Raw genomic sequence first — 57,671 nt, 5'->3', positions numbered from 1 at the left:
CCCTTTCTAATGCAACTATCCTTGTTTCTGAATAGCTACCCGTGGTACAATACCAAACTCCTCAATGTCCTTGATGTCAGACAAGTCAGTCAAACCTTGATACTTATCGTCATTGAAATCAATTGCACTTGAAGCGATATATTCAGATAGATCTTGTAATGGTAACAACTTTCCTTGACGCGCATCAGGCATAACCACCTGAATCTTTGTCATTTTATAATCATTGTCTACTTGATGAGTTAAAATCAAAAAATGATCAACATTTGATGTATGTTGAGATAAGGCTTTCATTTCCTCATCTTGAATGAGTTCTAATTGAATATTATCTAATTTTGTGTTACTGTCAGTCTCTTCAAGCTTGACTTGCTTTTCAATAAATTCGTTATTGATTTCTGCTAGCTCAAATAGATAGCCTTTTTTCTTAGTGGCTACTTCTGGAAAATTTTGCTTCAGACGAGCTTCGCCCTTGATAATAAGCAATACATTTCCCAACATTTCATTCTCACTCTCAAACTCGATATACTCCCAAGACTGACCAGCATGTTGAACAGTATAATTCGTGATGAACGGTAAGTCGGCTTTGGAAAAAGCATCATCAATATAATTTGGCTTTGTCCATGCATAGCCCGCAGAAACTTTCATTTCTACTTTCGCCTTTAGTCGTACATCCAAATAAGTCTTATAGCCCTTCAAAATGGCGTCTACAACCTGTTGTCCCTGCACTTCATTAAAAACTGGATATCCCATATATTACCTCATACACTTTTCTTCTATTTTAAACTTTTTTATAAAATTTCGCTACAAAAAAATGCGATTTTTTAAAGTTTAGTATTTGATTTGAAAAAATGTTTTTTTTTGATATGATATCAATAAACGAATGGAGAACATCATGTCACAAAAAACAATAAATGTTGTTGCTGCTGCCATCCTAAAGGATGGGAAATATTTTTGCGCTCAACGGCCTGAAGGAAAATCACTAGCTGGCTATTGGGAATTTCCAGGTGGAAAATTAGAAAATGGTGAATCATCCGAAGAAGCACTTGTTCGAGAAATTCAAGAAGAATTCGCATCGGAAATCAAAATAATTAATTATGTAAATGAAGCTTCCTATGATTACGAATTCGGAACAGTCATCATGAAAACTTATGAGGCTGAATTAGTATCTGGAGAGCTCCTCTTGATAGAACACCAAAATTCAACTTGGCTGGCACCTAGCGAATTAAATACCCTTAATTGGGCACCTGTTGATCGCCCAGCCGTTGATATATTAAGCAAAAAATGAGATTCACAACGAATCTCATTTTATTGTGTCGTTAAATAGTGGAAAAGGTCAGCTTTGACAGGTTCTTTTAACGTAAAGAACATGCAGACAACACTTTCACCAGCTCGTTCCATTTCCTCCGCACTTGCCTCAATATATTCCAATGGACCTAAATAGTAAAAATCCCCACCTTCGGCATCATCCTTGATAATAAATAATTCCAAGCGTAAGCCATTTTCTTTGGAATCAATAATGTATTGCACATCTGGAGACTCTAAGGTTCGCTTGTTTTTAGAGAACCATCTCAGCGTTGATTCACTGAGTAGCTTGTCCTCATACTTGATGGTATCACTGATATCCTCACTCTTATGATAAGTAATGAAAATTGGACAAGAATTAGTTTCTTTATCAATCTTATAACCACCAATATTGAGCGGTGGCTCATCATGTTTGACATTTAATAACTTGAGAACTTCCCGGCGAGAATACTTCTGTCCAAGTGTAAATATCTCTGGATAATCTTTCGATTTCAACAATCCGGTTTCGATAACATCTCTAAAAAATGCCACATAATCAGAATTCATACGAAGCTCTTCAACTACTTGCATATTCAACTGATAGGTATCGTTAGTCTTTACTACCAATGGTTGTGTACCAAAGCGTTTTTGCTCCTGAGCCTTCAAAAAAGACAAATCCAACACACCTTCAACAGAGTTAATCACATCACTTGAAGTATCCAAATCTTTCTGAATCAACCTTTCAAAATAGGTGTCAAATGCAATATGACCATTATTTTCAATGAGCAACTGCAATAAAATCAGTTCATGCTTACGCTTACCACTTAAACATTCAAAGGTGATAAAAGATAAGAAATTTTTAGGAAACTCTTCAAAAGATACTACTTGGTCACCAAACTTAGTCACCACATCTGCATAATCTTTAAAGGCATTGTTATTAAAGAAAGTCAGTGGGTCAATTCCATTATAAGTCCAAAAGTCTTTCAAAAACGGTTGACGCCCCAGCTTGTTCTGCAAATCCACATAACTATCCCGCAGAATTTTCATACTAGATAAACTAGTGTTGGTAATCGATACAAAAATCTGCTTCCGAGCAACTTCCTCAAAATTGATCGTTGTCAAACCACTAATCAAATTGGCTTCACGCACTTCGCGACGATAGTTATCCTTGTTCATCGATTGATCGCCAAATAAGGCTACTGGAATTAAGTAGTTATTACGATAATTTCCAATAAAGTCAATAATTGTCACATAATCTTTCGAAGGATGCTTGCGAAGTCCACGACCAAGTTGCTGAATAAAAATGATACTTGATTCTGTATTACGAAGCATAACCACCTGATTCACACTTGGAATATCAATCCCTTCGTTGAAAATATCAACTGTTAGTAAGTAATCTAACGCTCCGTTTTCAAGCTTTCTAACAGCTTCTTCACGAACTACTTGGCTATCATCACCGGTTAAAGCTTGTGTACGAAGGCCTCTCTGATTTAAAAGAATCGATAGTTCTACTGCCTCCTTTTTACTAGAGCAGAAGATCAACCCATGAACAGATTCACCACTATACCCATAATAATTGATTTTTTCTAGAATATGATTGACACGCTCCTCAGAAATCAATTTTGAAAAATCTATATTTTCACAAATGGGCTGACCGTCAACCACAATATCCGTCACCCCAAAATAGTGGAAGGGACATAGCAAATCTGCATCCATGGCATCCTGCAGGCGAATTTCATACGCAATATTGTAATCAAAAAGTTCATAAATATTTTGTCCATCTGTACGTTCAGGTGTTGCGGTCATTCCCAAAAGGAAAGCTGGTTCAAAATAGGCCATCACTTTCTTATACGAATCTGCACCAGCCTTATGCACCTCATCAATCAAAATATAATCGAAAAAATCTCGAGCAAAACGCTGTAAATGCTCATCACGCGAAAGAGTTTGTATCGTCGCGAAAATATATTTCTTGCCTGAAAAATCTATACCTGACTTGTAGAGACAAGCCTCATCGTTAGAAAATCCAAGAACCCGTTGAAAACTTTCTAAAGACTTACTCAAAATCTGTTCACGGTGAACAATAAAGAGTACGTGCTCTGGATTTACCTGTCTTACATCAAAGGCAGACAAGTATGTTTTCCCTGTCCCTGTCGCAGAAATGACCAGAGCCTTTTGAGCGCCATTATCGCGCACTTCCTGCAAAGCAACTAGTGCTTCTTTCTGCATCTTATTAGGGTTAATCGCCCCAACTTGATAATCAACTTTCACCTCTTCTTCCAAGGTCACCACCTGAATCATAGATTTGCGCTTTCGTTTATATGACTCAATGATTTCAGTGGTCAGTGGTCTTGATAAATCCCATATACGCTCAAATTCTTGCTTCGTTTGATAGAGCAAATTCCCATTATCCGTCGAATTGAGCTTGATATTCCACTCATAATTTTGTTTCAATGCTGTCGCAGTCAAATTAGATGAACCGGCAATCAGAACTTGTTTGTGCTCCTGCTCAAACAAGTAATATTTAGAATGAAGTTGCATGGTTTCATGAGAAATCCGGGTTTCTACATTCGGTAGCTTTAACAAATCATACATAGCCAAAGGATCATTAAAATCAAGGTAGGGCGAAATCAGGATCTTTCCACAAACACCACGTGCCGCCAAATCGGCCAACTGCGCTTTAATCATGGAAATTCCAGACTGCGTTACAAAGGCTACAGAAAAATAAAATGCTCGACTCTTCAGTAATTCCTCCTGCAAATCTGTCAAAACAAACCGCTTTTCCTCTGCATTATTGATTAACATCTTAGGCGCATAAGTCCTGTCCCTAAACTGCATTCGATCAATAAACCCAAATTGAATTGACTCTAACATCTGAGCTTCAAAAGATAATCTCATAAAAATAGTCCTATCTCATTTGATAGAACTATTATCTAATATATTGAGAGGGATGTAAAGAAGAATTGATGAAGAAGCACTAATTTATTTACAAAAATCAATTAAAGTATTAAATCATTTTGCCCGTTTAACAGTAGATTTTCAAAAAATTGTGTCAGTGGCTGACTATTCTTTTGCAACATTTTGGCGTTGTCTAAAACCAAAGCATCTCGAAAGAAACGAGCATTCTTTTGAAAAGGTTCATTATCTACATCAAAACCAAACTCTCGCAAATATTGAATCAGAAAAACAATAACAGCCCGTGTATTTCCTTCTCGAAAAGGGTGAATCTGCCAAATGCCAGAGATAAATTGCTGAATATGAGCTACTATCTCTTCTTTAGTCAAGCCTTGATAGGCAAATTTTTTCTCTTGAGTAAAATCGTAGTCTAAAGTCGCTTCAATCATCGTATAGTCTGCATAGACGACACTATCACTACCTAGCACATATTCTTTTTTCGAAATATTAGTCCTACGAAAAGTACCAACTGGAATCTCATCAGGAAAAATGTCTTGAAATAGCTCCTTATGAATGGACAGGAGAGTCCCTGGACTAAAACTAAACCCCCTGCGTGATAAAAGTTCTGCTATTCTCAAGGCCACCAAATCAGCCTCTTGTGTCTCAGCACTCACTTCCGCATGATAGCGTCTAATCTCCTCATGAACATCTTGATAAGTCAAATCTCCCTTAGCCTGACTCTGAGCAAGTTCTATCATGTAGGCTGAGGGTTCAAGACCATCAACCTTTTGCAAACCAAACCCAGTCTCCCAAAGATCTAGCTTCGTTTGGTAAGATAAGCGAGGATTATCAATACTGTACGTTGGTTGCATAAACGCTCTCCTTGTTTTTTGTTTATATGATAATCTAAATATAATCACATCAGCATAGACCAAAGGAATCCATGCCCATTGACACGGATATTCAACTGATAAGTCATTCTAGCATACTTATCAGACTCATTAGCATACACTATGATAAATTTGTTAGGTAGGCATCGTATTATAAACTTAATTTGTAAACTAATATAGCATAAAATCACTCTAGAAGCTTTTCTCTTATTCTAATTATCTTTTCTGGTAAATAGCTAGGATATTGAAAAATAGAGGCTATTATTATTTGATTATCTACAAAATCCTCATTTAAAATTTTAAACATATCCTCAATATTTTTTTGATCAACCTCTCGACCACTCGGAGAGTCTAAAACAATCGGCAGTTTGAAATCTAAAAATTTTTCCAATTCTAGAATATATGAAAGTTTAAAACAAAAAACTAATTTATGTAAAATAGTCCCACTATAAGATTTCAAATCAGAAGTTAGAATGAAATCTTTCTCTGAATTAAGGTAATCCTGAACGCCTAGTTTATTTGCAAAATACATAATACTCTCATAAATATCTTGTGTAATCTTATTTGAAAGATAGTTATTTCTTATAATTTTTAACTCTTTTTCCCTTTTCTTTAAGCGCTCTAACTCCGAAACAATCACTTCTTGAGGAGCAACAAGAAGGTTTAACCTTTCTTCAAAAAGCTTTAACGGATTTTCCGGGACAAATAATTTTTCTGAATGATTTATCTCAATCTTAAGCTTTTCTTCACGATCATTTAATTTGTCAATTTCTTTTTCTAGATGATAAATTCTTAATTCAATTAATTCTTGATAGGTGCCAAAATCTTTAACATACTCTTTTTTTAAAAGAAATTCCTCACCCGAATTTGGAGCTTTTATCAGTAAATTTAAATTTTCTATATATGATAAATATTCTTCATTCTTTTTAAGAGTTCCTTTCAAATCATTCCTTTTTAATTCTAGACTTTTCCTCTCCCCTTTTATAATTGATACCTCATTCTCTAAATTCAATAACTTTGTTGTTTCAAAATTAGATTCATTTGCTATTTGAATATTTTCATTTTGAAAATCAATTATTTTTTTTAGTTGCTTTAACTTGGATATCTCTTTACCAACTTCTTCTAATTCGATATTTAAAGATTCAAGAGCATCTATCTCGGATAATCCCTGAATTAATTGCTCAATTTTAAACTTAATTCCTCCGATGACAGTTCCTCTATTTAGTAAAGTCCAACCTTTATCTTGGTCTAAATAAATTGCTCCCAGAATATTCGACAAAACGTCTTGGTTTTTTGTATTAAAAATTTTTTGAAGTATAAATTCCAAATCATTAGGCATATTGAGTTCCCACTCTTCAGAATCAATAAATTTCAATCTAATTTTTTTATCTTTTCGATGAATCTCACAGTTTCCATTTACAGTCTCCAAATGTAAACGTGTCTCTAACTTATTAAACTTAATCTTTTTAGTTGAAGGAATACTATATCCTATAGAATAAAATAACAGACGAAGTAAAGTTGATTTACCGACACTATTAATATTGCTATAAATCGCTGTTTTATCTCCAAAATAAAATGTTTTAGAATAAAAGCCATCTTCTATTATTAAATTATTAAATTTCATCCAAAGCCATCCTTTCTTTAATAGTATCTATCTCAACTCTATTTGATAATATTCTATATAAGGTAACCTTTATTATATTGTCTATAAGCTCTTGATTGATATTGGCTGTTTTTTGTAAAAAATAATCCTGATATTGTTGGAAATTCTCATTAGTAAAATATTGAATTTTTTGAGTTTGAGGCATTTTTGGGTTATTCATTACATATTTCTTATAATCTCCAACAAGTTGGCTAATAAATTGGAAATTTAATTGTTTTTCAGAAATATAATCAGAAAACTCCGTTTTAATTCGAGCTATAAATTCTTCTGGTACATCTAACTTTTCAAAACTTTGAGTTTCATCACTCTCAATACTAAGTAAAATTATAGTTAACCCTAATTCATTAATATTATAATCAAAACGCTTTGAAGCATTTTGGATAAACTCTTTTTGGAAAAAACCAAATATCCTGTTACATTTATGTCTTTCAACCCCTAAAGAGCAAAGCTTATCAACAACTTTTGCTTTTACTACCCCATACCTAGTTTCATCGTCTTGACCATGAAACGAAATTTTTAAAATAGACAATCTTTCTTTAAATACTTGTGGTCTGTCTAGTTTGATATTAGAATCTTCCATAATCTCATTCAATTTCTGTTGGAATTTTACCGGTAATTCACTATACTTATATTTTTTACGTAATCCTTCAAAAAAACTTTTTTGGATACCCGCCCTAATTGGAATCTCTATATTCGTACCATATGTTACTTCACTATATTCACCATCAACTTCATCTACAGCACGGAGTAACGAATTTATCGCATTAGTTAAATGTTTCTTAGTCGTAGAATCAGACATAGGGTCTTCTTGAGATTTTGCTTGTACAAGCATTGGTCTTTTTTCTGTAGAATGTCTATAATATATTTCAATATCTTCTGTTTTCCCCTCTACCTTAAATTTCTCAATTTGTTTAAGATCCTCATCCATCACTAAATACAAAGCCAAGTTAGCTTGGAAGTCCCAACCGAAAGCAGAGGGGGTAGCATTTGAACTAGTCATAAATTTAACCTCATTTAATTATTATCATTACAATTATACCACAAAACCCAACCATTTTAGGCTGGGTTTTCGTGTTTATGACGCTATTTCACCAACTTCTCCATCTCTGCAATGCGTTCTTTGGTCGCATCGTATTTGGTTTGGTAGTCGGCTTGTTTGGTGCGTTCTTTTTCAACGACTTCTGGTTTGGCATTGGCGATAAATTTCTCGTTGGCGAGTTTTTTACCGACCATGTCGAGTTCTTTTTGCCATTTGGCAAGTTCTTTTTCCAGACGAGCTAATTCTTCATCGACATTGAGAAGGTCTGCAAGTGGTAAATAGATTTCAGCTCCTGTGATGACGCTTGACATGGCTAGCTCTGGTGCGGTCAAACTGCCGTCAATTTCTAATTGCTCAGGATTTGTAAAGCGTTTGATGTAGTTGACATTTGCCTTAAAGAATTCTTCTAACTGGCTATCAGTTGGCTTAATTAAGAGCGTGATTGGCTTACTTGGGGCAACGTTGACTTCACTACGCGCATTTCGAACGGCACGAATCACATCTTTCAAGGCTTCTACGCCATTTGCCGCTGCAAGATTTTCAAACTCAGAACGAACTACTGGATAGCTTGCCGTTACAATGCTTCCTTCTGAGATTTGCCCAAAGATTTCCTCCGTCACAAACGGCATGATTGGGTGGAGCAAGCGCAAGATTTGATCCAAGGTGTAAAGAAGCACAGAGCGAGTCATGATTTTTTCTGCCTCATTATCGCTATAAAGCACTTCCTTGGTCAACTCGACATACCAGTCCGCAAATTCATCCCAGATAAAGTTATAGAGGATGTGCCCAGCAACACCGAACTCAAATTTGTCAAAGTTTTCAGTGACTTTGGCAATGGTTTCATTGAGGTTGTGGAGAATCCAGCGGTCTGTCACGTTTCCAGCCTCGCTTGCGGCTACTTTTGCAACATTTTCACGCGCCTCATCAAGATTCAAGCCCTCATTATTCATGAGAATGTAGCGGGAGATATTCCAGATTTTATTGATGAAGTTCCAGCTGGCATCCATTTTCTCATAGCTAAAGCGGACATCTTGCCCTGGGGCAGAGCCGTTAGATAAGAACCAACGGAGACTGTCTGCACCGTACTGGTCAATCACATCCATCGGATCAATCCCATTCCCGAGAGATTTAGACATTTTACGGCCTTGCTCATCACGAATCAAACCGTGAATCAAGACATTTTCAAACGGACGACGGTCTGTAAATTCAAGGGATTGGAAAATCATTCGTGATACCCAGAAGAAGATAATATCATAGCCTGTAACAAGGGTTGAGGTTGGGAAGTAGCGTTTGAAGTCTGCGTTGTCCTCATCTGGCCACCCCATGGTTGAAAATGGCCAAAGGGCTGAGCTGAACCAGGTATCAAGCACATCTTCATCCTGAGTCCATCCGTCACCTGCTGGTGCTTCTTCCCCAACATAGATGTCACCTTCTGCATTGTACCAAGCTGGGATTTGGTGCCCCCACCAAAGCTGACGTGAAATCACCCAGTCATGCACATTTTCCATCCATTGAAGGAAGGTATCGTTGAAACGTGGTGGATAGAATTTCACTTCATCTTCGGTCTTTTGGTTGACAATAGCATTTTTAGCTAATTCATCCATTTTGACAAACCACTGAGTAGACAAACGTGGCTCGACAACAGCACCGCTACGCTCAGAGTGTCCGACAGAATGCACACGTTTTTCGATTTCCACAAGGGCACCCAATTCTTCCAATTTAGCCACGACTGCCTTACGAGCTTCGAAGCGATCCATCCCTGCAAATTCACCCGCCAAGTCGTTCATGGTTCCATCATCGTTCATGACGTTGACTTGTGGTAAATTGTGGCGTTGTCCTACGAGGAAGTCATTTGGATCGTGGGCTGGTGTAATTTTTACGACCCCTGTTCCAAATTCTGGATCCGCATGTTCATCGGCTACGATTGGAATGGCTTTATTGACAATCGGCAGGATAACATTTTGCCCAATCAAGTCCTTGTAGCGTGAATCTTCTGGGTTAACTGCGACCGCAACGTCTCCAAACATGGTCTCAGGACGGGTGGTCGCAACTTGAAGCGCACGAGAGCCGTCCTCAAGCGTGTAGTTCATGTGGTAGAAGGCACCCTCGACATCTTTGTGAATCACCTCGATATCAGAAAGCGCGGTGCGGGCTGCTGGATCCCAGTTGATGATAAATTCCCCACGGTAAATCCAGCCCTTTTGATACAAATCAACAAAGACCTTACGAACAGCCTTTGACAAACCCTCGTCAAGGGTGAATCGCTCACGCGAGTAGTCAAGCGACAAACCCATCTTGCCCCACTGCTCCTTAATCGTTGCAGCATACTCATCCTTCCATTCCCAGACTTTCTCTAGGAATTTCTCACGACCGAGGTCATAGCGGGTAATGCCTTCTCCACGCAAGCGCTCCTCAACCTTGGCTTGAGTGGCAATCCCTGCATGGTCCATCCCTGGCAACCACAAGGTATCAAAGCCCTGCATCCGTTTTTGACGGATGATAATATCTTGTAGCGTCGTGTCCCAAGCGTGTCCAAGGTGGAGTTTTCCCGTCACGTTTGGCGGTGGAATCACGATGGAGTAAGGTTTTGCCTTCTCGTCTCCTGACGGCTTAAAGATATCTGCCTCCAGCCATTTCGCATAACGACCGGCCTCAACCTCGGCTGGATTGTATTTTGGTGATAGTTCTTTTGACATATCTTGTCCTTTCTATATTGTTTCAATATCCTTTAACTTTTGTAAAATAAGCTGTGCTGATTCATAAGCTGACAAATTTGTATTATTGATTTTATAATAATGCTTCAGAAATTCTGGTGACGATTCTGGATTAAATTGTGCGAAATCCATCGTCGATAAAATATCCTGTTCAGACCATTCAACATCGCGTTTCAAAGGCTTACACTGCATACGATGCTCTGTGCGATTTCGTCGAAGCCTCTCTTCTATGTCTGTCTCCAGTTCAACAAACAAAACCTCTCTTTTATAAGAGTGAAAAACATCTTGAATTTGCTTTAAGAAATCAAGGTCATGCGAATCATTAAAATTGATAACAACTGTAAAAATGAGAGAGTGAGTATTTTTAGCAAAGACTTCAAAAAAATCCATTCTAATTTTTTGAATCAATTCAGTAGCTGCTGAACCATATTCCATAAAGCGCATAACAAAATCAATACTATCATGGTTATGAAATAACGTCATCTTTGTCAATTTTTCAATTTCTTGACCAATTGTCATTTTACCTGACGCTTGGGCACCAATTATAACCAAATTCATGTTCTTACCTCCCACACTACCTCAATTTTCAGCCTATCTGGATCTTCAAAAAAGACAGCATAATGGTCTGGTCCTCCAGCATATGGGGAGTTTTCTTCATAGAGTAGGGTTACACCCTCCGAGCGTAAGCGATTGTGCAGAGAATCAACTTTTTCCTTAGTTGAAAGAGTAAATGCAAGATGATTGAGACTCGTTCGTTTCCTATGATAACTTGGCTCTTTGTAGTCTTCCTTGGTTTGGACAAAAACCAGATAGGAATCCTTATCTCGATAGCTAAAGCCCTCTTCCCACTCTTGATACAGTTCATAGCCCAAGTCTGCAAAAAGCTTAGCATAAAAGACACGGCTGATTGCAAGATTCGACACATTGATTTCAATATGATGGAGCATGATGTTTCTCCTCCCACTCTGTCCTCAACAATCCGTAAACCAATTCGTCTACTCGATTTCCTTCTAAGTCTTTATAGTTACGAATCGTCGCTTCTAAGGTGAAACCGAGTTTTTCAGCAACTCGCTTGCTTTGCTGGTTGGAGCTGTAGCAACGGATTTCGACCTTATGGAGATGAAGAAGCGTAAAAGCGACTTCAATCAGCGCAGCAACTGCTTCTGGCATATAGCCCCTGCCCCAAAAATCTGGATGAAGAAGATAGCCAATCTCAAATACATCATCTGCTCGGCGGTGATTAAAGTCACAAGAGCCTATGACACGATTGCTCCCTTTGACGGTGATTCCGTAGCCAGACGGTAAGTTCTCTTTGACAAGATTTTCGAGATACTTGCTTTCAATATACTTCCGTTCTTCCGTAAGCGTCGCTACCGGTGGAAAACCCGCTGGTAAGCAAACCTCAGGCAAGCTCGCATAGGCAAACAGATCTTCGACATCCTCCACGGTCCACTGACGCAGTATCAGACGATTGGTTTCCACTTTAGGCAATGATTTGCCATCATAAGCTTCTAAAATCTTTAGCATAACTTGCCTCACTTTCTCTCATCTGACACAAAAACGCCCCTGCCATACGACAGGGACGAAAGTTAATGCTAATTTCCGCGGTACCACCCAAATTCGGGCAAATGCCCGCTCTTATTCATCTTTCATATTCAACCTCAGCAACCCATACTGACATCTGTGCGGATTTCTCAGCACCACCGCTTTCTGTAACAGACAAACTCACTATCCCTCTGATTGGCTTTATTGTAACAGATTTTCTGAGAAATTGCAACTGCTTCTCCCTCAGCTAAAGATCAACTCAAGCAACTCATCTGCTGATACCTTGCCGAAATAGCGTGACAAATCAATTGTCTCTAAAACCATACGAATATCGTCTTTTTCCATTCGGTGTCCTATTAAAGCTTGCTCAACTTCTGACACATCACCTTTTCCAAAGAAATCACCATAGATTTTACAATGTGCAATCCGTCCCTTATCCATATCCAAGTGAATATCAATGGTTCCAGCTGCAAAACGACCATCTCGGTGGTAACTGTACTGTGGAGAATTGCCATAATTCCATTCCCAGTTTTTATATTTATCAGCGACCAATTGATTAATCGCAGCCCAATCGTCATCTGTCAATTCATAGCGTTTTGCTTGATCAAGGCTAGTAATTCCCAGCAATTTGCAGGTCATCAGATTTTTAAATTCATCCGTTGTAATAGCTTGGTACTCATATGCTAAAAAAGGACGAATACTGCCGACACGACTTCTAACTGATTTTATCCCTTTTGATTCGATTTTTTTCCTGTTTGGATGAAGCACTTTCTCCATTGCCTCAACATCAACATCTAACAAGAGAGAATAACCACCGTAGACCCGATTATTCGAAATCGTCATAGCAGCACCTGAGACTTTTTTGCCTTCAATCACCAGATCATTGCGACCAGTCTGTTCAACCTGAGTTACTCCCAATTCATTGAGGGCACGAATAGCAGGAGCATAGGCCCGTTTAAAATCACCAAAGATACCATTATCCTGAATCAGATAGCAGACATTAACTGCACCAGAATCAACATATACTGCACCACCCCCAGTATCACGGCGAACAAGCAAGATATTGTTTTCCTTGAGATAGTCTTCGTTGATTTCGACAATCGCATTTTGAAACTTACCAATCTCTACTTTTGGCTCACAATAATAAGGAAACAAAATATCATCATCTAAAAAGACATGTTGTTGAACATAAACTTGCATAGCAAGAGCAACTGCACCGTCCGCAATATATTTTCCATTGCGAATAGGTTCAATAAGGTACATCATTCTCTCCTTTCCTTCATAAAACATTCTTTGGTCTTAGCCATTAAAGTGGCGATATGACTAGTTAGTTGAACACTTTGAGGTCGAATAGCAGGTGGAATCCGATACTGCTTTTGGTTCAGGCTTACAAAGAGGGCAGCAGGATTTTCCTGTGTTTGCTTCTGAAAAGGTTGCTTAATAAATTGTGGTGTTGTATAGCCCACCCCAATCTCAAGATAGAGGACCTTTTGCCCCTTATGCTCTGCTAAAAAGCGGTCATATCGCTCTTTTTGCGCAAAGAAATCCGCATCCTCAACCATCCCTTTTTCTGCATTACGCTTATTGATTTCAAAAGGTGCTCCACACCTTGGACAATAAGGAATCAAATCCCGCGGAATCTTCATATCCCTTTGTTCTGCAACCATTTGGCGGATTAAATCATCATTTCGATAGGTCTGCTGGTGACAAAAGCGACTACATTGCCATAAGCCATACTCACCTTGAATGTGAAAGACCTTATTCATGTCGTAAGCAGCTGCCGCAAAGGCATTATCCGCATTGGTCGTAATGATATGATAAGCTGTTGTTTCAAGGATTTCCTTCAAATCCAGATAGGCTTGTCCAACAGGCTGATCCAGATAATTTAGAGTGACAAAGCGACTTTGAAAAGCCCAATATTCCTCTAAACTCGCAAACTGAAACAAACTGGCCTGCAACATATCTAGGAGGCCATATTTTGCAATAAAATCAGGAAAGGCGGTTTCAAACCGTTCTCCGATGTAGGTAAAACCGTCTGCGGCTGACATCCCTGCTCCGATTCCCACAACAACAGCATCTGCCTCTCGGATTAGACTAGCTAATATCTCAGGCTCATCCTGTGCACTCTTCAGCGCTTTCCACTGAGTCATGACTTCTCCTCTTCTCTTAGTTCTTTTTCATAATAAATAGCATCTTCTTCTGTGTATAAGGTAAAGATGACGGTCAGTGGATAAGCCGTTTCACTCAACCAATCGTCCACCGTTTGAACAGCAAGAGCCGCTGCCTCTTTTTTAGGATAACCAAATTCTCCTGTTGAGATAGCACAAAATGCCAAGGTTGCCAGACCTTCTTCACGCGCCCGATTAAGACAGGCTAGATAGCATTGTCTTAGGAGATTTTCCCGAATAGGAGAGGGGCTTTTCCCTTCTGGAATCCTTGGTCCTACCGTATGAAAAATCAACTGAGTAGGTAGGGCATACCCCTTTGTGACCTTTACCTGTCCTACTGGTTCTTTATGCCCTTGTTTTTTCATCAATTCCGCACACGCATTGCGGAGTTCTGCTCCTGCATAAAAATGGATAGCATTATCAATACAGCCATGATTGGGCAGAAAACAGCCTAATAACTCACTATTTGCCGCATTGACAATGGCATCTACCTGCAAATGACAAATATCCCCATAGTAGAGTAAGATATTGGGATGAAGCGTTTTTTCACAATCTGCTAGAGAACGCTGGTGTTTCTGATGATAGTCGGTTAGAAATTCTTTTTCACAAGCGAGGTATTCTTCCGAAAGAAGGCCAGCTGGTCGTCGATTGACCAAGCCTCGCCAGATAATCAGAAGTTCATCCCTATCCTCGCTACTTCCTTCTTCACCACCTAAGAAACCAATCATTTGCTTAATCAGTTGACATTCCCGTTCTTTACGCATCTTCGAGAGCTTCAAATGCTGCGACATCGACATCAGTCAACCTAATCAACCAATGCTCTGCCGGATCTGCTGAATTTAATAAGAGAGGCTGTTCCAATGCTGCTGTATTACGCTCAACAACCTTACCAGCTAATGGACTTAAAATCGCCATAACTGTTTTTGACGCCTCTAAGTTTAAAATTATATCGTCTTTTTCCAGCACATCCCCTTCTGAAAATTCCACATAGCCAATGGTTCCAATATCATCTTGTAATTCTGGTGTCATGCTGATGACATATTGTTCTTCCTCTTGTTCAATCCAAAGATAATTTGCAATTTTTTTCATACTATTTCCTTTCTTATTTATCATCTATTTCAATAGTCGCTAGCAGTTCCAAGGCTTTCATTCGATTAGTTTGATCAGGAATAAGAGGAATAAAAATAACTTCATCTGCTCCTGATACCGCAACTAATTTATGAACTGCCTGCTGAACCATAGCGACATCTCCAACCAACATTCGCATACGATTTGCTGCCATCTGAACTTTTTCAGCATCCGTCACGACATATGTTCTAGCTGTTTCCCCACTAGGATAATGGGAAAATTCATTAAAATCATTTTTCCCCAACATCCATAAATCCAAGGGACGAGCCAACTCTTCTGCTAGCTCCTTCGTCTCGGCAATCACAACAAACAAAGCTAGGAGGAATTTCCCTTGCTTCTGAGTAGAAGCTAGATGTCCCTCGCGGTAGGCTGTCCCTAATGTAGCTGCTGTTTCTAGAGGATTTTGAACGATGAACGGAAAGCTACCATAGGTAAAGCCCATCCCCAATCGTACAGCCTCATGAACCGAACGACCTCCCGTTCCTAAAACGAATAATTCGACCGAAGACTGGGACTTGGGACTGGCTGTAATAGCTACATCTTCATCCTTCAGATAACTCAATAATTTTTCTAACCAGATACCATATTCTCGACTAGTATAGGAACTGTTTAAATGTTGATGAACGAGAGCTGTCCCCAATGAATTGCCCAAGCCAATATCTATCCGTTCTGGATACAAGGTAGCTAGGGTACGGGCAATTTCTGCCACCTTATAGGGGCTATAATGTAAGCCCATAATCCCACCAGAACCAATTCGAATTGTCTTGGTTTGGTTGGCCAAATGAGCCATCACGATTTCTGGAGTGCTAATTGAAAAAGCAGGAAGATTGTGGTGCTCTGCAACCCAAAAACGATGAAAACCAAGCTCATCAGCCCGTATAGCTAAAGCCACTGTCGCCTGTAAGGCCTCCTCTGCTGTCTGTTCCTCATCAATAACCCCATAGTCTAAAATACCAAACTTCATGCTTCCTCCTTCTCATAATTGATAGCCAACTCTCGAAACAAACTACGCGAATCAGCAGGCAAGGATTCTCCATAATCCATTAACGGAACAATATCCTTAAAAGAGGCTTGAGGAATCGCTAAGGAAGGCAAGTCCGCAGCTTTAATCTTCAAATGAATATCCTGCGCTCGATTTTCTCTTATCTTTTGAACAAACTCAGGATCCACGATAAAGGGAGTTGAAGCTCCAACCAAATCCGCATGTGCCAAGGCCTCAATCGCCTTTTCAGGACTATTGATACCGCCTGTTGCCATAATGGGAATCTGTCCCTTCAACTGTTGATAAATCACTTGGTTGACTAATTGTCCTTGATAGCGACCAGTAGAGCGAACGCGATTCCGAAAAACATCATGTCCCCAGCTAGCAATCGCCAAATAAGCAAGAGGCACTCTGTCCATTACCTCCTTGACTAACTGGAGAAATTCGTCAATCGAATAGCCAATCTGATGCCCCCTCGTTTCCTCAGGAGTTGCTCGAAAACCAAGCAGAAAAGGACGTCTTGCTTCACTAACGATTACCCCGTGAACAGCCTCCAACACTTCAAAGGTTAACCGTGCCCTACTAGAAAAATCTTGCGCACCATAGTCATCTGTACGCTGATTGGAAAAAGTAGAGAAAAAAGTCTGAATAAGTAAGCGTTGGGCAGAAGACACTTCCACACCATCAAATCCAGCTTCAATGGCTCGTCTCGTTGCCTGACGGTAATCCTCTACGATAGCCTTGATTTGTTCAACTGTTAGAGCCTTAACATCGTGAGGAATAGGCGATTGCAAATGCATCGGACTTGGACCATAGACAAAGCCTTCTCGTGCTAGTGTATGCGAAGAAAAACGTCCCGCATGCGTCAGTTGCAAGATAGCTATTGCTCCTTCTGCTTTCATGGCCTGTGCTAATTGACGAAGACCAGCAATATCTTCATCCTTGGATACACTAAAGCCAAATTCAAACAATTGACCGTAAGGATTGACATAGGCTGCGCCTGTAATTTGCAAGGGTGCAGCTGCTGCTCGGCGCTTTGCATAAGCCAAATCATCCTGACTAACATAACCTTCCTTGCTAGAGGAATTAGTCACCATGGGCGATAGAACAAAGCGATTGTCCAATTCGATACCATCTCCCATAGAAAATGGTGTAAATAAGCGACTTATATCTACCATATTAACCTATCCCTACTTTCTGATGACGTTCTATTGCATCTCGCTTGCCTTTCGCAAAATCTGCTAAATTTTCCAAACTCAGACGATAGTCTATCGGTGTTTGTCCTAGGTTCTGTATCAACTGGTGTAACCCTCCCATAACATCTTCCATTCGAACAGGCTGAGCTAGCAAATCAGATAAGGTCGCCATCGAAGCAGGATTGACTTTTGGATAGGTTGGTTGGGGCACTGAATCCCCCGCAGCTACCTGGTAAAATTCCCGAATCAACACACCTCGTTCCTCCTGCTTACCAGATAGACTAATATAGGCTGAAATAGCAATACCCGATTTGATGCGCCTTTGCGCCAAGCCTGCAAATTTCTGACCTCTGATACTCAAATCGTAGGTCCCTGGACAGTAGGAATCACTTATTTCACGAACTTCTACTTCATGAGCGGCTACCGGGAGAATTTCCTTAAGACAGACTACCATAAGTTGATAGGCCTGTCCCATATCTAACTTTTTACCTCCCAGATGATCAGGGATGATTAAAGAAAGATTGACAATCCCTGCATCTGCTACAACAGCTAGTCCACCGATAGAACGAACAAGCGGTTGGTAACCATGCTGACGAATCAGCTCGACACCTCTTTCAAAATGGGGCAAACGGCAATCAGCCATTCCCAAAATGACCGTCCTTTCAAGAGGCCATAGATGCCAAATTAGTTGCCCTTTCTGTCGATCAATCTCCTTTAGAAAAACATCTGCCAAAATGAGCTCATCAATAGAGGCTGTAAAATGAGCTTCCGATGAGTGATATACTAAATGAGAAACATCAGCTAATGATTGTAACAACAGCAATGATACCCCTTTCATGAATCTATTTCCATTCTAACATAATATAGGCATAAATCAATTGATGGCCTTGAAAAATAAAAGAGAAAGTTTTCGATTAAAAAAGATTCACTGTGACTCTAGATAGAATGTTTTAACGAAAAATCGCTCACTTAAATCCTAGGCTAGCGGTTTTTACTGAAAAATCCTTTACTTGAGTTCTAGGCTAAATTCTTTCTCCAAAAAACAGCTTACTTAAATCCTAGGCTAGCGATTTTTACTGAAAAATCCTTTACTTGAGTTCTAGGCTAAATTCTTTCTCCAAAAAACAGCTTACTTAAATCCTAGGCTAGCGGTTTTTACTGAAAAATCCTTTACTTGAGTTCTATACTAAGATTTTCTCTGATACTCATTTAATTTCAAAAATGACCATTTCGTCTATTACTACTTATTTTTTATTATAACAGGAATAAAAAAATCTAGTTGTTCATTTCGAGCAACTAGATTTTTTTAACCTACAACAATGACGATAATACCTTCTAAAACAACAAGAAGAAGAGTTAAGAAATGGTGTTTTTTCATGTGATAATCCTCGCTTTTGTTTTTCTTTATTGTATGCTATTATGAAACAAACTACAAATTTTTCCCATATATGCGTGCAGGAGGAAGAGAGATGAAAAATTTTGGAGAAATTTTTAAAAAGTTTCGAGAATCAAGGGGATTACGATTAAAAGATGTCGCAAATGCTGGTATATCAACATCTCAACTATCTCGGTTTGAAAAAGGAGAGACTGATTTAACCATTTCAAAGTTTATGCTCATTTTAGATGTAATAAACATGCCAATTGATGAGTTTATGTATGCAGTTCATGATTTTCATAGAGATGAATTAAACGAACTCTTATCGAAAGTACGTCATTTTGTGTCTACTCGAGACGTAGAAGGAATGAAAAAACTTCTTTATTCTCAGATGGAAGCGGAGGAAAAACGTGAGAAATTTCATCAAATCAATATTATTTTATTGAAAATTCGCCTGCAAGATTTATCAGGAGAAAATTATTACGATGAAAAGGATTTAGAGAATTTAACTGATTATTTATTTAGTGTAGAATACTGGGGTTATTATGAACTTTTGATTTTTTCAAACACTTTAGATGTCCTTAAACATGATGTTTTCATGGTTTTAGCAAGGGAAATGTCTAGACGTTCAGACTTTTATAAAGAAATTCCTACTAATCGACGCTTGATTTCGACCATGTTACTTAATGCCTATATTACCTGTATTGAGCGACAAAATCTTATGGATGCATTGTATTTTGAGAAGCAATTGAAACAGTGCTTCTTTATCGAAACAGAAATTTATGAAAGACTTGTTTTTCTTTATGCTCAAAATCTTTATCGTTATCGCAAAACAGGAAGTAAATTGGCGATTATTGAAATGAAGAAGTGCATTGGAGCCATGAAGTTATCAGGTAGTGACCACTTGGCACAAACCTATGAAGGACATTTGAAAAAAATGTTAACCGAAAATGGTTAGTCAGCATATATGGGAAAAAATCACCTCGAAATGATGATTTGGTAAAATTATCATTAGAAATTCACTAGGTAACATAAAAGTAATGTACTAGTTGAGCTGTATTGAATTGTCTATAGTGATAGAAGTTATTACCATTATTATGAATTTTGAGGTATTTAAAATGCAGATACTCTCTCCATATATTTTAAGAAAGAAAACCGAAACAGGGGAGTTATTTTTTAATAGTAAAAATAATCACTCTTGCTTCATTACAAATGATTTATTAGATGCTGTTGAAAATGATTTAGTGGTTAAGAGGCAGTATGAAAATTATTTGAGTAAGTATAATTATTTTCAAGAAGAAAATGAATTTGAGAAGACAATAGATTATGTTAGAAATACTGAAATGGAGACATTAGAATTTACAATTTTAACACATGGAGACTGCAATTTTAGATGTAAATATTGTTATGAAAAATTTGAAAATATAAAAATGAGCGAGGAAACTGAGGCTGCGATAGTCGAATTTACAGAAAAATTATTAGCTGAATCTATGTTTAAATATATGCATGTATCATGGTTTGGAGGAGAGCCTTTATTGGGGCTAAAAACGATAAAGAATCTTTCAGAAAAATTTATGACTATTTGTTCTCAAAATGGAGTTGATTATTCTGCTAGTATAACAACTAATGGATATCTGCTTAATGAACGAATTATTCATCAGTTAATTTTAGGCTATAGCGTTAGTAGTTTTCAAATAACACTTGATGGAGATGAGGAAAGTCATAATTTTCAAAGAGTATTACACAATGGAAAAGGTTCATATAGTAAGATACTCGAGAATATTAGATGTTTACAAAATTCAAATTTGAATTTTTGTTGTAATTTAAGATTTAATATATCAAAAGAAAATTTCAATAATGTTAAGATTTTTTTGGGATCAGATGGGGAATCTTTTAAGCATGATAAACGATTTAGATTTTATTTTTATAACGTAGGTAGTTGGGGATGTGGGGAGCGTTCTCGAAATTATAAAGTGACATTGCCTGATCCAGATGCTAGCTTTGAATTATCAAAATTTGCTATAAAAAAAGGATATAATGTCCCCGCTGCTAGAGGTATAATAACGAATTTGTTCAACTGTTATGCAAACAGAAAAAATCACTATACTTTTAACGTAAAAGGTGTGATTCAAACATGTACTGTTGCCTTGTATTCTAATTCTAATATCTTTGGAAGTGTACATGGTAAATTTAATCATGAAAAATTTGACAGATGGCACTTGACTATAGATTCAGAATGTCAGAAGTGTCCAAATGCTTTAATTTGTAAGTCAGGCTTTTGCCCACCTAAACATAGAAGTAATAAACAAAGAACATTATGTAATCAAGTAAAAAAGAAAATTGATAAAAATCTTGAATTATTTATACTAAACAAGGAATATTGTGATTATCTTGATGTAAAAAGAGAGGAGGTGTAAAAATGATTGTAATTGAAAATAAGAACACTACTCAATTTGATATATTGGCAATGCGTGATCATTATTGCGATGAGGATGGAAATGAGTTTTAGTTTATTTTTTAATAATTAATTGCAATTTGGTGAGTCTGATTCAAAAGATAATCACTCTTAATAAGTAACATCAAATACTAGCTCACTAAAATATTAGATAGCCTCAGTTAAAGTTGGCTTGTGTACAACTATTATACTGAGGCTTTTATGAATATTCGCTTCATTTTTAGATAGGTTTATTTATGAAATTGCTAAAATATATAAAAACTAACATCTTTGTTTATTTTTTAATCGGAGTGTTTTTGAATAGTGGGATGATTCTCATTAAGCCATTACTATTGGATAAGTTGTTGAGTATTCGTGAAGGACAACTTACAATTGATACGATACTACACTTTATTATATATGGATTTTGTCTGCATTTATTTTTTTATAGCACGATGTTGTTAGCAAATTTTGCCAGTAATAATCTGCAACGCCATCTTCAAGTTCGCTTAAAAAATCAGCTTATTAATAAATTATTTTTACAAGAATCCTTTGTGTATGATGAAAAAGTTTCAATTGTTACACAAGATATGGAAGTACTGTATAACCGCTTCTTTTTACCTTTAGATATGATAGTCGGAAGAGTGTTTATACTTTGTACAACGATTACTTTTATTTTGGTGCAAAATTTTTGGCTTGGTCTAGTTTTTGTAGTCTTTTCTTTTCTTCGTCCTTTACCTCAATGGTTGATGAACAATCGTTTAATAGACAGTGGAGCAGATTTTTCTGAAAAGCAAAAGGCTTTCCATCTATCTGTAGGAGACTTTTTTAAGGGAGCTGATACGATTTATTTTTATGGTGCTATCAAAGAAAATTTTGCCAAGTTGACAAAAAACAATGAATGTTATGAGAACACTCGCTGGAAAAATGAATGGACTGGTAATGTCGTTTATTTTTTCAATGGGCCTTTAGAATTTCTTAGTCAGGTACTACCTCTTGCACTTGGTCTGTTACTACAAAAAAAGGGGGGAGAGCTATCAACAGCCAGTTTGGTCGCTATGTATATAGCCACAATGAATCTTAGCGGACCTATCCAAAAGATTATGTATAGTGTATCTGATATTCAGCGTTCACAGGCAGTAAAAGAAAAAATATTTTCTTTGCTAGAAGAACCTTGTTTAGAGGCATCTTATACGACAGTCGAATCTTTGGCAGAACTTGTTGCAGTCGATGTTTCAAAACAGATTGGAGAACAAGCACTCTTTTACAATTTTTCACTCAGATTATCGAAGCCAAGTAACGTTTTAATAAAGGGAGCTAGTGGTACTGGAAAGTCAACTCTCCTACGCCTGTTGGCAGGAAAGGTAGCCCCGAATAATGGTCGAATCTTCGTGCGTAACAAAGCTGGACAAGAATTTAATCACTATCAAGGAAATGTGGCTTATATTTCTCAGAATCCATTTTTCAGCCATGGGAGCATTCGGGAAAACTTGACTTTAGGTCAGGAGATGTCAGACCAAGAATTACTCTATTATCTAGAGCAGGTTGGTTTAACGAATGAAATCACAAATATTCTAGAGTATCAACTAAAAAATAACGGAGAAAACATTTCAGGTGGACAGCGTCTACGGCTAGAATTAGTCCGTTGCCTACTTCGGAAAAAAGATATTGTGCTGGCAGATGAGATTACAGCATCCTTGGACAAAGACAACGCACATCAAGTGAGGCAATTGCTATTGCAATTACCTATCATTTTGATTGAAGTTGCTCATCATATTGATTCAGAAACGGATTATAATCAGATAATTGATTTGGAAAGATATCGATTCAAATAAATATTGCTCTTTATCACCCACTACAGCCGACAAAGAGCCCTTTTCTTGTGATAAAATCTCCAAGTCAATCTTGTTATGATGTCGCTATCATACAAAAAAAGAGATAGCAACAACGCATGTTAAATAAATTAAAAGTCAGGCTCCTGATTGTCCTCGAAGGTGTAGCTGTAACTAGTTTTATAGTAATGAGGGGCTACATCTTTGGTTCTCAACCTGTCACAAACACGAAAGGAACCCACTGAAAAAGCCATCAATTTGATGAATTTTTCAGTGGGTTCCCATGAGCTATCTTCTTTTTCGGCAAAGCCCGAGCCTGTTATATGGCTCTTTACACCCTGAACATTTTCTAGCTTAAGTTTAATTGGTTTAGTTGGGTGCTTTGCTGGCTCCAGGCTCCAAGATTGCCCCTTTAAGATCTTTCACCTGTGATTTCATTGTGAGTTAGCTCTGTTGCCTGCAAGTATCCACTCAGCTTCTTCTTGATCTCAGTAACCGAAACTGTCTAACTCCCTGTTTATTCCATGAATAAAAAGAGCCTATCTGAAAAAGCAGTACGATCAAGCAAAATAGAGCAAAGAAATAGTTGACTAAGCCCCCTTGATAGGTTGTATACCAGATTAGGGTAACAAAAAGAGCTATCAAAACAAGATGAAAGAGATTCCGACAGATTGCGTAGAAGACGAGAGTTTTAGAAGAGCGAAATTCTTTTGCATCCCGATCAAACAATACCCCTATCAGCAACTCACCAATCAACTCTGCAAGCCAACTCATCCCTTAGCCCTCTCTTACTTCAAACCAGTCTTAATCCTTTAAAGCAATGCCTTTTTCTTTCAATTGCTTAATCGTTGCTGCACCGATACCTTTTAAGGCTACCAAATCTTTTTCTGTCCATGTTGCAAAATCAGCCACACTTTGAATACCTGCTTGGTAGAATGTTTCCAAACGACTAGCAGGAATAGCCTCAAGTTCTGGCAGTGCTTGGAAATCCTCTAGACTTGTTGCTGCCTGCTCCTTGATTTCTGCAACAGCTTCCTTAACTTGCTCAACAGCCTTATCAACTACTGTTTCAGCTACATCAACAACTTGTTCCAAACGCTCACGACCTGCTTTTTTCAATTTTGCCCATTCACGTTTTAATTGTTTTTTACGGTTTACTTTTTTCTTTGCCATTTTTCTCCTAATCTCCTTTTATCTTATCCTTAATAACTTCGTTTGCCAAACAGTTCATCCGGTAAATCATGGAATCCTTTGCCCGCAGCATAGTTAGCGAATTTTCCCTGAATAAAGCGATAGGCATCTACCTTGCTTTCATAGCGAATGTAGGCATCCGCTGCACGCTCATCCTTGTCTTCTTCCAAGACGCGGCGGCTTTCTTCCATAGCCATTTCATTTATCATCACTTGAGTATTGACCCAAGCCTCGAATTCTTTTAGAAATTCCTGTTCATAACTCATTCGTCAATCTCCCTATACACATCTGTTTCAATTGCCCGATAGGGCGCAATATCTTGAACATATTCCAAGACTCCTTGAAATTCTCCAGCCACATCACGCACAGCTTTGTAGGTCACATGAACAAATTGCCCACGAGATTCTGAATTGAACCACATCTCAAATTTGTCCTTGCGCCCCTCATGCAAGGCGGTGAAAATCGCTCGTACTTTCGGTAATAATTTAGGCGGATGACACAATTCCACATGCCGGCCAACCTGACTTGGCGTGCGTTTGAAAATCATCTCCTCGCTCGGTACCGCATCATTATAATACTGGAAAATATCATCCTTATTCACAAAGGTAATTTCCATGGGCAAATGATTCAATATCAAGTTCGCCTGTTCAATAGACAAATAGCCATTTCCAAAGGCCTGTGTTTCTTGTTCTGATTGCTTTTTAGGCGTAAAGGAAATGCTTAATTCTCCATCAGGTGTATCAATCCTATGATGAATCACCTGCTCAGTCCCTACGACTTCTGAAACAGCTTCTTCATTTCTCTCTGAGGTAAAGTTGTGTCTTTCCGGTGTCCATTTCTCTTTGGGACGAATAATCGCATAACCGAAGGTATCACTTTCTCCTGCAATTTGTAGCCAATCATCTTGCGTAAAACATTCGAGCAGAATCATTAGCAAAATCGATTCTTCCTTGAAAATCATACTTTCAAATTCGACTGCAAAGGCTTCAAAACTCTGTTTTAAAACCTCAATTCCTTGCTCTTCTAATTGCTGACTATCCGTTTGAACAATCGCAAACAAGTCCCGAATTTGGTCATCCACTCCCCACATAACCTTGGGTGGTGAATCATGTCCGTATTTTTCCATCAAGGGAAAGAACAGTTCTTCCTTACGACGATAATGGTTGTCAAACTGCCCTAACAAGGCTAGTTGGCGCTGCAAGCCTTTGATGATTTCCGTGCGAATGGCCGAATCTTCTGCCTGCTCATAACTCTCTAACAAACGACGAATCCGGATTAGAGCTGCTCGTAAGGCTAAATTTTCATCTTTAAAAACACGTACCGGATGACCCGCCTGATCTGCATCTGCCACCTCTACATGTTGAATCGCCTGTTTAAATAGATTGGCATGGACATCGCACAAGGACATGACATCTTCAAAGGTCACTCCCGAATCAGAATTCATCAATTCATGCTCCATGAGCGAAATCTCAATAGCAGATACTCCAGCAAAGGTTTGATTAAATCGTTCTTGGACACTATCCGGACTCGCCCCTTGGTGCAGGTCTAATAAAATATCTTTTAAGATATGAATGCGCTCATCTGTCATGCTTCTCCTCCAATGACATCATATCCATTCCACTCCAAGGTTGACTGGACTTGGGCCAAATCAATTCCCTTCATCTTAGCCCCTTGCTTAAGCGACACCGTTTTTCCAAGTGTCTGACGCATCAAAGGATTGGCAAGCGGAGTAAAGCCAAGTTCCACTAAAATTTCGAGTACCTCAGGATGCTCTTCAATCACTTGGGCTACAGGAAGGGAAAGATTAATCGTATTCATGTTTCCACCTTCATTTATTTTTTCCCATTATAGCATATTACAATGGGAAAAGGGAGAAAAAAAGGGAAGATTTACAGTAAAAAGCGCTTTCTTGCCTTGCTTTAATCAAAGGTTTTAGAGATAATGAGTAATCATATGATTACTCATTCTGTCCTTTTCACTAAAAATACTGATGATAAGTGCTCAAAAGATTACAAAGGGGGAAAATTATGATAAAATTAGAAAATTCTTATATTAACCTAGAGGAGAGAAAGATACAATGAGTGAGAAACACCATCATTCAACCAACAAAATGGAAAGGAGCCTGCAAAACCGCCATGTCCAAATCATGGCTATTGCAGGAACAATCGGAACAGGATTATTCCTAGGCGCTGGGCGCTCTATCAGTCTGACTGGTCCTTCAATCGTCTTTATCTATATGATCACAGGCAGCTTCATGTACCTGATGATGCGGGCAATCGGCGAGATGCTCTACCGCGATCCCGACCAGCACACCTTTATCAACTTTATCACCCACTATGTGGGAAAGGGCTGGGGCTACTTTGCCGGCTGGTCCTACTGGCTCTCGGTCGTCTTTATCGGTATGGCAGAAATTACTGCTGTCGCAGAATACGTCCAATTCTGGTTTCCAACTTGGCCTGCTTGGATTATCCAATTGGTTTTTCTTATCATTTTAGGCATGGTCAACTTGATTGCCGTCCGCATCTTCGGAGAAGTCGAGTTCTGGTTTGCCATGATTAAAATTATCGCTATTTTAGCTCTAATTGCGACCGCCATTTTCATGGTTTTGACAGGATTTGAAACACCGACTGGTCTTGCCAGTTTGACCAATATCAGCGACGGATTCAGTCTCTTTCCAAATGGACCACTAAACTTTATCGTCGCCTTTCAAATGGTCTTCTTTGCCTATCTGATGATGGAATTTATCGGGGTAACAACTGCTGAGACGGAAAATCCTCGCAAAGTACTACCAAAAGCCATTAAGGAAATCCCTGTCCGCATCGTCTTTTTCTATGGTGGAGCCCTACTTGCCATCATGGCGATTATCCCTTGGAGGAACTTAGCAACAGCTGGCTCTCCCTTTGTAACGGTGTTTGAATTAGCAGGGATTAAATGGGCCGCCGGCTTGATTAACTTTGTCGTCCTGACTTCTGCTGCCTCTGCCCTCAATTCGACCCTGTATTCTACTGGGCGACACCTCTACCAGCTTGCACATGATGCACCAAATGCCTTGCTCAAAAAATTCAAGATCAACACCCTATCACGGCAAAACGTTCCACAAAATGCCATTATCACCTCTGCAGTGGTTATCGCACTTGCCGCTGCAATCAGTATCCTTCCTGGCGTATCCGATGCCTTTACCTTGATTACAGCTTCTTCATCAGGTGTCTACATCGCTATTTATGTTTTAGTTATGCTCGCACATCTCAACTATCGCAAGTCTCAAGACTTCATGGCAAACGGGTACCTCATGCCTGCCTACCGCTTCTTAAATCCCATTACCATCGGCTTTTTCCTCTTTGTCTTTGCGACCTTGTTCCTCCAAGAAGCAACCCTTTGGGGAGCAATCGGCTCCACCATTTGGATTATCGCCTTTGGTAGCTATAGCCTTTCTAAATTTAGATAGTCAAAAGGCTTTTATCAGAAAATAAATATCAAAACGAACAAAGGAATATTTTCAACATTTGAACTCTCCCTTTGTTCGTTTTGATTTAGTACTAGGCAACGTGTCGCAAGCATAATTAAAATTAGGTAAGGCGCGTTAACAATATAATAGATGAAAACGAAAGACTAGAACCATGTAAACTTATAGCTCGTCACATGTTCAAATAACTGGTCTTTTTCGAGTAAAATCGATCCGAATCCTTCTACATTGCAGGCATTGGGTAGTCCTTGACATTCCAAACTAAAGGCACCATGAAAGACTGCCATATCCTGACTTGGAAAATTATAGGTATAAATCACAACTGCTGGTTGATTGGTTGTAACCGTCAAACGAATGCGCTGATCTGGACTAACCACCTCAACTGGCTCTGCTACCTGATTCAAGACCCAAGGATGATCATAGCCTTTAACCAATTGATTTTGCGGATGTTCCAAAGTAAATCCTTGGGCAAACGTTCCTCCAACTCGGAAATCAAATGGTGTCCCCTCAACAGACTCTAATCTTCCAAGAGGCAGATTATCCTCTCCTAATGGCGCATAGGTTTCAGCTGCAATGCGAATCTGGTGGTCAGCCACATCTTGCCGAACATCTCCGGTCAGATTAAAGTAGACATGGTTAGTCGGATTAAAAATCGTATCCTTATCTGATTGAGCTGTATAGGTAATTTCAAGTGTATTATCCTCGGTCAAGCGATAGCAAGCCTTGACCCGCACATCCCCCGGAAAGCCATTGGAGCCGTCAGAAAGCGTAATCGTAAAGCAAACGCTATTTGCCGCCTCATTTACTTCTACATCCCAATACTGTTCATTTGCCGTATTCACCCCACCGTGCAAGGTGCGACCTGGTTCATTTTCTGTAAAGTGATATACCTTTCCTTTAATCTCTGCCTGTGCCTTTGAAATACGGCCTGCGACTGGTACAATAGTCGCTCCAGGATAGGGATCTTTTGTCTTATATTCTTCATCAGAAGAAGCAGATAGACTTACATTGCGCAAACCACCATCCTCTTCAACAGGAAGCAAAATCTCCACAATCCGTGCCCCAAAATTGGTCAAATTCACCTGCATCCCAGCTTCGTTGACCAGATGATACTTCCTTGCCCTTTCACTTCCAAATGGACTAATTTCAATCATGATTTCTCCTTTCAGTAGTTGAAACCTGTATTCACAGCTCCGTAACTCTATTCAGGGCTTATGAATACTGGTTCTTAATAATACACAATTTTCTATGATTAAAGCAACACTCTCAAAACTCAAACAGGAGCTGGCATTTCTGCCTGCTCCTGAGGATACTTAAAGTCTATTCATCTTCGTCATCTGACATGCCAGCAAGTACATCGTTCACATACTGGATGTATTCGGATGTACTTTCATCATAGCGTGATGTCGTACCAAGAAGAGCATCATTGATAAAACGAATGACCATCGGCATATTCATTCCCGCATAAAGATCAATTTCGCGACCTTCTAAGATTAGTTTACTAACCACATTACAAGGTGTTCCCCCCAGCAAGTCAGCAAAGACTACAAAATCATCCAATCCTTGAATCGTATCCAAAAATTTGGCTTGAAATTCTTCTGGCCCTTCTGCAGGGAGCAATGATACTGTATGAATGTTGTCCTGAGGACCCATAATCATCTCTGTACTTTGCTTCAATCCCTCACAAAATTGTCCATGACTGACGAGTATTAACTGTTTTGACATATCACACCTAAGTTTCTAATTTTATACTCCCATTCCGAATACAAAGTAACCAAATGCAGACATTGCAAGTGCTGCTACAATAATCAGCAAGATTGCTTTTGTAGAAGTCATACCTTTACGACCAAGCAACCAGAAGATAGCACCTGTAATGATAGCTGGCAACAAGCGTGGGAAGATGAGGTTAAGCAAGTCTTGCACATCAATCATCTTTTCACCAACGTGGAATGGCGCTGTTACTTCAACGTTAATCATGGTTGCAATCAAGGCACCCATCATGAATACCCCAAGAACAGAAGCTGCATCAACAAGGGCATTCAAGGTATCACGCATGGTGGTTACCAATTTCACACCTTCTTTGTAGGCAAATTCCAACTGTTTCCAACGGAAGATATCATAGACAACCGCTGCTCCTACCCAAAGGGCAATACCAACGACACCAACAATGTTACCACCTGCTGCCATTGACGCTGCAATTGTACCCATAATGGCTGGAACAAGTGAACCAAAGATAGAGTCACCAAGTGGAGCAAATGGTCCCATGAGACCTGTCTTGATACCATTAACCGCATCTTTTGCTGCGATACCTTGTTCTTCTTCCAAGGCAAGGTCGAAACCTGCGATAATAGTGTGGAAGAATGGTGAAGTATTAAAGAATTGAGTGTGCAAACGCATCATTTCTTGTAGTTCAGGAGTACCATCTCCGTACATTTTACGAAGTTGAGGCAAGAGCATGTATAGATAGCCTGAAGCCTGCATCCGCTCATAGTTCCAGCCTAATTGGTAAGTAAATAAACTACGTTTGTTAATTTGATTAAAATCTTCTTTTGTAAGTCTGTAATTAGATTTCATCATCTTCAATTTCCCCACTTTCTACAGTTGATGTGGTAGGCGCAGCTACGGTACGACGTGCATTTTGATAGTGAAGCACTGCCAACAAGATACCGATAATCGCAATACCAATCATAGACAAACCTTTGAAGTTTCCATTAAAGCCTTCAACAGCACCAGCAACTGCACCACCCAATGATGCTACGTTTCCATAAAGTACAGACAACATTGCCGTGATACCAAAACCTGCTGCGAGGTAGTGAAGGTTGCGTTTAAGTGGAAGATAGTGAAGCAAGATTGCAAATCCAAGACCTGGAAGCATACGAGCTGCAAGAGTTAAACCGGCTGCAATCCATTTGTATTGAGGTAACTCAATTGTTGTCACCATGGTTTCAACAAGAGCACCACCAAAGGCAAGAGCAAGGAAGACAGGAACAGCACGAGAAGCTGCCCAAGGAAGCGCACCTAAGAGATAATTGCGTTCAATTGCTTTATAGTCAAAACGTTCAATCGCAGCATCCACACGGTGAGCAAAGTAAGTAGTTGTGAAGCGACCAAGGATATCTGCATAAGTCAAAAGACCCGCTACTGGAACACCGATTGTTGAAATCGCAATTTCAGCATCAATTCCTTGTGCTACTGAGAAGGCAGTTGCCAACACCGCACCAGACGTTGCGTCGATACGAGAAGCACCACCAAAGGTACCGACACCAAGTACCACCAATTGCAAAGCTGAACCAATCAACAGACCTGTTTTCAAATCTCCCATTACAAGTCCTGTGATGAAGCCCGCAAACATTGGTGAGCCGGCAGATGATACGATGGTCAACTCATCACAGATTTGATAAGCTGAGTACAAGGTAAGTAAAAGAATTTGCCACCATTGAATCATGATGTAACCTCCTAAAAATTTTTTATAATTGTTTCATGTCTGATTCCTTAGATTGAAACAAGACAAATGTAACCGAATAATCTTATCTCACCTTCGCAAGCAATGGTAAGAAGTCTTTCGCAGTATCACCTGGAACCATTTGATGAATCAAGTTCACGCCTTTAGCATGCAATTCATCAAAGACCTTAATATCTTCATCCACAACGTTTACTGAACGAGTGACAGAACGTGTTTCAGGTGACTGAGACATATTTCCAACATTCAATTCTGGAATCGTCACGCCCTGTTCGACCAAGCCCAAGATTGGAGCTGGACGTTTTGCAACGATAAAGAGACGTTGGGAATCATATTTCCCTGCTAAAATGTTTGCTGCCGCTTTTTCAACTGGTAAAACAGACAATTTCACACCTGGTGGGCAGGCTAATTTCAAACCAGATTTTTCAATGTCATTGTTGACAACATCATTGTCTACTACCATAATCCGTGAAATATTTAATTTTGTAGTCCAAAGGTTGGCTACCTGTCCGTGGATCAACCGGCCATCAATACGAACTCCTATAATTGCCATAGTATACTCTCCTTTTACGTTTTATAATATATCTTTATAGATAGGTTCTGGTGAGAAACGAAGATTCTCTCTATATGTGCCTTCAGTTTCGAAGACAATAATTTCATTTTCTCCTTTCTTTAAGTATCCTTTTGGTATATAGAGGGAAAGGATTGGTCCTCGTTCCCAGAAACGACCCATATTTTGTTGATTTACAAAGACAACACCTTTTCCAAAACCAGTCATATCAAGATAGGTATCTTGAGCATGCTCCACATTGATATGGTAGCGATAGAAGGCTGGCTGATTTTCTTGCCATTCTTTGGTAAAATCCAGCTCCTGAAGCCTATCTAGTGGTAGGGGATACATCTCCCACTGGCCAATAAAGTGTAAATCTGCTATAACTCCACGACCTAGTCCTTTTCGTTGTGTCGGTGCGGTCAACTTATGACCATAATTTACACGACCCATATTTTCGACTAAAATCGTCAAGTCTGTTTCTTTGGTTAGCTGATTCAAGAAGATGTCTTCGCCGATTTCTTCCTGATATTGCGTCGCAACTTTCTCGCCTGCTAGAAATACCTGTACGCGATCCCTAGCATCAATAATTCTCAAGCGCTCTGCTTCTAACTTATCTTTCTCAATCCACGTGCGATAACACGTATAACCAACATTCTGACCAAGTTCTTCCATTGATTTGGGATAAAAGGCCTCTTGGCAATCGCTTACATTTTCAAGGATAGAAAACAAGCTCACCTTATCATTTAAGGATACCGTTGGATAAGCCTTGGCTTCTTTGACCAATGGATCTGCATAATCAAGCTGCGGATAGCTTTTTTTCATCAGCTCTTGCAGTTTATAAAATTTCTTAGTTGGATTTCCCGCTTCATCTAAAATCGCATCATAATCATAAGAAGTGACTTGTGGTAAATCCACCTGACCTCTAGCTGAACAACCATTCATAAAGCCGAAGTTGGTTCCACCATGGAACATATAGAGATTAATACTTCCTCGTTCAATGGTATCCATAACCGCTAGTGCTAGCTCATCTGGATCTCTGCGAATAACTTCGTCACCCCAACGATTGAACCAACCATCCCAAAATTCCATACACATGAGCGGCCACTTCTTGCCATGTTCATCAAAAAAGGCTTGTAGTTGGTCAAAATTCTCAGCTGCCTTAGAACCAAAATTGCCAGTCACCAAAATATCATCTTCAATGAGTGTTCCGGCTCGTAAGGTTGCTCTCCATGGACCATCTGAAGTGAAGAAAGGTGCGGTTAATCCATACTTTCTCATCAACTCTGCGATTGCTCTCAGGTAGGCTTTTTCTTCTCCATAGGAACCATATTCATTTTCCACTTGGAACATCAAGATGTTGCCACCTTGTGATAATTGGTGCTTAGCTAGAATCGGCAATAAGAAAGCGTAATAGTCTTCTACATGCCTCAAATAAGCTGAATCACTCGACCGCACACGCACCTGCTCTGCTAATAGCCAGGCTGGTAAACCACCCCACTCCCATTCTGCACAAATGTAAGGTGAGGGGCGAACAATGGCATATAGACCAAGTTCCTGTGCTATGCTTAAAAAACGTTCGATGTCCACTATTCCCTCTGTAGTGAAAGCTCCCTTTTGGGGTTCATGTAAATTCCATGGAACATAGGTTTCCACTGTATTAAAACCTAGTGCTTTCAAATTATACAGGGAATGATACCAATCATCTGGATGTATCCGAAAATAATGAATCGCCCCAGATAAAATCTTAAACGGTCGATCATCCAAGTAAAAGTCTTCTCGAATTTGAAAATTCTTCACTGTTTCCTCCTTGCAACCGTTTTCTTATCTTTATCAATATATTAACACAAACAACTGGTTATGTCCAGTCGTTTTTTAAAAAATTTTCTATTTTCATAAAAATTTAGTATAATAAATGTAAGAAAATGGATGTTACCACTAAGCTAGAAAGGATTTCTCATGAAGATTCCCAAATATCAACAAATACAAAATGACCTACGTCAACAAATCATCTCAGGAAAATTTGAAAATGGTGATAAATTTTATACCGAAGCTGAGCTCACAAAACTCTATAGCGTTAGCTCTATCACTGTTATCCGTGCTGTAAATGAATTAGTCAAGGACGGCTATCTAGTCCGGCAACAAGGAAAGGGTACCTTCGTATCTCGCTCTCGCAAGGGGAAATTGGTTGAGTTTTCCGATATTGAAGTCTTCCCACTTGAGCAAGATAGTGTGCAAGTATTAGCCTGTGAAAAAGGCAATGATCCTCGTATCCTTGAAACCCTTCAATTGGATAAAAATGACTATTACTACAAAATTAGCCGCATTCGCTCTGTAGGCGATACGCCTTATATCTATCACCAGTCCTACATTCCTGCTCGTTACCTCCAGCAACCAGAAGCACCCCTAGAGCATTTCCAATCCATATACCAACGCTTCAAATTGGATTTCAATCTCCACATGTCAGAAGAATTGTATTCTGAAACAAACGAGGTAGTCTTTCCAGCACCCAAAGAAGTACAAAAACACCTGCAGCTAAAATCAAAAGAACCCGTTATCTTACAAATTCGGACAACCAAACGAACAGGCAGCGAAGAAGTCTTGGAATACATTGAAACCTATAAACATTGGAAATTCTTTAAATTTGAAATTGTTGCCAATAAACATTAAAACGGAGCCTATTTCGGCTCCGTTTTAGTGTTCATTTCTACTCTATTTTATATAACAACAAAATCAAAGATAAACTAGAAGTTCTTTAACGATATCCTTATTTGAGTTTAGATGAATCCTGTTCTCCACGCGTATGGCTAATCTTATATCGAAACTGATCGGCCCGTGCAATACTAAAAGTATACTCAATGATACGATTTTTATCATTATAAGTCTTACGAATCAAATGCAAAACCGCATCTCCATTTTGAATATCAAGTAAACGAGCCTCATTTTCAAGCGCAATACTAGCATAAAATTCCTCTTCTGCCAAGCGAATCACCTGTTCAAAATCTTCTGCAAAAATTTCATATAAGGGCTTTACCTGCAATTCCTTTTCAGAAAGAGATTCAAATAGGACTGCTGGTACATACGTTCGCTCCAACATCATTGGAATACCGTCAGCTAATCGGAGGCGTTCCAATTCAAAAACAGGATCATCAACTGCTACCTGTAATCGCTGCGCTAAATAATCAGTCGCCTGAATCTTCTCAAAAGATAAAATCTGCGTTTTCGGAACACGACCAACACGTCTCATTTGATCTGTAAAACTATAGGCCATTGACAAATCAACTGCTTGATGACTCACTTCTGACACAAAAGTTCCCTTACCGTGCACCTTATACACCAAGCCACGTTTTTCTAACTCTTGCAAGGCCAAACGAACCGTAATACGACTGACCCCGTAAACCTGTGTTAATTCTCTCTCAGAAAGTAGTTTCTCATTCGCCTCTAGCTTCTCTCGAATCTCTGTTTCAAGTGTCTCCACTAGTTGAAGATAAAGAGGCTTTGTATTTGATAAATCAGCCATCATACTCACTCCTTACCGGTTATAACCACTTTAAGTATAGGCTATTTTTGAAGGAATTGCAAGCTGAATCGTGAAGCTAGAAAGTTTTTTCGACAAAGAAAACAAGACTTGAAACCTAGAGAACTGTTTTTAAGGGAACAATACCAGACTTAGAATTTAGGGTAGGTATTTTCAACGAAAAATACAAGACTTAGGATTTAGGAAAGAATTTTGCAATGAAAAATGCGAGACTTGAAACCTAGAGAGCTTTTTTCACAAAAGAAAGCAATCTTTAAATATAGGAACAAAAAATTTTCTCTAGACTCCCTCTGGTCGTGAAGAGACAAGAAACAGCATTTGCCTGAATAATAATCGTGCGAGCGGTCCTGCAACCAAAAAATTCAGCGGGAAAGCCATCAGGGCATTACTCAACCAAGCAACTCGATAAGTCGCAAAGCTAATAGGAACTCCATTTACAATCAAACCATATAAAGACATCATACTAACCATACAAAAGGCCATTGTCCCTGAAATAGTGAGAATTTTTTGCCAATCTTTTACAGGATTTGGTAATCGATTTAACACCTTAAAAGCAGCCGCTTTAGCGATTGGTCCAACTAGCAACGTATCTAAGGTAAAAGCGACAAGAAAAGCAGGGCCAAACCCCATCACAACGGAACTCCATGACAGTCTTCCAACTAAAAACAGATTCCAACAGCTCATTCCAAGTACCATAAAACCACACATTAACACGGTAAACAGGAAGGCTTCTTTTACATTTTTGGGCATATCCATCTCCTTTTTGTTACTAAAGAGCTATTCTATCATATTTGAAAATTTCATGTAAGCGATTTGCATAAGAAAACGTTTTATACTAAAAAATGAAAAAGCTACTTCGTGTGTCTAATAGAACAATACTCTACTGAAAGAAACTTTTGTCTAACAAAGCAATACTTTAAGTGAAAAACTGACTTGAGATTACGAAAGATCCCTTATACTGAAAAAAAAGAAGATAAAACTCTTCTTTTTTAAATAAAATCATTTTCCGGTTATTTGCTGACCTGTCGTTTGGACAGCTTCACAACGCACTCGGTCCTTGCAGTATGGGGGAACATATCGACTGACTGAATATAATCTACTTGATAGACCTTTGCTAGCTGAACCAAATCACGAGCCAAGGTTGATACATTACAAGACACATAAACCATTTTTTCTGGTTGATAACGCACAATGGTTTCAAGTAATCGCTCATCTAATCCTGTCCTTGGCGGATCAACAATGAGGGCATCAGCCCGATAGCCTTCCTTATACCAACGCGGGATAATCTCCTCAGCCAGTCCTGCTTCATAGTGGGCATTGTCTAATCCGAGCGCTGTCGCATTGCGTTTTGCATCCTCAATGGCTTCTGGAATAATATCCATTCCACGCAAACTCTTCACCTTTTTTGCAAAGGCAAAGCCAATCGTCCCTACACCACAATAGGCATCAATCAACTGCTCATGACCTTGAATATCTAGCGCCTTAACCGCTTCTCCATATAGAATTTCTGTCTGCTCTGGATTCAACTGGTAAAAAGCACGTGGAGAAAGAGAAAATGTATAATCCAAGACAGACTCACGAATAGCCTCCTGACCCCAAATAATTTCCGTCCTATCGCCATAAATCTCACTGGACTTCTTGGTGTGCCAATTGACAGCTACCGTCACAATTTGGGGAAATTCTTCCACAAGTTCTTTTACTAAGCGAGTGAGATTCACCTGACTAGAAGTCACAAAAATCAACTGAATCTGACCAGTCTCCCGAGCTCGCCTTACCATGACAGTCCGAATGCCTCCCACACGGCGCTCATCGTAAATCGGAATCCGGTGCTTGGTTAGCAAAACAGTCACCTGATTAATCACAGCCTGCGTCACCTGATCCTGTACTAAACAGTCCTGAATGGCAATCAAGCGATGAGAATGCTCCGCATACAAGCCAGCCTGCACCTTCCCTTTGGTCAAACGCGTTTGAAACTGTAATTTTGCGCGGTAATATTTCGGCTCTTTCATCCCAATTGTAGGCCGAATCTCATACTCTTCAAAACCAGCTGGTTGAAATTTCTTCAGTGCTTGTTGCAACAAATCTGTTTTAAAGTCCAACTGACGATCATATCGCAAATGCATGATTTGACAGCCACCACATGCCTCATATAAAGGGCATTCTGGCTCTACTCGAAACTTGGAAGGACGATTGACCTTGAGCAAGCGAGCCTCAACAAAATTTCGTTTGACAGCCGTCACCTGACAATAGACTTCCTCACCCTTTAAAGCTCCAGGAACAAAAACCAAGGTCTTCTGATAAAAACCAATTCCTTCGCCATTAATCCCCATTCGCTTAATCTTTAGGACAAACCGTTGTTTTACTTGTATACTCATGATACTATTTTACCGAAATTTCGTGTATAATGAAAGAATGAAAATTACAAAACTTGAAAAGAAAAAACGACTCTACCTCCTCGAACTAGATAAGGAACAGCAACTCTACATTACAGAAGATACCATTGTTCGTTTCATGCTCAGCAAAGACAAGGACATCACACCAGAAGAACTAATCCAAATTCAAGCCTTTGCCCAGTTATCCTACGGAAAAAATCTCGCACTCTACTATCTCTCCTTCAAACAACGTACCCGCAAGGAAGTCCAACTCTATTTGGAGAAATACGAGCTTGAACCAAGTATTATCCCCAAAATTCTTAACAATCTTGAAACTGACAATTGGATCAACGACTCAAAATACGTCGAAACCTTTCTTTACCAAAACCAATTATCTGGCGACAAGGGCCCACAAGTGCTCAAACAAAAACTCTCTCAAAAAGGTATCCCCCTCTCACTCATTGAAGAAGAACTCCAAAAGATTGATTTTATGCCAATTGCAGAGCGTGTTGTCCAAAAAATCTGGAAAACATATGCTAGTAAACTTCCTCATAAAGCCTTACAGGATAAGTTAGTCCAATCATTGATGACAAAAGGATTTCCCTATACGCAAGCTAAGGCTGCTCAACACTCTCTCGAATTAACATCCGATGAAAGCCTAGATGAAGAACTCCTTCAAAAAGAACTTGAAAAACAATACCGCAAATATAGTCGCAAATACGACGGTTATGAATTGAAGCAACGCTTAATACAAGCTCTCATGCGCAAAGGTTACGATTACCAGCAAATAAAAAGTGCCTTACGCGAATTTCTCTGACAAATGATCCCTCAATTTCCGAACAAAGAGTAAGAGTCAGTAAAATTTTTTCCTATTCCTTAAAAGTTATGATATAATAATAAAGATTAAACTTAAATTGTAGAAAGTTGGTAACCAAGTGAAATTACCAAAAGAAGGCGACTTTATTACAATTCAGAGTTATAAACATGATGGCTTATTGCACCGCACCTGGCGCGATACCATGGTACTAAAAACAACAGAAAATGCTATTATCGGTGTAAACAACCATACCTTGGTCACCGAAAATGATGGCAGACGTTGGGTCACCAGAGAACCCGCTATTGTCTATTTTCATAAGAAATATTGGTTTAACATCATTGCCATGATTCGTGAAAACGGCGTATCCTATTACTGCAATCTAGCAAGCCCTTTCGTTCTTGACAACGAAGCTCTCAAATACATTGACTACGATCTCGATGTCAAAGTCTTTGTCGATGGAGAAAAACGCTTATTAGATGTTGACGAATATGAACGTCATCGTAGACAGATGAATTATCCAACCGATATTGATTTTATTCTTAAAGAAAATGTCAAAATCCTTGTAGACTGGATTAACAACAAACGCGGTCCCTTCTCTCAAGCCTATGTCAATATTTGGTACAAACGATATTTAGAACTACGAAATCGTTAAAGTTGCATACAGAAAAACCTGATTTTCAGGCTTTTTTCTTACAAATAAAAGGAATGAATATGGCATTTACAAATACTACCGGAAGATATGCTAGCTTCAGCACTGTCACCTCATTACCTGGTAACGTGATTGATAGCATTTGGTATATCATTGACAACTACCTAAAACACGTTATCCCCTTGAAATCCATTATCCGATTTCAACTCACAAATAACAAAGGAAAAATAACCGTCACCTTTTCACAAGAACATTATCAAAATGCTATCTCCATTGACCTCCAGATTCCCTTTGACCCACTCTATCCGCGAAAATTACTTGTAATTGATAAAAAAGGCCAGGAAACTATTGTCTTACCAGATGAATTGCAGTTCTGATGAATACTCATGGGTGATAATGGATTGTTAACACCTACCCCCTATATTTTCTCTAGGAGCTAGCTTTTTAGCTTCACATGAACTACAGTTTATGATGAACAAAAACCAACTAATCTACTTTAATAGTAAGCGTCCAATAAGCGAGTATATTGAAAAAGGCTCCAAAGTCATGTTGACTCTGGAACCTTTTTTCTATTTACACGCTCTCTTAATTTTTCGTCCCATGGCAAATAAGCCTCTAGCACCTCTTTTTTTGCGAGTGTCTCCTCGTTAGGTAGATTGTCTAGAAGATAAGTCATCTATTTCTCTGAATCAAGGCCACATCGCTTTGCCGTTTCCAAAAGACTCAAAATGATAGCTATCGACTTGGCTCCCTCAAAGCTCTGAGAAAAAAGCCAATTTTTATGACCCATAACCAAGGGCTTCATAGCCCTCCCGGCTATGTTGTTAGACAAGACGAAGTTACCATCCGAGAGAATAGTTCGGAAGGTGGCTTCGTATTTGAGGCAATACTCCATTGCAGCACCCAATTTGGAGCCTAGTAAAACAGCTTGCTTACGGCACCAGTCGAAGAAGTCATCCATCAAAGGGGCTAACTCTGTCTGGTGTTTATGCAATCGCTCCTCGCTAGACAAATCTGCCCAGTCATTCTCCAAGGCAAATAAGCGATCGAAATAGGCTAATTCCTTAGCTGCTAAGGAGGTCTTGTCCGTCTTCTTAGGAATTGCTTCAAAAAACTTTCTTCTGACATGAGCCCAACAACCAACTGGCTGAGCTTTGTCTAACTGCCGATAGGAACTCAGCGGTTCGCAGTTTACCAAGCTTAGCGTCGCTTCGTTCCTCAAGCTTGGACTGCTATCGCATAGGCAGAACTAGAGGACTAAAGTCCTAAGTTACTGCCGTAACATGTCACAATGTACATAGCCTGCGTAATCCCCAAGAAATTCCTCCACAACTAAACAACTCCGGCGTTTGTCATGATGATAGAGGGTGATGCCCTTTTTCTCATGCTTCCCAAACAAGAAGGTCAACTGGCTATCATTTTCCAAGACCTTATAGGAGGTTTCATCCGCATGGAGAATAGGCTGTTTCAGTAATTTCTCGTGCAACAGATTATAAATCGGCTCGAAATAATACTGACTAGACTTGATGTGCCAGTTAGCCATTTCCTTCCGCCTGATTGGTAAGCCAAGATTATGCCAATCCTCTTCCTGTCGGTAATTCGGGACCTTCTGATTGAACTTCTGATGAATAGTGTGGGCGATGATAGAAGCTGAACCTAAGCTATGTGCCAAAGGGGCCTTAGGAACAGGAGCTTTGATAATCTTATCGCTCAGATTCTTCTGACTACATGCTTGACATTTATAGGCATGTTGGACATGGTCAATCCGTTTTAATTGTGCAGGAATGAAGACCAACTCTTGTCGTTGAACAGTTGAGCCAATCTCCTTCCGACTGACCATGACAGTCTGGACAATTGCAGTCTTCACCCTGCAATCCGTGATGAACAATCTCTGGAGTGAACCGACTAAAAATAGCCTGACAAACTCCCTTAGCTTTCTTACGTTTATAGGTAATAGTTTCTGTTTCAACTAGGTAAGTCAGATTCTTCCTGAGGAAGAATCTGACTTACCAAACAAGCTCAACTGACCAGGTTGATACGCAACCTTCTCTAATGACTTTCCGTAGAGTTTCTGCCTCAGATAATCAATCTGTTCACGAAGGAGAGTCAACTCGTTGGTCATTATTTCGATGGTTTTGGTTAGACTTTCAATCCCTTTATCTTGTGACTCCATGGACTTACTTCCTTCTTTTTATCTCATTATACCTAAAGAAAAGCCATGATTTCAATCGAAATCACGACTTTTTAAAACAGTTATTTTAGACGGATTGAAAATCCTTTCATGAGCCAATCAACTTGTTCTGATGTTAAGGCTCTTACTTCATTTTCATCATTAGACCAAGTCAATTTCCCATTCTCAAAACGCTTATAAAGCATCCAAAATCCTTGTCCGTCCCAGTAAAGAGCTTTGAACCGGTCTTTTCGACCTCCACAGAAAAGATAAACCTGACCTGAGAAGGAATACAGGTTGAACTGACTTTTGACAAGATAGGCCAGAGAATCAATGCCCTGTCTCATATCGGTTTTCCCACAAACAAAATAGACTTGCCCTAAATCATTGAGTCGGATGGTCCTAGAGCAATACCTTATCCAAGATTGTTTCTAACACCTCTTGGTTGATAGATTGGAAGAATGTGACTTCCACTTTTCCAAGACGAATTTTCATCAGAATAGCGTTTCTGCTTTTCTTATCAAAGCGTCGAGATTAGGGAACAATCAATGGGACGATGGGGTATGACATAAAAAAGCCTCCAGTTTTGTTTTTTTAACAGTATACTGGATGTGGGAGTGGTTGGATAGGTACCTTATTATTGGGCGGTTACCTCTAATATTCAGCTGAGATTAAAACAATATTTCAATAGATAAAAAACTTTGTCATTTCATATAGTAACTAAAACTACTATTGAAATGACAAAGTTTTTTAATAATTAGAAATCGGGAAGACAGGATTCGAACCTGCGACACCTTGGTCCCAAACCAAGTACTCTACCAAGCTGAGCTACTTCCCGCTCCTATCTAAAAATAAATCTCCCCTAATGTTCCATTAAGCGAGCGATGCACCCTAGAGGAGTCGAACCTCTAACCGCCTGATTCGTAGTCAGGTACTCTATCCAGTTGAGCTAAGGGTGCCTATCTTTGAATGCCGAGGACCGGAATCGAACCGGTACGATGTTGCCATCGCAGGATTTTAAGTCCTGTGCGTCTGCCAGTTCCGCCACCCCGGCCTCTTCAAGCGAACGACGGGATTCGAACCCGCGACCCCCACCTTGGCAAGGTGGTGTTCTACCACTGAACTACGTTCGCATTTATCCCTCTATGCCGGCTACATGACTTGAACACGCGACCCTCTGATTACAAATCAGATGCTCTACCAACTGAGCTAAGCCGGCCTATTTTCCTATTTATGCGGGTTAAGGGACTTGAACCCCCACGCCCGAAAGCGCCAGATCCTAAATCTGGTGCGTCTGCCAATTCCGCCAAACCCGCAATGACCCGTGCTGGGCTCGAACCAGCGACCCTTTGATTAAAAGTCAAATGCTCTACCAACTGAGCTAACGAGTCGATTTATTAATCGCTATCGTATCATAAGGATACAAACTTCAATCAATCTATTACATTAATTGAACGGTCCCGACGGGAATCGAACCCGCGATCTTCGCCGTGACAGGGCGACGTGATAACCGCTACACTACGGGACCTTCCTACGTTTTATAACGTATGGGAGTTAACGGGATCGAACCGCTGACCCTCTGCTTGTAAGGCAGATGCTCTCCCAGCTGAGCTAAACTCCCTTGATGTGAGGAGAGTATCTCTCCTCCGTTGCTAAGCGACTACCATATCTCACAGGGGGCAACCCCCAACTACTTCCGGCGTTCTAGGGCTTAACTGCTGTGTTCGGCATGGGTACAGGTGTATCTCCTAGGCTATCGTCACTTAACTATCTTGAGTATACGCGAGGTTTCCCTCTTTGTCAACTCAAAATTGAATATCTACTCTTCTTTAACAAGTTCTTCACCTCTTCCACTGTGATTCTCGTTGAATTTTACCTATCTAGGATAAGTCCTCGAGCGATTAGTATTGGTCCGCTCCATTGCTCACACAACTTCCACTCCCAACCTATCTACCTGATCTTCTCTCAGGGCTCTTACTAACTTAACGTTATGGGAAATCTCATCTTGAGGTGGGTTTCACACTTAGATGCTTTCAGCGTTTATCCCTTCCCTACATAGCTACCCAGCGATGCCTCTGGCGAGACAACTGGTACACCAGCGGTAAGTCCACTCTGGTCCTCTCGTACTAGGAGCAGATCCTCTCAAATTTCCTACGCCCGCGACGGATAGGGACCGAACTGTCTCACGACGTTCTGAACCCAGCTCGCGTGCCGCTTTAATGGGCGAACAGCCCAACCCTTGGGACCGACTACAGCCCCAGGATGCGACGAGCCGACATCGAGGTGCCAAACCTCCCCGTCGATGTGAACTCTTGGGGGAGATAAGCCTGTTATCCCCAGGGTAGCTTTTATCCGTTGAGCGATGGCCCTTCCATACGGAACCACCGGATCACTAAGCCCGACTTTCGTCCCTGCTCGAGTTGTTGCTCTCGCAGTCAAGCTCCCTTATACCTTTACACTCTTCGATTGATTTCCAACCAATCTGAGGGAACCTTTGGGCGCCTCCGTTACCTTTTAGGAGGCGACCGCCCCAGTCAAACTGCCCGTCAGACACTGTCTCCGATAGGGATCACCTATCCGGGTTAGAGTGGCCATAACACAAGGGTAGTATCCCAACAACGCCTCCTTCGAAACTGACGTCCCGATCTCTTAGGCTCCTACCTATCCTGTACATGTGGTACAGACACTCAATATCAAACTGCAGTAAAGCTCCATGGGGTCTTTCCGTCCTGTCGCGGGTAACCTGCATCTTCACAGGTACTAAAATTTCACCGAGTCTCTCGTTGAGACAGTGCCCAAATCATTACGCCTTTCGTGCGGGTCGGAACTTACCCGACAAGGAATTTCGCTACCTTAGGACCGTTATAGTTACGGCCGCCGTTTACTGGGGCTTCAATTCAGATCTTCGCGTTACCGCTAAACCCTCCTCTTAACCTTCCAGCACCGGGCAGGCGTCACCCCCTATACATCATCTTACGATTTAGCAGAGAGCTGTGTTTTTGATAAACAGTTGCTTGGGCCTATTCACTGCGGCTCAGTCTAGCTGAGCACCCCTTCTCCCGAAGTTACGGGGTCATTTTGCCGAGTTCCTTAACGAGAGTTCTCTCGCTCACCTGAGGCTACTCGCCTCGACTACCTGTGTCGGTTTGCGGTACGGGTAGAGTATGATACATCGCTAGAAGCTTTTCTTGGCAGTGTGACATCACTCACTTCGCTACTAATCTTCGCTCCCCATCACAGCTCAACGTTACAGGTATAAGCATTTGACTCATACCACGCCTCACTGATTAGCCGGACTCTTCCAATCGTCCGGTTGAGTTAGCCTACTGCGTCCCTCCATCACTTCATACTCTAGTACAGGAATATCAACCTGTTGGCCATCGGATACACCTTTCGGTCTCTCCTTAGGTCCCGACTAACCCAGGGCGGACGAGCCTTCCCCTGGAAACCTTAGTCTTACGGTGGATGGGATTCTCACCCATCTTTCGCTACTCATACCGGCATTCTCACTTCTATGCGTTCCAGCGCTCCTCACGGTACACCTTCTCCACACATAGAACGCTCTCCTACCATACCTATAAATAGGTATCCACAGCTTCGGTAAATTGTTTTAGCCCCGGTACATTTTCGGCGCAGGGTCACTCGACTAGTGAGCTATTACGCACTCTTTGAATGAATAGCTGCTTCTAAGCTAACATCCTAGTTGTCTGTGCAACCCCACATCCTTTTCCACTTAACAATTATTTTGGGACCTTAGCTGGTGGTCTGGGCTGTTTCCCTTTCGACTACGGATCTTAGCACTCGCAGTCTGACTGCCGATTATATCTCGTTGGCATTCGGAGTTTATCTGAGATTGGTAATCCGAGATGGACCCCTCACCCAAACAGTGCTCTACCTCCAAGAGACTTAACATCGACGCTAGCCCTAAAGCTATTTCGGAGAGAACCAGCTATCTCCAAGTTCGTTTGGAATTTCTCCGCTACCCACAAGTCATCCAAGCACTTTTCAACGTGCCCTGGTTCGGTCCTCCAGTGCGTTTTACCGCACCTTCAACCTGCTCATGGGTAGGTCACATGGTTTCGGGTCTATAACATGATACTAATTCGCCCTATTCAGACTCGGTTTCCCTGCGGCTCCGTCTCTTCAACTTAACCTCGCATCATATCATAACTCGCCGGTTCATTCTACAAAAGGCACGCTCTCACCCATTAACGGGCTCGAACTTGTTGTAGGCACACGGTTTCAGGTTCTATTTCACTCCCCTCCCGGGGTGCTTTTCACCTTTCCCTCACGGTACTGGTTCACTATCGGTCACTAGGGAGTATTTAGGGTTGGGAGATGGTCCTCCCAGATTCCGACGGGATTTCGCGTGTCCCGCCGTACTCAGGATTCTGCTAGGTACAGATTCTGTTTCGAATACGAGGCTCTTACTCTCTTTGGCTCCCCTTCCCAGAGGATTCTTCTACAAATTCTGAGTCCACATTGCAGTCCTACAACCCCGAAGAGTAAACTCTTCGGTTTGCCCTCCTGCCGTTTCGCTCGCCGCTACTAAGGCAATCGCTTTTGCTTTCTCTTCCTGCAGCTACTTAGATGTTTCAGTTCACTGCGTCTTCCTTCGCATGACCTTAACAGTCATGGATAACATGCATTACATGTTGGGTTCCCCCATTCGGACATCCCTGGATCAATGCTTACTTACAGCTCCCCAAGGCATTTCGTCGTTAGTCACGTCCTTCTTCGGCTCCTAGTGCCAAGGCATCCACCGTGCGCCCTTATTAACTTAACCTTATTTAACCTAATTCTTTCAAATTAGAAAACTCATTAATTCACAGCGTTTTCGGTTTATTTTCTTGTTACTATTTGATATAGATATTCAATTTTCAATGGACAATTCCTACAATCACATCCAGTGACTGTATGGAGCCTAGCGGGATCGAACCGCTGACCTCCTGCGTGCAAAGCAGGCGCTCTCCCAGCTGAGCTAAGGCCCCACAAGACCTCTCAAAATTAAAGAAGACTACGTACAGAGTTCCGTTTCCTTAGAAAGGAGGTGATCCAGCCGCACCTTCCGATACGGCTACCTTGTTACGACTTCACCCCAATCATCTATCCCACCTTAGGCGGCTGGCTCCTTTCGGTTACCTCACCGACTTCGGGTGTTACAAACTCTCGTGGTGTGACGGGCGGTGTGTACAAGGCCCGGGAACGTATTCACCGCGGCGTGCTGATCCGCGATTACTAGCGATTCCGACTTCATGTAGGCGAGTTGCAGCCTACAATCCGAACTGAGACTGGCTTTAAGAGATTAGCTTGTCGTCACCGACTTGCGACTCGTTGTACCAGCCATTGTAGCACGTGTGTAGCCCAGGTCATAAGGGGCATGATGATTTGACGTCATCCCCACCTTCCTCCGGTTTATTACCGGCAGTCTCGCTAGAGTGCCCAACTTAATGATGGCAACTAACAATAGGGGTTGCGCTCGTTGCGGGACTTAACCCAACATCTCACGACACGAGCTGACGACAACCATGCACCACCTGTCACCAGTGTTCCGAAGAAAAATCCTATCTCTAGGACGGTCACTGGGATGTCAAGACCTGGTAAGGTTCTTCGCGTTGCTTCGAATTAAACCACATGCTCCACCGCTTGTGCGGGCCCCCGTCAATTCCTTTGAGTTTCAACCTTGCGGTCGTACTCCCCAGGCGGAGTGCTTAATGCGTTAGCTACGGCACTGAGTCCCGGAAAGGACCCAACACCTAGCACTCATCGTTTACGGCGTGGACTACCAGGGTATCTAATCCTGTTCGCTCCCCACGCTTTCGAGACTCAGCGTCAGTTACAGACCAGAGAGCCGCTTTCGCCACCGGTGTTCCTCCATATATCTACGCATTTCACCGCTACACATGGAATTCCACTCCCCCCTTCTGCACTCAAGTTCGACAGTTTCAAAAGCATACTATGGTTAAGCCACAGCCTTTTACTTCTGACTTATCAAACCGCCTGCTCTCGCTTTACGCCCAATAAATCCGGACAACGCTCGGGACCTACGTATTACCGCGGCTGCTGGCACGTAGTTAGCCGTCCCTTTCTGGTAAGTTACCGTCACTTAGCGGATTTTCCACTCCCGCTAACGTTCTTCTCTTACAACAGAGCTTTACGATCCGAAAACCTTCTTCACTCACGCGGCGTTGCTCGGTCAGGGTTCCCCCCATTGCCGAAGATTCCCTACTGCTGCCTCCCGTAGGAGTCTGGGCCGTGTCTCAGTCCCAGTGTGGCCGATCACCCTCTCAGGTCGGCTATGTATCGTCGCCTTGGTGAGCCGTTACCTCACCAACTAGCTAATACAACGCAGGTCCATCTAGTAGTGGTGCACTTGCACCTTTCAAATACTTACCATGCAGTAAGTACTATTATGCGGTATTAGCTATCGTTTCCAATAGTTATCCCCCGCTACCAGGCAGGTTACCTACGCGTTACTCACCCGTTCGCAACTCCTCCGCTCGGTGCAAGCACCAAGCTTCAGCGTTCTACTTGCATGTATTAGGCACGCCGCCAGCGTTCGTCCTGAGCCAGGATCAAACTCTCATCAAAAGTTTGAGTCTTCACTCATTCTGTTCATCTGACAGATTTATGTTCTTTTTGTTCATTGACGGTTTATGTCTCCATAAACCACCCTGCACGTTTGGTTCGTCTTCTTTAATTTTCAAAGGTCTTGTTTGCCGCTCTCTCAAGCGACAACTATATCAGTATATCACTTCTTGTTCCTCTTGTCAACACCTTTTTGAAACTTTTTTATCTTTTTTTCAATTTTTTCTTTTCGGCAAGAGCACTATATACCTATCGCTGTTCTTTTCAGCTAATCTAATATACTATATTCTATACCTTATTGTCAAGAAAATAATGCACTTTTTTTCATTATCCTAAGCAATTAGCACCTCCAAGGCCTGACTGTTGCGTAGACTTCGGAGGTGCTTCACTTATCAGATTATGTAATGGTTAAGATCTCATCAAAGTCATTAAGTGAAACGTTTTGAATTTTGTCATTTTGAAAATTTCAAAACAAAAAAAAGCAGGCTCTATAATTTCTGTAGTTGGTAAGTGCCACTGAGGAGATGACAGGGCTTTTTCAGTATAGAAAAAAGTCCCATATAATTTATAATGAAAAGCGACGAAACTCACATTAGAAAGAATCATATGGAACCACTTAATAACACCACAAATCTTATCGGAATAAAAGATAAAAATATCACCATCACTTCCGCTTACAAACTCAATCCTATATCCTCCTTCAAGCAACCTTGGATTATCCGTCTCTTCCTTGTCCTCACTGCCAAGGAAAAATGATAAAGTATGATTTTCAACAAGAATCCTCTATTCCTATTCTTGATATTCAAGGTTTTCCTACACTTCTAAAACTTAGAAAACGTCGCTTTAAATGTAATTCCTGTCTACGTGTATCCGTAGCGCAAACCCCTCTCGTTAAAAAACAGCATCAAAGTTCTCAACCTGTCTGGGATAAAATCACACAACTACACACGGAAAAACTGACAAATTCAGCTATTGCTAGAAGACTACACGTCTCTGTCTCTACCGTTCAGAGAAAACTGACTCAATTCTCCTTCAAGGAGCACTTCACACGATTGCCTGAAATCATCTCTTGGGATGAATTCTCTCGAAATAAGGGAAAACTTGCCTTTATTTTCAAACCAAAAACATTATCACCATTCTTGAGAATAATCGCCAAACAACCATTAAAAACTACTTCCTCAAATACCCCAGAGAGGTGAGGGAAAACGTCAGAGTCATCACCGTAAATCTGTTTGGAAACTACATTCCTATCATTAAATTCTTATTCCCGAAAGCTAAGATTGTCCTCAATCGTTTTCATATCATTCAGCACCTTAACCGAGCCATGATAGCCACTCGGATTGCCATTATGAAGAACTTTGACAAGCACTCTCTCCTTTATCGAGCTATGAAACAGCATTGGAGAATCCTCCAAAAGGACAGTCGGAAACTCTCTAACAAACTCTTTTATTCTCGAACATTTAGACAAACAGTAACTCCTAGAGAAGTAGTGCAAAAGACTTTAGACTTGTCACAAGAACTGAGGTACTATTATGACATGTATCAGCTCTTGCTTTTCCATTTTCAGCAGAAGAACAGCGAAAAATTTTTCGAACTGATAAAGGACTATTTACCTACTGTGAATACTACTTTCAAAACAGTCTTTACAACCTTTCTCAAATACAGACAATACGTCACGTTACCAATACACTTGAATGTCCTTATTCAAGCCATAAACTCGAAGCAACCAACAATCTCATCAAGGACATCAAACGCCAAACTGGAGGCTACAAATAACATCATCAAAGTCATCAAGCGTAATGCCTTTGGATTTCGGAACTTTGAAAACTTCAAAAAGCGGATTTTGATTGCCATCAACATCAAAAAAGAGAAGACCAAGATGGTCCTCTCTAGATGTTAGTTTTTCATCTACCCACTACAGTTGACAAAGGGCCAAAAAGAAAGGGAACAGCAATGTTACTTAGTGTGTTCTCTTACTTTTTAATTTTGTGTATTGACTATCCTAGACGTTGTTTTGCATCAGCAGCGCGTTGGAAGGCCTGTCCAATATAGTTAATACATAACATCATCACTAAGATAAAGACTGCAGCTGGTAGCCAAATCCAAGTTTTGTTTTCCAAGATATCTGCATTTCGAGCATTTGAAATTAAGGTTCCCAAACTTGGTACAGTTGCAGGAAGACCAAAACCTAAGTAAGTAAGGGAAGTTTCAATCCCGATATTTCCTGCAAAGTTCAATGTAAGGTTAACAATAATCAACGAACTAAGGTTTGGCAAAATCTCACGGAACATAATCATGAAATCACTTGTTCCCAAGGTTTTTGATGCGCTTACGTAGTCTAAGCTTGCTTCAGATAGAGTTCTTGTTCTGAAGAGCCTTGCCTTATATGTCCAAGCAAACAAACTCATAATGAAGATAAAGTGATAGATTGTATAGTTTTTAACAACTGTAACAAATACAATAATCATCATCAAACTTGGCAAAATCAAGATAAAGTCAACAATTCGCATCAGGAAACCATCGAAGCGTCCACCGTAGTAACCAGCAACGATACCAAGTGAAACTCCAACAATACTTGTAATAATGGTAATAGAGAATCCAATCACAATCGAATTACGAGCCCCGATAATCAGTTGACCAAAAATGTCTTTGCCACCCTCGTCCGTTCCTAAGATATGACCATCTATTCCCGGCTCTAGGTAGCGTCCAAGCAGGTTTACTTTCATTACTTCTTCTTGATTAAGAAGAATCGCCCCGACAAATACTCCAACTAAGATAGCTACTAATAGAAATAGCGAAACCAAAGCTACTTTATCTTTTGCAAATTCTCTAGCAATAACACGTAATCCCCCTGGAGGAGTAGATGCCGTGTTTTTATCTAATTTTTTATCTTTACTCACGTTTCTCCTCCTCTACTTAATCCGAATTCGTGGGTCTACAATACTCATGATAATATCAGATAGCAAGGTCCCTAGTAAGGTTCCAAAACCAAACATGAGCAAGAGGGCTAAAATGACACTGTAATCACGACCTGAAAGTGATGAAATAAAGAGTTGTCCCATACCAGGATAAGTGAAAATATTTTCAACAAAGATAGAACCACCAATTAGCCCTGTTAATTCATATCCCAAGAAAGCCGCAATCGGCAAGATTGAGTTACGGAAAATGTGACGGTTATATACCACTTTTTCTGGTACACCTTTGGCACGAGCTGTACGGACATAGTCTTGGTTTTTCGCATCAATGATACCCGTTCTGAGATACTGAATCGTACTCGTTGTTGATAAAATGGCTAATGTCAAGGCCGGCAAAATCATGTGGTGCAAACGACTAAAGATTGCTGCCAAACCTGTCAAACCAGAAGCTACTGTTCCACGCGTTGGGAACCAGCCAAGTGAAAAGCCAAACAACCATAATAGAAGAATAGCAAAGATAAATGTTGGTGTTGAAAAAGTCAAGAAATTGTAAACATTGATAACTTTATCTGCTACAGAATTTTGATAACGTCCCGCAATCATACCAAGTGGCAAGGCAATCAAATAGGTAATCACCATGGTCAATAGAGATAACCAGATTGTATTACTTAGCCGTTGGCCGATAATGGTCATAACTGGTTGTTTAAAGAAAACACTCTGACCAAAATCTCCATGTAAGATATTACCAACCCATCTGAAATATTGGATGTGAATTGGGTCATAGTAACCGTACTGGATACGCAATCTTTCAATTGCTGCTGGGTCAATACTTGGATCAATTTGACCTGTAAATGGATCTCCTGGCATCAACTTAGCAAAGGCGAAGGCAATAACACTAAGAATGATAATTTGAGGCACCATGAGTAGTAAGCGCCGTAATATTGTTTTCCACATGCTTAGTTACCTCCTTTCACAGCTGGCAAAGCAACACGATGAGTTGCTGAGAAATTTGTTAAATCAAATACACGACCATTTTCATCGTAGAAAATACTTTGTTTTTCCTGATATTCTGCTTCTGACGCTAAGCGGCGCTGCTTATTTTCCTTGCGATTGAGTGGATCGATACTTGGGATAGCAGATAATAGGCGTTTTGTATAGATATGCTGTGGATTGTTATAAATATCTTCTTTGTTTCCAGTCTCTACAAAGCGTCCACGATACATGATATAGAGCTCATCACACATGTGTTGAACAACTCCAAGGTCATGCGAAATAAACAGATAGCTCAACTTGTACTCGTCTTGAATGCGTTTCATATAGTTCAACACTTGCGCTTGCACAGACAAGTCCAAGGCAGATACCGGCTCATCTGCAATAATCAAACGAGGATTACTTGCTAAGGCACGTGCGACACCAATCCGTTGACGTTGTCCACCTGAAAATTCATGCGGGTATTTTACCAGAGCTTCTTCTGTTAACCCAATCGTATCCAACAATTGAAGAACTCTCTTCTTTTCTTCATCTGGTGACAGACGGTCAAAATTGCGAATAGGCTCGGCAATGATATCCAAAATCCGCTTTTTCGGATTGAAACTAGAGAGAGAATCTTGGAAAATCATTTGAACATCTCGGTTAAAGTTTCCTTTTTTACGGCGTGGTTTGTTGGTCACATCTTGGCCTTCATAAATAATCTGCCCCGTAGTTGAACGCTCCAAACCAATAATCGTCTTCCCGATTGTCGATTTCCCTGAACCAGATTCTCCTACAAGTCCGTAGGTTTTTCCTTCTTCAAATTCAAGATTTACACCATCCACGGCATAAACATGGTCTGTTACACGGTTAAAGAAGCCACTACGGATAGGGTAATGAACTTTTAAATCTTTTACTTCAATAAATCCCATTAGTTCGCTTCCTCCTCAAAATAGAATGTCTCATGGCAAGTACAACGAACAAAGTGGTTTGGTCCTACTTCATGCATTGTTGGATTTTCTTCATGAGCTTCTGAACTAATCCAAGGAATACGTGGTGCAAATCGACAACCAGTACGAAGCATTTTCGTCAATGGAGGAACTGCCCCGTCAATAACGTGCAAGTCACCACCCTCATCACTCGATTGTGGATTTGACTTCAGCAATGAGCGTGTATAAGGATGTTTTGGATTAGTAAATAATTCTTCAACTGGCGCAACTTCTACGAATTGTCCACCGTACATAACCGCTACACGGTCTGCTGTTTCTGCTACGACACCCAAATCGTGCGTGATTAAGATAATTCCTGACCCAGTTTCTGCTTGGATTTCATTTAATAAATCCAAAATTTGTGCTTGAATCGTCACATCTAAGGCAGTCGTTGGCTCATCTGCAATAATAATCGGCGGTTTACATGACAAGGCAATCGCAATCACAATCCGTTGGCGCATTCCGCCTGATAGTTCGTGCGGATACTGCTTAAAAGTTCGTTTTGGATTTGGAATTCCTACTTGTTCCAATAATTCCAAGACACGAGCTGTCCGCTGTTCTGCGTTCATATCCGTATGGTAATACAAGGCTTCATCAATTTGGGCACCGATGGTCATTAATGGATTTAAAGAAGCCAATGGATCCTGAAAAATCATTCCGATGTCATTTCCACGAATCTTATTGTAATTCGCTTCACTCATTCCAACCAATTCCTTATCTTGGTATTGAATTTGCCCATTAATTTTTGTATTCAATGGATTGTGAAGTCCCATAATAGTGGTTGCCAAAGTGGATTTTCCACAACCAGATTCTCCTACAATTGCTAAAATTTCATTTTTTTGTAGATTAATTGACACACCATCAACGGCATCATAAAATTCATCGCCAATACGGAAACCGACGTGTAGGTCCTTAATCTCTAAAAGCGGTTTTGCATTTGTCACGCTTTTCCTCCTTCGTCATCAGCTAAGCTGCCTCTCAATAAAAATAGAATATTTATACTATTCTATCATAAATCACCCTCCTCTGCCAACTATTTCAGCAGGAGGTTCGGCGAAAATTCTTTCTAAATGATCAAATCATCTCATATCATGTTACGATTTTTTACACCAATAATTGGAAAAAGCCAACTGAGTTGGCTTTTCCAAATCTATCTATAACCAATTCGTCATGAGAGATTTTCAATATCCTATCTTACTCAGCGATACCTTTATCAGCAGTCAACTCAATTTGTTCAATTGCTGATTTAGTATCTGAACCTTTATAAGTATCGTAGTATTTCACACGTTTGTTAATTGCGGTAATCGTTTCTGATTCAAACAATGGAATTGCAAATGCTTCCTTGAAGGCATTTTCTTGCCATTTCTTGTAGTTTTCAAGATTTTTCTTCTCGTCGAACGATTCAACTGAAGCCATTGCTTCGAGTAGTTTTGTATTTTCATCTGATACATAACGAGACATGTTAAATGCATTCGTTGGTCCCCATACTTTAGGAAGCGGATCATAACCAGTACCAAATCCAGCTAGATAAGCATCAATATTCGCATCGTTTGCCTTAAGCATATCGTAGAATGAGTTCAACTCGATTGTACGTCCTGTGTAAAGTTCAACGTTCAAGCCGACTTCTTTCCACCAAGCAATGTACTGTTGTACGAGGGATTCGTTTGTTTCTGTCCGTTTACGTGCTGCAAGACTAATCTTGAATGGTTTACCATCCTTATCTTCACGGATACCATCTCCATCTACGTCTTTATATCCAGCTTCATCAAGTAATTGTTTTGCTTTTTCTGGATTGTATGTGTAACCTTCTAATTCTGAATCATGCAAGTCAGCAAAGAATGAGATGAGAAGAGAGTTTGCTGGGTGATACAAGCCATTGTAAAGTTTTTCTCCCGCTGTCTTGGTGTCAAGAGCATATCCCATTGCCTGACGCAATTTCACATCACTCATCTTAGCATTTGGATTTGTAACACTCTTCTGAGCTTCTTTGTCATAGGTACCAAAGTTAAATGATAGGTATTCATAAGAACTAGAAACTTCTCCGACAAGTGTGATGTTTTTCAAATCCTTGTAAGAATCAAGTTGATCTTCAGGCATTTCCGCAATATCATAATGACCAGCTTTCATTTCTGATACAATGGTATCTGGTGAAACAATGTCCACTTTTAATGTATCAACTTTTGGTTTGCCCTTGAAGTAGTGTTCATTTGGCACATAAGTAATCGATTCACCGTTGACAATATCTTTGATTTTAAATTTACCCAAACCAACTGTTTTAGCTGTACGTGAGTATTCGCTTGTCGCCCAGTCTTTTACTGCAATATCTTTATAGATGTGTTTTGGCATGACAAAGTGTGGCACAGTACCACCTGCATACTGCATAGAAGGATTCATTTCTTTTACAGTAAGAACAGCAGTGTAGTCATCAACCTTTTCAATACCTGAAATTTTGTCTGCTTTTCCATCTACAAACTCTTCCATTCCGACGATGTTTGTATACGAGTCGTCAAAACGGACACCTTCATAATCTTTATCAGCCATCTTTTCAATGGTGAAGATATAGTCGTCAATTGTAAATGGCTCCCCATCAGACCACTTGTAGTCTTTACCAGTCAAGCTAACCGTCAATTTCTTCGCTTCAACATCAAAATCTACCTTCGCAAGACCTGAATCGTTAAGTTTCCGGTTGCCATCATAGCCAAACATGCTCTCATCAACCATACCAGCAAAGGCAAGGTCAAGCGCATTATCTGCCAATTCATCAATCAACAGACCCGTAGCTGCTGCTGGAGATACAATAGCATAATTCAATTGTCCACCTTTAATCGCAGTACCATCATGGGTCACTTCTGTTGGAAATGTTAAGTTTGATGTAGCCGCATCTTTGCTAGATGAGCTTTTTGAACCACAAGCTGCAAGTGTTGCAACTGATAATAATGTCACACCCGCAAGAGTGAGCATTTTTGTCGACTTCTTCATAAAACACCTCTTTTTTTGTAATAAAGACTTTGCAAGTCTATGAGAGATATTATACCATAAATTTGTTAGAAAAAAAGGGATTTGTTAGAAAATTTTGCAAAAGAAATAATTTTCATTATTTTCAGACTATTTTCATGCTATTTTTAATTCTGCGTCTTCTGCTTTTATGGTATAATAATCCCAATGATAGAATGAGGTATTCCTTAATATGAAAAAACATTTCCTATTCTTGTTCTTTGTTGTAATGCTATTGCTACCATATTTCTCTGTCCATGCAACAGAGAAATATCGTACAGAAGCAGAGCACTCTATTGCAGTTGAAGCAACAACTGGAAAAATTCTCTATGAACAAGAGGCAACTACACCAACTAGCATTGGTTCAATTACCAATTTATTGACTATTTATCTAGTCTACGAAGCAATTGAACAAGGAAAATTAACACTTGATACCCCAGTTCCTATTTCTGATTATGCCTATAACTTGACCATTACATCACCTGTGACAAATATTCCTCTAGACAAACGTTCATATCCGGTCCAAGAATTGATTTACGCCTCCTTGATTGCTTCTGCAAACAGTGCAACTATCGCTCTTGCAGAACAAGTAGCAGGTAGCGAAGCTACTTTTGTTGATTTGATGAAAGAAAAACTGACATCTTGGGGGATTTCAGATGCCACTATTCTGAACTCTACTGGTTTAAGCAAAGATATGCTAGAGGACAAGCAAACTTCCGAAGAAAAAGAACCCATCGAAAATCGCCTATCTGCAATCGATGTTGCTATCATCGCCCGCCATCTAATCTTAGATTATCCGCAAGTTTTGAAGGTTACTTCTCAATCTCACTTTTCAATGAATGGAACCACTTACTATGGTACAAATCCCATGTTAAAAGGGGGAATTTATGAAAGAAGTGGATTGGACGGACTCAAGACTGCTTCTGGAACCTCTATGGTAGCAACAAGTTTAGAAAATGGCATGCGCGTTATTACCGTTGTCTTACATACAAAAGAAGGAGACCTCTATCCCGAGAAACGTTTTCTCGAAACAACCAATCTGATGAACTATGCCTATCAATATTTCACATGGACTCCTATCGTTGAAGCTGGGCAAGCGTATCAAGATAGCAAAGTCAGGGTATTCAATGGAAAAAAATCAACCATTCCTGCTGTAGCCAAGCAAGATCTCATGGTTGCAAAACGAAATCGTTATAAGAAAGAGACCACTGCAAAAACAAACGGACTTGATACTGTACTTGATGCACCTCTTAGCAAGGGGACAGTCCTTGGAACACTAACCTTAAACGACACTGATTTAATCGGACACGGCTACATTGACGAGCAACCGAGCATTGAACTAGTTGCTGCTAAAGATACTGCTACTGCAAACTGGCCATTTTCTTGGTGGAACCACTTTGTGAGGTATGTGAATGAGAAGTTATAATAAAAAAGGAAATCTCTCGCGATTTCCTCAGAACGTAGACAAACCTCACAATTCAGAAAAACATTACAATGATATTTAATTTTCTGTAGTTTTAAGGTTAGAAAATTTGCGAGCGTAGCGAGCACAATACCGCCACCTCCGCCGTGCTAAAAGTGACAGAAAACGTTATTAAATGAACGTTTTCTGTCACTCGGCATCTTCGAGACCTTAGACTCGAAGATGAATCATGGAATTCCGAAGGAAGTCGCTGATGTCCGAAAGCACATGAGGATGGTGGCAATAAAAAGACTTTTTCTTCAAGCTGAGGAAATCTCTCGCGATTTCCTTTTTTTGTTAACTTAAGAACATGAAAAATCACAGTATTTCCTCATTTCTAACTTCTGTCGGCAATATCACGAGGCTAAGACAAAAATGTCCAGCCTCGCTTCTTTTATAGATTTAACA

Annotated in this window: 45 protein-coding genes, 10 tRNA genes, 3 rRNA genes and 3 pseudogenes; 11 read left to right on the top strand and 50 right to left on the bottom strand. The window is 40.2% G+C overall.

Annotation, left to right across the window (positions count from 1 at the left end; all coding sequences use genetic code 11):
- Positions 1-15: 15 nt before the first annotated feature.
- Positions 16-747 carry a spr1630 family ClpXP-sensitive toxin gene (locus tag J5M87_RS02140; RefSeq protein ID WP_154608116.1) on the bottom strand — a complete coding sequence of 244 codons (732 nt, stop codon included), beginning with the start codon at positions 745-747 and terminating at the stop codon, positions 16-18.
- Positions 748-889: 142 nt separating this feature from the next.
- Here J5M87_RS02140 and J5M87_RS02135 point away from each other — a divergent pair, with 142 nt between their 5' ends.
- On the top strand, positions 890-1,282 hold the full coding sequence (locus tag J5M87_RS02135; RefSeq protein WP_154608115.1) for a (deoxy)nucleoside triphosphate pyrophosphohydrolase: 393 nt from the start codon (positions 890-892) through the stop codon (positions 1,280-1,282).
- Between the two features lie 20 nt (positions 1,283-1,302).
- On the opposite strand, the gene J5M87_RS02130 is transcribed toward J5M87_RS02135, so the two are convergent.
- The 15 genes from J5M87_RS02130 to J5M87_RS02060 form a co-directional block, all read right to left on the bottom strand.
- The gene (locus J5M87_RS02130; protein ID WP_154608114.1) at positions 1,303-4,173 is read right to left on the bottom strand and encodes a DUF3427 domain-containing protein; all 2,871 of its coding nucleotides are present in this window, start codon (positions 4,171-4,173) and stop codon (positions 1,303-1,305) included.
- A gap of 101 nt (positions 4,174-4,274) precedes the next feature.
- On the bottom strand, positions 4,275-5,042 hold the full coding sequence (locus J5M87_RS02125) for a Fic family protein (RefSeq protein ID WP_154608113.1): 768 nt from the start codon (positions 5,040-5,042) through the stop codon (positions 4,275-4,277).
- Positions 5,043-5,247: 205 nt separating this feature from the next.
- Positions 5,248-6,684 (bottom strand): hypothetical protein, encoded by a 1,437-nt coding sequence (locus tag J5M87_RS02120; protein WP_154608112.1) that lies wholly within the window; start codon positions 6,682-6,684, stop codon positions 5,248-5,250.
- Complete coding sequence (locus J5M87_RS02115; protein WP_154608111.1) at positions 6,674-7,723, bottom strand: hypothetical protein; 1,050 nt, start codon at positions 7,721-7,723, stop codon at positions 6,674-6,676. Before J5M87_RS02115 ends, J5M87_RS02120 begins: the two co-directional genes overlap by 11 nt.
- Before the next feature lie 83 nt (positions 7,724-7,806).
- Positions 7,807-10,458 carry a valine--tRNA ligase gene (locus J5M87_RS02110; protein WP_154608110.1) on the bottom strand — a complete coding sequence of 884 codons (2,652 nt, stop codon included), beginning with the start codon at positions 10,456-10,458 and terminating at the stop codon, positions 7,807-7,809.
- A 12-nt stretch (positions 10,459-10,470) separates the two neighbouring features.
- Positions 10,471-11,034: a shikimate kinase gene (locus J5M87_RS02105; protein ID WP_154608109.1), complete on the bottom strand. Its 564-nt coding sequence runs from the start codon at positions 11,032-11,034 to the stop codon at positions 10,471-10,473.
- Positions 11,031-11,423 carry a VOC family protein gene (locus J5M87_RS02100; RefSeq protein ID WP_154608108.1) on the bottom strand — a complete coding sequence of 131 codons (393 nt, stop codon included), beginning with the start codon at positions 11,421-11,423 and terminating at the stop codon, positions 11,031-11,033. The genes J5M87_RS02105 and J5M87_RS02100 overlap by 4 nt, the downstream gene beginning before the upstream one ends.
- Positions 11,407-12,003 carry a GNAT family N-acetyltransferase gene (locus tag J5M87_RS02095; RefSeq protein ID WP_154608107.1) on the bottom strand — a complete coding sequence of 199 codons (597 nt, stop codon included), beginning with the start codon at positions 12,001-12,003 and terminating at the stop codon, positions 11,407-11,409. Before J5M87_RS02095 ends, J5M87_RS02100 begins: the two co-directional genes overlap by 17 nt.
- A 261-nt stretch (positions 12,004-12,264) precedes the next feature.
- Positions 12,265-13,284, bottom strand: a complete 1,020-nt coding sequence (locus J5M87_RS02090; RefSeq protein ID WP_154608106.1) for a lipoate--protein ligase — start codon at positions 13,282-13,284, stop codon at positions 12,265-12,267.
- Positions 13,284-14,171: an SIR2 family NAD-dependent protein deacylase gene (locus J5M87_RS02085; protein WP_154608105.1), complete on the bottom strand. Its 888-nt coding sequence runs from the start codon at positions 14,169-14,171 to the stop codon at positions 13,284-13,286. Before J5M87_RS02085 ends, J5M87_RS02090 begins: the two co-directional genes overlap by 1 nt.
- Positions 14,168-14,953 carry a protein-ADP-ribose hydrolase gene (locus J5M87_RS02080; RefSeq protein ID WP_154608104.1) on the bottom strand — a complete coding sequence of 262 codons (786 nt, stop codon included), beginning with the start codon at positions 14,951-14,953 and terminating at the stop codon, positions 14,168-14,170. The genes J5M87_RS02085 and J5M87_RS02080 overlap by 4 nt, the downstream gene beginning before the upstream one ends.
- Entirely contained in the window at positions 14,946-15,278 is a 333-nt protein-coding gene (locus J5M87_RS02075; RefSeq protein ID WP_154608103.1) for a glycine cleavage system protein H, read from the bottom strand. Before J5M87_RS02075 ends, J5M87_RS02080 begins: the two co-directional genes overlap by 8 nt.
- A 13-nt stretch (positions 15,279-15,291) precedes the next feature.
- Positions 15,292-16,281 (bottom strand): MsnO8 family LLM class oxidoreductase, encoded by a 990-nt coding sequence (locus J5M87_RS02070; protein WP_154608102.1) that lies wholly within the window; start codon positions 16,279-16,281, stop codon positions 15,292-15,294.
- On the bottom strand, positions 16,278-17,477 hold the full coding sequence (locus J5M87_RS02065) for an NADH-dependent flavin oxidoreductase (RefSeq protein WP_154608101.1): 1,200 nt from the start codon (positions 17,475-17,477) through the stop codon (positions 16,278-16,280). Before J5M87_RS02065 ends, J5M87_RS02070 begins: the two co-directional genes overlap by 4 nt.
- 1 nt (position 17,478) lies before the next feature.
- Positions 17,479-18,333, bottom strand: a complete 855-nt coding sequence (locus J5M87_RS02060) for a lipoate--protein ligase family protein (RefSeq protein ID WP_154608100.1) — start codon at positions 18,331-18,333, stop codon at positions 17,479-17,481.
- A 631-nt stretch (positions 18,334-18,964) separates the two neighbouring features.
- Here J5M87_RS02060 and J5M87_RS02055 point away from each other — a divergent pair.
- The 3 genes from J5M87_RS02055 to J5M87_RS02045 all read left to right on the top strand — a co-directional run bounded on the left by J5M87_RS02055 (position 18,965) and on the right by J5M87_RS02045 (position 23,139).
- Positions 18,965-19,828, top strand: a complete 864-nt coding sequence (locus tag J5M87_RS02055) for a helix-turn-helix domain-containing protein (protein ID WP_154608099.1) — start codon at positions 18,965-18,967, stop codon at positions 19,826-19,828.
- 160 nt (positions 19,829-19,988) lie between these two features.
- On the top strand, positions 19,989-21,287 hold the full coding sequence (locus tag J5M87_RS02050; RefSeq protein ID WP_154608098.1) for a radical SAM protein: 1,299 nt from the start codon (positions 19,989-19,991) through the stop codon (positions 21,285-21,287).
- A 274-nt stretch (positions 21,288-21,561) separates the two neighbouring features.
- Complete coding sequence (locus J5M87_RS02045) at positions 21,562-23,139, top strand: ATP-binding cassette domain-containing protein (protein ID WP_154608097.1); 1,578 nt, start codon at positions 21,562-21,564, stop codon at positions 23,137-23,139.
- A gap of 801 nt (positions 23,140-23,940) precedes the next feature.
- Here the strand turns inward: J5M87_RS02045 and J5M87_RS02040 are convergent.
- Genes J5M87_RS02040 through J5M87_RS02025 form a run of 4 tightly spaced genes read right to left on the bottom strand, consistent with a single transcriptional unit; the run spans position 23,941 to position 26,145 of the window.
- Positions 23,941-24,309, bottom strand: coding sequence for a helix-hairpin-helix domain-containing protein (locus tag J5M87_RS02040; protein ID WP_154608096.1), 369 nt, complete (start codon positions 24,307-24,309; stop codon positions 23,941-23,943).
- A 29-nt stretch (positions 24,310-24,338) separates the two neighbouring features.
- Entirely contained in the window at positions 24,339-24,593 is a 255-nt protein-coding gene (locus tag J5M87_RS02035) for a DUF1912 family protein (protein WP_067088155.1), read from the bottom strand.
- On the bottom strand, positions 24,590-25,915 hold the full coding sequence (locus J5M87_RS02030) for a DUF438 domain-containing protein (protein WP_154608095.1): 1,326 nt from the start codon (positions 25,913-25,915) through the stop codon (positions 24,590-24,592). The genes J5M87_RS02035 and J5M87_RS02030 overlap by 4 nt, the downstream gene beginning before the upstream one ends.
- Positions 25,912-26,145, bottom strand: coding sequence for a DUF1858 domain-containing protein (locus tag J5M87_RS02025; RefSeq protein ID WP_154608094.1), 234 nt, complete (start codon positions 26,143-26,145; stop codon positions 25,912-25,914). Before J5M87_RS02025 ends, J5M87_RS02030 begins: the two co-directional genes overlap by 4 nt.
- A gap of 259 nt (positions 26,146-26,404) precedes the next feature.
- Between J5M87_RS02025 and J5M87_RS02020 the strand changes: the two genes are divergently transcribed.
- Positions 26,405-27,772, top strand: coding sequence for an amino acid permease (locus tag J5M87_RS02020; RefSeq protein WP_160463226.1), 1,368 nt, complete (start codon positions 26,405-26,407; stop codon positions 27,770-27,772).
- A 164-nt stretch (positions 27,773-27,936) separates the two neighbouring features.
- Here the strand turns inward: J5M87_RS02020 and J5M87_RS02015 are convergent, their stop codons facing one another.
- The 6 genes from J5M87_RS02015 to J5M87_RS01990 form a co-directional block, all read right to left on the bottom strand.
- Entirely contained in the window at positions 27,937-28,944 is a 1,008-nt protein-coding gene (locus J5M87_RS02015; protein ID WP_154608093.1) for an aldose epimerase family protein, read from the bottom strand.
- A gap of 166 nt (positions 28,945-29,110) precedes the next feature.
- Positions 29,111-29,515 (bottom strand): PTS sugar transporter subunit IIA, encoded by a 405-nt coding sequence (locus tag J5M87_RS02010; RefSeq protein WP_154608092.1) that lies wholly within the window; start codon positions 29,513-29,515, stop codon positions 29,111-29,113.
- 21 nt (positions 29,516-29,536) lie between these two features.
- On the bottom strand, positions 29,537-30,367 hold the full coding sequence (locus tag J5M87_RS02005; RefSeq protein WP_154608091.1) for a PTS system mannose/fructose/sorbose family transporter subunit IID: 831 nt from the start codon (positions 30,365-30,367) through the stop codon (positions 29,537-29,539).
- Positions 30,354-31,235 carry a PTS mannose/fructose/sorbose/N-acetylgalactosamine transporter subunit IIC gene (locus J5M87_RS02000; RefSeq protein ID WP_154608090.1) on the bottom strand — a complete coding sequence of 294 codons (882 nt, stop codon included), beginning with the start codon at positions 31,233-31,235 and terminating at the stop codon, positions 30,354-30,356. Before J5M87_RS02000 ends, J5M87_RS02005 begins: the two co-directional genes overlap by 14 nt.
- Positions 31,236-31,317: 82 nt before the next feature.
- On the bottom strand, positions 31,318-31,803 hold the full coding sequence (locus J5M87_RS01995; RefSeq protein ID WP_154608089.1) for a PTS system mannose/fructose/N-acetylgalactosamine-transporter subunit IIB: 486 nt from the start codon (positions 31,801-31,803) through the stop codon (positions 31,318-31,320).
- A gap of 21 nt (positions 31,804-31,824) precedes the next feature.
- Complete coding sequence (locus J5M87_RS01990; RefSeq protein ID WP_160463227.1) at positions 31,825-33,600, bottom strand: glycoside hydrolase family 35 protein; 1,776 nt, start codon at positions 33,598-33,600, stop codon at positions 31,825-31,827.
- A 159-nt stretch (positions 33,601-33,759) separates the two neighbouring features.
- Here J5M87_RS01990 and J5M87_RS01985 point away from each other — a divergent pair, with 159 nt between their 5' ends.
- Positions 33,760-34,470: a GntR family transcriptional regulator gene (locus tag J5M87_RS01985; protein WP_154608088.1), complete on the top strand. Its 711-nt coding sequence runs from the start codon at positions 33,760-33,762 to the stop codon at positions 34,468-34,470.
- Positions 34,471-34,567: 97 nt separating this feature from the next.
- Here the strand turns inward: J5M87_RS01985 and J5M87_RS01980 are convergent, their stop codons facing one another.
- The 3 genes from J5M87_RS01980 to rlmD form a co-directional block, all read right to left on the bottom strand.
- The gene (locus J5M87_RS01980; RefSeq protein ID WP_154608255.1) at positions 34,568-35,320 is read right to left on the bottom strand and encodes a GntR family transcriptional regulator; all 753 of its coding nucleotides are present in this window, start codon (positions 35,318-35,320) and stop codon (positions 34,568-34,570) included.
- A 297-nt stretch (positions 35,321-35,617) separates the two neighbouring features.
- Positions 35,618-36,088: a DUF2798 domain-containing protein gene (locus tag J5M87_RS01975; protein WP_154608087.1), complete on the bottom strand. Its 471-nt coding sequence runs from the start codon at positions 36,086-36,088 to the stop codon at positions 35,618-35,620.
- A gap of 260 nt (positions 36,089-36,348) precedes the next feature.
- Entirely contained in the window at positions 36,349-37,713 is a 1,365-nt protein-coding gene (gene rlmD, locus J5M87_RS01970; protein ID WP_154608086.1) for a 23S rRNA (uracil(1939)-C(5))-methyltransferase RlmD, read from the bottom strand.
- 37 nt (positions 37,714-37,750) lie between these two features.
- Between rlmD and recX the strand changes: the two genes are divergently transcribed.
- The 3 genes from recX (at position 37,751) to J5M87_RS01955 (ending at position 39,553) form a co-directional block, all read left to right on the top strand.
- Positions 37,751-38,527, top strand: a complete 777-nt coding sequence (gene recX, locus J5M87_RS01965) for a recombination regulator RecX (protein ID WP_154608085.1) — start codon at positions 37,751-37,753, stop codon at positions 38,525-38,527.
- A gap of 118 nt (positions 38,528-38,645) precedes the next feature.
- Entirely contained in the window at positions 38,646-39,179 is a 534-nt protein-coding gene (gene ntdP, locus J5M87_RS01960; RefSeq protein ID WP_160463231.1) for a nucleoside tri-diphosphate phosphatase, read from the top strand.
- A 59-nt stretch (positions 39,180-39,238) separates the two neighbouring features.
- Entirely contained in the window at positions 39,239-39,553 is a 315-nt protein-coding gene (locus tag J5M87_RS01955) for a DUF960 domain-containing protein (RefSeq protein WP_154608084.1), read from the top strand.
- Positions 39,554-39,852: 299 nt separating this feature from the next.
- On the opposite strand, the pseudogene J5M87_RS09785 reads toward J5M87_RS01955, so the two are convergent.
- From J5M87_RS09785 to J5M87_RS01870, 16 genes and pseudogenes are all read right to left on the bottom strand, one after another.
- Positions 39,853-41,016 (bottom strand): annotated as a pseudogene (locus J5M87_RS09785) (IS66 family transposase).
- A 125-nt stretch (positions 41,017-41,141) separates the two neighbouring features.
- Positions 41,142-41,349 (bottom strand): annotated as a pseudogene (locus tag J5M87_RS01940) (IS66 family transposase).
- Positions 41,350-41,429: 80 nt separating this feature from the next.
- The gene (gene tnpB / locus J5M87_RS01935) at positions 41,430-41,744 is read right to left on the bottom strand and encodes an IS66 family insertion sequence element accessory protein TnpB (RefSeq protein WP_280113863.1); all 315 of its coding nucleotides are present in this window, start codon (positions 41,742-41,744) and stop codon (positions 41,430-41,432) included.
- A gap of 366 nt (positions 41,745-42,110) precedes the next feature.
- A tRNA-Pro gene (locus J5M87_RS01930) sits at positions 42,111-42,184 on the bottom strand.
- A 47-nt stretch (positions 42,185-42,231) separates the two neighbouring features.
- A tRNA-Arg gene (locus J5M87_RS01925) sits at positions 42,232-42,305 on the bottom strand.
- 11 nt (positions 42,306-42,316) lie between these two features.
- A tRNA-Leu gene (locus J5M87_RS01920) sits at positions 42,317-42,400 on the bottom strand.
- A 7-nt stretch (positions 42,401-42,407) separates the two neighbouring features.
- Positions 42,408-42,479: transfer RNA gene (locus J5M87_RS01915), tRNA-Gly, on the bottom strand.
- A 13-nt stretch (positions 42,480-42,492) separates the two neighbouring features.
- Positions 42,493-42,565: transfer RNA gene (locus J5M87_RS01910), tRNA-Thr, on the bottom strand.
- Positions 42,566-42,580: 15 nt separating this feature from the next.
- A tRNA-Leu gene (locus tag J5M87_RS01905) sits at positions 42,581-42,662 on the bottom strand.
- Between the two features lie 2 nt (positions 42,663-42,664).
- A tRNA-Lys gene (locus J5M87_RS01900) sits at positions 42,665-42,737 on the bottom strand.
- Between the two features lie 64 nt (positions 42,738-42,801).
- Positions 42,802-42,874 (bottom strand) — tRNA-Asp (locus J5M87_RS01895).
- Positions 42,875-42,894: 20 nt separating this feature from the next.
- Positions 42,895-42,967, bottom strand: a tRNA-Val gene (locus tag J5M87_RS01890).
- A 30-nt stretch (positions 42,968-42,997) separates the two neighbouring features.
- Positions 42,998-43,113 (bottom strand): 5S ribosomal RNA (rrf, locus tag J5M87_RS01885).
- 114 nt (positions 43,114-43,227) lie between these two features.
- Positions 43,228-46,132, bottom strand: a 23S ribosomal RNA gene (locus tag J5M87_RS01880).
- A gap of 132 nt (positions 46,133-46,264) precedes the next feature.
- Positions 46,265-46,337, bottom strand: a tRNA-Ala gene (locus J5M87_RS01875).
- Positions 46,338-46,389: 52 nt separating this feature from the next.
- Positions 46,390-47,937, bottom strand: a 16S ribosomal RNA gene (locus tag J5M87_RS01870).
- The 16S, 23S and 5S rRNA genes sit together here with 10 tRNA genes alongside, the layout of an rRNA operon.
- 603 nt (positions 47,938-48,540) lie before the next feature.
- Between J5M87_RS01870 and J5M87_RS01865 the strand changes: the two are divergent.
- Positions 48,541-49,834 (top strand): annotated as a pseudogene (locus J5M87_RS01865) (ISL3 family transposase).
- Between the two features lie 97 nt (positions 49,835-49,931).
- Here the strand turns inward: J5M87_RS01865 and J5M87_RS01860 are convergent.
- The 5 genes from J5M87_RS01860 to J5M87_RS01840 all read right to left on the bottom strand — a co-directional run bounded on the left by J5M87_RS01860 (position 49,932) and on the right by J5M87_RS01840 (position 55,786).
- Positions 49,932-50,834 carry an ABC transporter permease gene (locus J5M87_RS01860; protein ID WP_160463311.1) on the bottom strand — a complete coding sequence of 301 codons (903 nt, stop codon included), beginning with the start codon at positions 50,832-50,834 and terminating at the stop codon, positions 49,932-49,934.
- A 12-nt stretch (positions 50,835-50,846) separates the two neighbouring features.
- Entirely contained in the window at positions 50,847-51,803 is a 957-nt protein-coding gene (gene opp4B, locus J5M87_RS01855; RefSeq protein WP_154609083.1) for an oligopeptide ABC transporter permease, read from the bottom strand.
- A 2-nt stretch (positions 51,804-51,805) separates the two neighbouring features.
- On the bottom strand, positions 51,806-52,750 hold the full coding sequence (locus J5M87_RS01850) for an ATP-binding cassette domain-containing protein (RefSeq protein ID WP_154609082.1): 945 nt from the start codon (positions 52,748-52,750) through the stop codon (positions 51,806-51,808).
- Positions 52,750-53,751, bottom strand: coding sequence for an ABC transporter ATP-binding protein (locus tag J5M87_RS01845; protein WP_160463312.1), 1,002 nt, complete (start codon positions 53,749-53,751; stop codon positions 52,750-52,752). The genes J5M87_RS01850 and J5M87_RS01845 overlap by 1 nt, the downstream gene beginning before the upstream one ends.
- 250 nt (positions 53,752-54,001) lie before the next feature.
- Entirely contained in the window at positions 54,002-55,786 is a 1,785-nt protein-coding gene (locus J5M87_RS01840) for an oligopeptide ABC transporter substrate-binding protein (RefSeq protein WP_154609081.1), read from the bottom strand.
- Positions 55,787-55,994: 208 nt separating this feature from the next.
- Between J5M87_RS01840 and pbp3 the strand changes: the two genes are divergently transcribed.
- The gene (pbp3, locus tag J5M87_RS01835; protein WP_154609080.1) at positions 55,995-57,227 is read left to right on the top strand and encodes a D-alanyl-D-alanine carboxypeptidase PBP3; all 1,233 of its coding nucleotides are present in this window, start codon (positions 55,995-55,997) and stop codon (positions 57,225-57,227) included.
- The last annotated feature ends 444 nt before the right edge of the window (positions 57,228-57,671 follow it).

Origin of the sequence: Streptococcus sp. zg-86 (genome assembly GCF_017639855.1) — a bacterium.
Taxonomy (GTDB): Bacteria; Bacillota; Bacilli; order Lactobacillales; family Streptococcaceae; genus Streptococcus; species Streptococcus zhangguiae.
This window is presented reverse-complemented; position numbering and strand designations above follow the sequence as displayed.

Excerpts from the sequence above, each read along its gene's own strand:
- J5M87_RS02050 (WP_154608098.1), top strand. The coding sequence starts at position 19,989 with ATGCAGATACTCTCTCCATATATTTTAAGAAAGAAAACCGAAACAGGG.
- J5M87_RS02135 (WP_154608115.1), top strand. The coding sequence starts at position 890 with ATGTCACAAAAAACAATAAATGTTGTTGCTGCTGCCATCCTAAAGGAT.
- J5M87_RS02110 (WP_154608110.1), bottom strand. The coding sequence starts at position 10,458 with ATGTCAAAAGAACTATCACCAAAATACAATCCAGCCGAGGTTGAGGCC.
- J5M87_RS02075 (WP_154608103.1), bottom strand. The coding sequence starts at position 15,278 with ATGAAAAAAATTGCAAATTATCTTTGGATTGAACAAGAGGAAGAACAA.
- J5M87_RS02115 (WP_154608111.1), bottom strand. The coding sequence starts at position 7,723 with ATGACTAGTTCAAATGCTACCCCCTCTGCTTTCGGTTGGGACTTCCAA.
- J5M87_RS01980 (WP_154608255.1), bottom strand. The coding sequence starts at position 35,320 with ATGGCTGATTTATCAAATACAAAGCCTCTTTATCTTCAACTAGTGGAG.
- J5M87_RS02105 (WP_154608109.1), bottom strand. The coding sequence starts at position 11,034 with ATGAATTTGGTTATAATTGGTGCCCAAGCGTCAGGTAAAATGACAATT.
- rlmD (WP_154608086.1), bottom strand. The coding sequence starts at position 37,713 with ATGAGTATACAAGTAAAACAACGGTTTGTCCTAAAGATTAAGCGAATG.
- J5M87_RS02030 (WP_154608095.1), bottom strand. The coding sequence starts at position 25,915 with ATGACAGATGAGCGCATTCATATCTTAAAAGATATTTTATTAGACCTG.
- J5M87_RS02095 (WP_154608107.1), bottom strand. The coding sequence starts at position 12,003 with ATGCTAAAGATTTTAGAAGCTTATGATGGCAAATCATTGCCTAAAGTG.
- J5M87_RS02040 (WP_154608096.1), bottom strand. The coding sequence starts at position 24,309 with ATGGCAAAGAAAAAAGTAAACCGTAAAAAACAATTAAAACGTGAATGG.
- J5M87_RS02080 (WP_154608104.1), bottom strand. The coding sequence starts at position 14,953 with ATGCGTAAAGAACGGGAATGTCAACTGATTAAGCAAATGATTGGTTTC.
- recX (WP_154608085.1), top strand. The coding sequence starts at position 37,751 with ATGAAAATTACAAAACTTGAAAAGAAAAAACGACTCTACCTCCTCGAA.
- J5M87_RS01995 (WP_154608089.1), bottom strand. The coding sequence starts at position 31,803 with ATGGCAATTATAGGAGTTCGTATTGATGGCCGGTTGATCCACGGACAG.
- J5M87_RS02025 (WP_154608094.1), bottom strand. The coding sequence starts at position 26,145 with ATGAATACGATTAATCTTTCCCTTCCTGTAGCCCAAGTGATTGAAGAG.
- J5M87_RS02005 (WP_154608091.1), bottom strand. The coding sequence starts at position 30,367 with ATGATGAAATCTAATTACAGACTTACAAAAGAAGATTTTAATCAAATT.
- J5M87_RS02010 (WP_154608092.1), bottom strand. The coding sequence starts at position 29,515 with ATGTCAAAACAGTTAATACTCGTCAGTCATGGACAATTTTGTGAGGGA.
- J5M87_RS01975 (WP_154608087.1), bottom strand. The coding sequence starts at position 36,088 with ATGCCCAAAAATGTAAAAGAAGCCTTCCTGTTTACCGTGTTAATGTGT.
- J5M87_RS02045 (WP_154608097.1), top strand. The coding sequence starts at position 21,562 with ATGAAATTGCTAAAATATATAAAAACTAACATCTTTGTTTATTTTTTA.
- J5M87_RS02140 (WP_154608116.1), bottom strand. The coding sequence starts at position 747 with ATGGGATATCCAGTTTTTAATGAAGTGCAGGGACAACAGGTTGTAGAC.
- J5M87_RS02060 (WP_154608100.1), bottom strand. The coding sequence starts at position 18,333 with ATGAAAGGGGTATCATTGCTGTTGTTACAATCATTAGCTGATGTTTCT.
- J5M87_RS02090 (WP_154608106.1), bottom strand. The coding sequence starts at position 13,284 with ATGTACCTTATTGAACCTATTCGCAATGGAAAATATATTGCGGACGGT.
- J5M87_RS02020 (WP_160463226.1), top strand. The coding sequence starts at position 26,405 with ATGAGTGAGAAACACCATCATTCAACCAACAAAATGGAAAGGAGCCTG.
- pbp3 (WP_154609080.1), top strand. The coding sequence starts at position 55,995 with ATGAAAAAACATTTCCTATTCTTGTTCTTTGTTGTAATGCTATTGCTA.
- J5M87_RS02015 (WP_154608093.1), bottom strand. The coding sequence starts at position 28,944 with ATGATTGAAATTAGTCCATTTGGAAGTGAAAGGGCAAGGAAGTATCAT.
- J5M87_RS02085 (WP_154608105.1), bottom strand. The coding sequence starts at position 14,171 with ATGACTCAGTGGAAAGCGCTGAAGAGTGCACAGGATGAGCCTGAGATA.
- J5M87_RS02000 (WP_154608090.1), bottom strand. The coding sequence starts at position 31,235 with ATGATTCAATGGTGGCAAATTCTTTTACTTACCTTGTACTCAGCTTAT.
- J5M87_RS01955 (WP_154608084.1), top strand. The coding sequence starts at position 39,239 with ATGGCATTTACAAATACTACCGGAAGATATGCTAGCTTCAGCACTGTC.
- J5M87_RS02055 (WP_154608099.1), top strand. The coding sequence starts at position 18,965 with ATGAAAAATTTTGGAGAAATTTTTAAAAAGTTTCGAGAATCAAGGGGA.
- J5M87_RS02100 (WP_154608108.1), bottom strand. The coding sequence starts at position 11,423 with ATGCTCCATCATATTGAAATCAATGTGTCGAATCTTGCAATCAGCCGT.
- J5M87_RS02070 (WP_154608102.1), bottom strand. The coding sequence starts at position 16,281 with ATGAAGTTTGGTATTTTAGACTATGGGGTTATTGATGAGGAACAGACA.
- J5M87_RS02035 (WP_067088155.1), bottom strand. The coding sequence starts at position 24,593 with ATGAGTTATGAACAGGAATTTCTAAAAGAATTCGAGGCTTGGGTCAAT.
- J5M87_RS01850 (WP_154609082.1), bottom strand. The coding sequence starts at position 52,750 with ATGGGATTTATTGAAGTAAAAGATTTAAAAGTTCATTACCCTATCCGT.
- J5M87_RS02065 (WP_154608101.1), bottom strand. The coding sequence starts at position 17,477 with ATGGTAGATATAAGTCGCTTATTTACACCATTTTCTATGGGAGATGGT.
- J5M87_RS01985 (WP_154608088.1), top strand. The coding sequence starts at position 33,760 with ATGAAGATTCCCAAATATCAACAAATACAAAATGACCTACGTCAACAA.
- J5M87_RS02120 (WP_154608112.1), bottom strand. The coding sequence starts at position 6,684 with ATGAAATTTAATAATTTAATAATAGAAGATGGCTTTTATTCTAAAACA.
- J5M87_RS01840 (WP_154609081.1), bottom strand. The coding sequence starts at position 55,786 with ATGAAGAAGTCGACAAAAATGCTCACTCTTGCGGGTGTGACATTATTA.
- J5M87_RS02125 (WP_154608113.1), bottom strand. The coding sequence starts at position 5,042 with ATGCAACCAACGTACAGTATTGATAATCCTCGCTTATCTTACCAAACG.
- opp4B (WP_154609083.1), bottom strand. The coding sequence starts at position 51,803 with ATGTGGAAAACAATATTACGGCGCTTACTACTCATGGTGCCTCAAATT.
- J5M87_RS02130 (WP_154608114.1), bottom strand. The coding sequence starts at position 4,173 with ATGAGATTATCTTTTGAAGCTCAGATGTTAGAGTCAATTCAATTTGGG.